Annotated in this window: 34 protein-coding genes; 13 read left to right on the top strand and 21 right to left on the bottom strand. The window is 71.2% G+C overall.

What is annotated here, in order from left to right:
* Positions 1-50 precede the first annotated feature (50 nt).
* Together xylB and xylA are read right to left on the bottom strand one after the other, a co-directional pair.
* Positions 51-1,445, bottom strand: a complete 1,395-nt coding sequence (gene xylB / locus ACFVDI_RS22345; protein WP_378910375.1) for a xylulokinase — start codon at positions 1,443-1,445, stop codon at positions 51-53.
* 10 nt (positions 1,446-1,455) lie between these two features.
* Entirely contained in the window at positions 1,456-2,610 is a 1,155-nt protein-coding gene (gene xylA, locus ACFVDI_RS22350) for a xylose isomerase (RefSeq protein WP_378910378.1), read from the bottom strand.
* Positions 2,611-2,749: 139 nt separating this feature from the next.
* Here xylA and ACFVDI_RS22355 point away from each other — a divergent pair, with 139 nt between their 5' ends.
* Positions 2,750-3,952, top strand: coding sequence for an ROK family protein (locus tag ACFVDI_RS22355; RefSeq protein ID WP_378910380.1), 1,203 nt, complete (start codon positions 2,750-2,752; stop codon positions 3,950-3,952).
* A gap of 87 nt (positions 3,953-4,039) precedes the next feature.
* Here ACFVDI_RS22355 and ACFVDI_RS22360 read toward each other — a convergent pair whose 3' ends face one another.
* Genes ACFVDI_RS22360 through ACFVDI_RS22375 form a run of 4 tightly spaced genes read right to left on the bottom strand, consistent with a single transcriptional unit; the run spans position 4,040 to position 9,620 of the window.
* Positions 4,040-6,439 carry a beta-glucosidase gene (locus ACFVDI_RS22360; protein WP_378910383.1) on the bottom strand — a complete coding sequence of 800 codons (2,400 nt, stop codon included), beginning with the start codon at positions 6,437-6,439 and terminating at the stop codon, positions 4,040-4,042.
* 26 nt (positions 6,440-6,465) lie between these two features.
* Positions 6,466-7,317, bottom strand: a complete 852-nt coding sequence (locus ACFVDI_RS22365) for a carbohydrate ABC transporter permease (RefSeq protein ID WP_378910387.1) — start codon at positions 7,315-7,317, stop codon at positions 6,466-6,468.
* A complete protein-coding gene (locus ACFVDI_RS22370; RefSeq protein WP_378910391.1) occupies positions 7,314-8,321 on the bottom strand; it encodes a carbohydrate ABC transporter permease in 1,008 nt (335 codons plus the stop codon). Before ACFVDI_RS22370 ends, ACFVDI_RS22365 begins: the two co-directional genes overlap by 4 nt.
* 9 nt (positions 8,322-8,330) lie before the next feature.
* The gene (locus ACFVDI_RS22375; protein ID WP_378910394.1) at positions 8,331-9,620 is read right to left on the bottom strand and encodes an ABC transporter substrate-binding protein; all 1,290 of its coding nucleotides are present in this window, start codon (positions 9,618-9,620) and stop codon (positions 8,331-8,333) included.
* 159 nt (positions 9,621-9,779) lie between these two features.
* Between ACFVDI_RS22375 and ACFVDI_RS22380 the strand changes: the two genes are divergently transcribed.
* Entirely contained in the window at positions 9,780-10,808 is a 1,029-nt protein-coding gene (locus tag ACFVDI_RS22380; protein ID WP_378910398.1) for a LacI family DNA-binding transcriptional regulator, read from the top strand.
* A gap of 99 nt (positions 10,809-10,907) precedes the next feature.
* Here the strand turns inward: ACFVDI_RS22380 and ACFVDI_RS22385 are convergent, their stop codons facing one another.
* The 3 genes from ACFVDI_RS22385 to ACFVDI_RS22395 are packed head-to-tail and all read right to left on the bottom strand — an operon-like array spanning position 10,908 to position 14,046.
* Positions 10,908-12,182, bottom strand: a complete 1,275-nt coding sequence (locus tag ACFVDI_RS22385; RefSeq protein ID WP_378910402.1) for a sugar ABC transporter permease — start codon at positions 12,180-12,182, stop codon at positions 10,908-10,910.
* Positions 12,179-12,928, bottom strand: coding sequence for an ATP-binding cassette domain-containing protein (locus ACFVDI_RS22390; protein WP_378910406.1), 750 nt, complete (start codon positions 12,926-12,928; stop codon positions 12,179-12,181). Before ACFVDI_RS22390 ends, ACFVDI_RS22385 begins: the two co-directional genes overlap by 4 nt.
* Positions 12,925-14,046, bottom strand: a complete 1,122-nt coding sequence (locus ACFVDI_RS22395) for a sugar ABC transporter substrate-binding protein (RefSeq protein ID WP_378910408.1) — start codon at positions 14,044-14,046, stop codon at positions 12,925-12,927. Before ACFVDI_RS22395 ends, ACFVDI_RS22390 begins: the two co-directional genes overlap by 4 nt.
* A gap of 193 nt (positions 14,047-14,239) precedes the next feature.
* On the opposite strand from ACFVDI_RS22395, the gene ACFVDI_RS22400 reads away from it, so the two are divergent.
* Entirely contained in the window at positions 14,240-16,390 is a 2,151-nt protein-coding gene (locus ACFVDI_RS22400) for an acyltransferase family protein (RefSeq protein WP_378910412.1), read from the top strand.
* Here ACFVDI_RS22400 and ACFVDI_RS22405 read toward each other — a convergent pair.
* Genes ACFVDI_RS22405 through ACFVDI_RS22415 form a run of 3 tightly spaced genes read right to left on the bottom strand, consistent with a single transcriptional unit; the run spans position 16,387 to position 18,592 of the window.
* On the bottom strand, positions 16,387-16,791 hold the full coding sequence (locus ACFVDI_RS22405) for a RidA family protein (protein WP_378910414.1): 405 nt from the start codon (positions 16,789-16,791) through the stop codon (positions 16,387-16,389). The genes ACFVDI_RS22400 and ACFVDI_RS22405 overlap by 4 nt on opposite strands.
* Positions 16,792-16,817: 26 nt before the next feature.
* On the bottom strand, positions 16,818-17,567 hold the full coding sequence (locus tag ACFVDI_RS22410) for an IclR family transcriptional regulator (RefSeq protein WP_378910418.1): 750 nt from the start codon (positions 17,565-17,567) through the stop codon (positions 16,818-16,820).
* Complete coding sequence (locus ACFVDI_RS22415; RefSeq protein ID WP_378910422.1) at positions 17,564-18,592, bottom strand: sugar kinase; 1,029 nt, start codon at positions 18,590-18,592, stop codon at positions 17,564-17,566. Before ACFVDI_RS22415 ends, ACFVDI_RS22410 begins: the two co-directional genes overlap by 4 nt.
* A 125-nt stretch (positions 18,593-18,717) precedes the next feature.
* Between ACFVDI_RS22415 and ACFVDI_RS22420 the strand changes: the two genes are divergently transcribed.
* Genes ACFVDI_RS22420 through ACFVDI_RS22435 form a run of 4 tightly spaced genes read left to right on the top strand, consistent with a single transcriptional unit; the run spans position 18,718 to position 23,759 of the window.
* Positions 18,718-20,049 carry an amino acid deaminase gene (locus tag ACFVDI_RS22420; protein WP_378910424.1) on the top strand — a complete coding sequence of 444 codons (1,332 nt, stop codon included), beginning with the start codon at positions 18,718-18,720 and terminating at the stop codon, positions 20,047-20,049.
* An 11-nt stretch (positions 20,050-20,060) separates the two neighbouring features.
* Entirely contained in the window at positions 20,061-21,671 is a 1,611-nt protein-coding gene (locus ACFVDI_RS22425; RefSeq protein WP_378910427.1) for an amidohydrolase family protein, read from the top strand.
* Between the two features lie 11 nt (positions 21,672-21,682).
* Complete coding sequence (locus tag ACFVDI_RS22430) at positions 21,683-22,321, top strand: bifunctional 4-hydroxy-2-oxoglutarate aldolase/2-dehydro-3-deoxy-phosphogluconate aldolase (RefSeq protein ID WP_378910430.1); 639 nt, start codon at positions 21,683-21,685, stop codon at positions 22,319-22,321.
* A gap of 49 nt (positions 22,322-22,370) precedes the next feature.
* Positions 22,371-23,759: a GntP family permease gene (locus tag ACFVDI_RS22435; protein WP_378910434.1), complete on the top strand. Its 1,389-nt coding sequence runs from the start codon at positions 22,371-22,373 to the stop codon at positions 23,757-23,759.
* Positions 23,760-23,783: 24 nt separating this feature from the next.
* Here ACFVDI_RS22435 and ACFVDI_RS22440 read toward each other — a convergent pair whose 3' ends face one another.
* From ACFVDI_RS22440 to ACFVDI_RS22450, 3 genes are read right to left on the bottom strand one after another with little or no spacing between them, the layout of a single operon-like run.
* The gene (locus ACFVDI_RS22440; protein WP_378910472.1) at positions 23,784-24,326 is read right to left on the bottom strand and encodes an HIT family protein; all 543 of its coding nucleotides are present in this window, start codon (positions 24,324-24,326) and stop codon (positions 23,784-23,786) included.
* Between the two features lie 40 nt (positions 24,327-24,366).
* The gene (locus tag ACFVDI_RS22445) at positions 24,367-26,250 is read right to left on the bottom strand and encodes an FtsX-like permease family protein (RefSeq protein WP_378910437.1); all 1,884 of its coding nucleotides are present in this window, start codon (positions 26,248-26,250) and stop codon (positions 24,367-24,369) included.
* Positions 26,247-27,038: an ABC transporter ATP-binding protein gene (locus ACFVDI_RS22450; protein WP_378910440.1), complete on the bottom strand. Its 792-nt coding sequence runs from the start codon at positions 27,036-27,038 to the stop codon at positions 26,247-26,249. The genes ACFVDI_RS22445 and ACFVDI_RS22450 overlap by 4 nt, the downstream gene beginning before the upstream one ends.
* A gap of 110 nt (positions 27,039-27,148) precedes the next feature.
* On the opposite strand from ACFVDI_RS22450, the gene ACFVDI_RS22455 reads away from it, so the two are divergent.
* Together ACFVDI_RS22455 and ACFVDI_RS22460 are read left to right on the top strand one after the other, a co-directional pair.
* Positions 27,149-28,423, top strand: a complete 1,275-nt coding sequence (locus ACFVDI_RS22455) for a sensor histidine kinase (RefSeq protein ID WP_378910444.1) — start codon at positions 27,149-27,151, stop codon at positions 28,421-28,423.
* Positions 28,402-29,064: a response regulator gene (locus ACFVDI_RS22460; protein ID WP_378910448.1), complete on the top strand. Its 663-nt coding sequence runs from the start codon at positions 28,402-28,404 to the stop codon at positions 29,062-29,064. Before ACFVDI_RS22455 ends, ACFVDI_RS22460 begins: the two co-directional genes overlap by 22 nt.
* Here the strand turns inward: ACFVDI_RS22460 and ACFVDI_RS22465 are convergent.
* Positions 29,061-30,329, bottom strand: coding sequence for an MFS transporter (locus ACFVDI_RS22465; RefSeq protein WP_378910450.1), 1,269 nt, complete (start codon positions 30,327-30,329; stop codon positions 29,061-29,063). The genes ACFVDI_RS22460 and ACFVDI_RS22465 overlap by 4 nt on opposite strands.
* Positions 30,330-30,455: 126 nt before the next feature.
* Between ACFVDI_RS22465 and ACFVDI_RS22470 the strand changes: the two genes are divergently transcribed.
* On the top strand, positions 30,456-31,991 hold the full coding sequence (locus ACFVDI_RS22470) for a hypothetical protein (protein ID WP_378910452.1): 1,536 nt from the start codon (positions 30,456-30,458) through the stop codon (positions 31,989-31,991).
* 12 nt (positions 31,992-32,003) lie between these two features.
* Here the strand turns inward: ACFVDI_RS22470 and ACFVDI_RS22475 are convergent, their stop codons facing one another.
* The 5 genes from ACFVDI_RS22475 to thrS form a co-directional block, all read right to left on the bottom strand.
* Positions 32,004-33,056 carry a M36 family metallopeptidase gene (locus ACFVDI_RS22475; RefSeq protein ID WP_328530306.1) on the bottom strand — a complete coding sequence of 351 codons (1,053 nt, stop codon included), beginning with the start codon at positions 33,054-33,056 and terminating at the stop codon, positions 32,004-32,006.
* A 57-nt stretch (positions 33,057-33,113) separates the two neighbouring features.
* Entirely contained in the window at positions 33,114-33,821 is a 708-nt protein-coding gene (locus tag ACFVDI_RS22480) for a TetR/AcrR family transcriptional regulator (RefSeq protein ID WP_008356928.1), read from the bottom strand.
* A gap of 54 nt (positions 33,822-33,875) precedes the next feature.
* Positions 33,876-35,558, bottom strand: a complete 1,683-nt coding sequence (locus tag ACFVDI_RS22485; RefSeq protein WP_378910456.1) for an FAD-dependent oxidoreductase — start codon at positions 35,556-35,558, stop codon at positions 33,876-33,878.
* 45 nt (positions 35,559-35,603) lie between these two features.
* Entirely contained in the window at positions 35,604-36,599 is a 996-nt protein-coding gene (locus ACFVDI_RS22490; protein ID WP_378910459.1) for a diiron oxygenase, read from the bottom strand.
* A 223-nt stretch (positions 36,600-36,822) separates the two neighbouring features.
* Positions 36,823-38,811: a threonine--tRNA ligase gene (thrS, locus tag ACFVDI_RS22495; RefSeq protein ID WP_378910461.1), complete on the bottom strand. Its 1,989-nt coding sequence runs from the start codon at positions 38,809-38,811 to the stop codon at positions 36,823-36,825.
* A 198-nt stretch (positions 38,812-39,009) separates the two neighbouring features.
* On the opposite strand from thrS, the gene ACFVDI_RS22500 reads away from it, so the two are divergent.
* The 3 genes from ACFVDI_RS22500 to ACFVDI_RS22510 all read left to right on the top strand — a co-directional run bounded on the left by ACFVDI_RS22500 (position 39,010) and on the right by ACFVDI_RS22510 (position 42,647).
* Positions 39,010-40,005, top strand: coding sequence for a hypothetical protein (locus ACFVDI_RS22500; RefSeq protein ID WP_378910464.1), 996 nt, complete (start codon positions 39,010-39,012; stop codon positions 40,003-40,005).
* Between the two features lie 16 nt (positions 40,006-40,021).
* Positions 40,022-41,176, top strand: a complete 1,155-nt coding sequence (locus ACFVDI_RS22505; RefSeq protein WP_378910466.1) for a zinc-binding dehydrogenase — start codon at positions 40,022-40,024, stop codon at positions 41,174-41,176.
* A gap of 172 nt (positions 41,177-41,348) precedes the next feature.
* Positions 41,349-42,647 carry a DEAD/DEAH box helicase gene (locus tag ACFVDI_RS22510; protein WP_378910469.1) on the top strand — a complete coding sequence of 433 codons (1,299 nt, stop codon included), beginning with the start codon at positions 41,349-41,351 and terminating at the stop codon, positions 42,645-42,647.
* The last annotated feature ends 59 nt before the right edge of the window (positions 42,648-42,706 follow it).

The raw sequence follows: 42,706 nt of genomic DNA on the forward strand, positions 1-42,706 counted from the left end.
GGTCGTGGTCGCCACAACGACCGACTCGGCCACCATTTCTGCAGACTCGGCTAGGTCCCTTCGGTCAGGTCACGGACCTCTGCGTAGCGGGCGCGGACGGCGGGGTCGGGGTCGGCCTCGTACGTCTCGGTGCCGGCGAGCTCCCACGACGGCGGCTCGTCGCCGCCGAGGAGGGTCCAGGCGGCCTGGCGGGCGGCGCCGTCGGCGACGTACTCCCCCGGCTCGGGGACGAGGACCGGGTGGCCGAGGACGACGGGGGCCAGGTGGCGTACGGCCTCGGAGCGGGCACCGCCGCCGACGAGGAGGACGCGGTTGACCGCGACACCCTGCGCCTTGAGCGCGTCGATGCCGTCGGCGAGGCCGCACAGCAGGCCCTCGACGGCGGCGCGCGCCAGGTGGGCGGGCTCGGCGGTCGCGAGGGTGAGACCGTGGATCACACCTCGGGCCGAGGGCCGGTCCGGCGTGCGCTCGCCCTCGAGGTAGGGCACCAGGACGAGGCCGCCGGAGCCCGAGGGCGCCTGGAGCGCCAGCCGGGAGAGCTCCTCGTGGCCGACCCCGAGCAACCGGGTGGTCGCGTCGAGGACCCGCGCGGCGTTGAGGGTGGCGACCAGCGGCAGGTAGCGGCCGGTGGCGTCGGCGAAGCCCGCGACGGTCCCCGAGGCGTCCGAGGTCGGCGTCTCCGAGACCGCGCAGGCGACCCCGGAGGTGCCGATGGAGACGACCACGTCGCCGGGTCGGGCACCCACGCCCAGCGCCGCGCCGGCGTTGTCACCGCAGCCCGGCCCGAGGAGAGCCCCGGACGACGTACGTCCCGCCGACGCCGACGGCGCGAGCACCTCCGGCAGCACGACGTCGTCACGCCCGAGCGCTCGTTTGAGCAGGTCGCGACGGTATTCGCCGGTCACCGCCGAGTAGTAGCCGGTGCCGCTGGCGTCGCTCCGGTCCGTACGCAGCGCCGCCAGCCCCGGGGCACCGGCGAGCTTCCAGGTCAGCCAGTCGTGGGGCAGGCACACCGCCGCGACCCGAGCCGCCGCGTCGGGCTCGTGCTCGGCCAGCCAGCGCAGCTTGGTGGCGGTGAAGCTGGCCACCTGCACCGAGCCGACGGCCTCCGCCCAGGCCTCTGCACCCAGCTCGCCGTTGAGCGCAGCAGCCGCGGGGGCGGAGCGGGTGTCGTTCCACAGCAGGGCGGGACGTACGACCTCTCCGGCCTCGTCCAGGCACACCATGCCGTGCTGCTGGCCGCCGACGGAGACCGCGGAGACGTCGTCGAGCCCACCGGCTGCCTCGGCGGCCGCCTCGAGCGCGGTCCACCACGCCGCCGGATCCACCTCCGTCCCCTCGGGGTGGGGCGCGGAGCCGGAGCGCACCAGCGCCCCGGTCTCCGCGTCGCGGACGACGACCTTGCATGACTGGGTCGAGGAGTCGACCCCGGCGACGAGCGACATGCCCTGCAACCTAACGAAGCCCGAGCAGGTGGTCCATGGCCAGCTGGTCGAGGTGCTCGAACGCGTAGCCGTGGTCCAGCGCCTCGATGTCGTAGGTCGCCTTGCGGATGTCCTCGAGCGTCTCGCCCTCGGCGAGGGTCGGCACGGACAGCTCCGCGACCTGGGATGCCTCGAGCGCGGCCTTGACCTCCGGGTCCGCCCGGAACGCCGCGGCGCGCTCACGCAGCACGAGGTAGTTGCGCATGCAGCCCGCGGCGGAGGCCCACACGCCCTCCTCGTCCTCGGTGCGCGGCGGCTTGAAGTCGAAGTGGCGCGGGCCTTCGTAGCCCTTGGTCTCCAACAGGTCGACCAGGTTGAACGCGCCGCGCAGGTTGCCGGCACCGAAGCGGAGGTCCTGGTCGAAGCGCGGCCCGTGCTGGCCGTTGAGGTCGATGTGGAAGAGCTTGCCGTGCCACAGCGCCTGGGCGACGCCGGAGGCGAAGTTGAGCCCCGCCATCTCCTCGTGACCGACCTCCGGGTTGAGGCCGACCATCTCGGGGCGGTCGAGGCTGTTGATGAAGGCGAGCGCGTGGCCGATGGTCGGCAGCAGGATGTCGCCGCGCGGCTCGTTGGGCTTCGGCTCGATGGCGAACCGGATGTCGTAGCCCTGCTCGGTCACGTAGTCGCCGAGCAGGTTGACCGCCTCGCGGTATCGGTCCAGCGCCGCCGCGATGTCCTTCGCGGCGTGGGACTCCGCACCCTCGCGGCCACCCCACATGACGTACGTCGTGGCTCCGAGCTCCGCGGCGAGGTCGATGTTGCGTGCGACCTTGGCGATCGCGTAGCGGCGCACCTCACGGTCGTTGGAGGTGAACCCGCCGTCACGGAAGACCGGGTGGCCGAAGAGGTTGGTCGTGGCCATCGGCACCTTGAGGCCGGTCTCGTCCAGGGCCGCCTTCAGCTTGTCGATCTCCGCCTGGCGCTCGGCGTCGCTCGCGTCGATCGCGAAGACGTCGTTGTCGTGGAAGGTGATGCCGTAGGCGCCCAGCTCGGCCAGCTTGTGGACCGAGTGCGCGACGTCGAGGTGCGGCCGGCTCGCCGATCCGAACACGTCCTGACCGTTCCAGCCGACGGTCCACAGACCGAAGGTGAACTTGTCGTCCGGGGTGGGGGTGTACTCCGTCATGGCCTTGCTTCCTCACTTTAGTTCACGACTCGGACTATGTAACTCCGATGAAACGCGATGGCCGTCACATTGTCAACCGGCTCCGCGTGGAAATGCGCTTCGGTTGACCACAAGTTCAGAACTTGGTCTAATCCCATCCATGACGGTCCGAAGCGAGCCTTCCCAGCATGCCGGGATGCGGGCGAGCAATCTCGCGCTCGTGCTCGGCGAGGTCGCCCGCACCGGCCCGGTCTCGCGAGCCCGGGTCGCGGCGCGCACCGGCCTGACGAAGTCGTCGGTCTCCGGACTGGTGACGGACCTGATCTCCGCCGGCCTGATCGGCGAGAGCGGCCCGGCCGCGACCGAGCGCGGGCGGCCCGCCACGGCGCTCAGCCTCGCTCCCGGAGGCACCGCCGGCCTCGGTCTGGAGATCAATGTCGACTACCTGGCCGCGATGGTGACGGATCTGACCGGCGCGCCGCGCTATCACCATGTCGTACGCCGCGACAACCGCGACCGCGAGGTCGACGAGGTCGTCGCCGACCTCGTCGAGGTGGCCCGCACCGCCGCCGCCAGCGCCGCCGCCCAGGGCCTGCCGCTGGCAGGGGCGTGCGTGGCGGTGCCCGGCCTGGCCGTCGGCGGCACCGTCGTACGCACTCCCAACCTGCGCTGGCCGCGGGTCGACCTCGCCGACGCGGTCGGCGAGGCGACCGGGCTCGACGTCGAGCTGGAGAACGAGGCCAACCTCGCGGCTCTCGGCGAGATGTGGTTCGGCGGTCACGAGCAAGAGGGCGCGCCCCTGCGCGACTTCGTGCACGTCTCCGGCGAGATCGGCATCGGTGGCGGCATCGTGGTCGGCGGCGAGGTCTTCCGTGGAGCGCACGCCGGTGCCGGCGAGCTCGGCCACGTCATCGTCGCCCCCGACGGCCCGCGGTGCGCCTGCGGCGGCCACGGCTGCCTGGAGCGGATGGCCGGGCAGCAGGAGATCCTCGCCCGAGCGCAGCTGGCCACGATGGCCGAGCTCACCCAGGCGTGCGCGGCGGGCGACCAGGCCGCGCTGGATGCCGTGGCCGACGCCGGTCGTCACCTCGGGGTCGCGCTCTCCTCGGTGATCAAGCTCCTCGACCCCGCGGCGATCGTCCTCGGGGGCGCGTTCGCGACCCTCGCGCCCTGGCTCACCACGGCGACGGCGGCCTCGATCAGCCACCACAGCGGTGCCGCCGAGCCGCCGCGGCTGCTGGTCTCGGGCCTGGGCAGCGACGCCGCCGTGCGCGGGGCGGCCGGGACCGTCGTACGCCGCGTGATCGGCGACCCCGCGGCCTACCTCGCCCGACAGCCTGCCCGTCGAGTCGGCCCATCTTGACACCAAGCCCGTTCGAGTCGGCCCGTCAAGACGGGCCGACTCGACACGAACCTCGGTCAAGACGGGCCGACTGGACCAGGTTGCGGCCTATCTCAGGACCGTTGCGGTCGTGATCCGCGGGTCGGCGGGGCCGATGCGGTGGACCTCGCCGGTGATCGTGACCAGCACCTTGTCGCTGCCCGACTCGGCGGTGGCCGAGGCTGCCTCGACCTCGGAGAGCTCGGCGATGCCCTCCGCGACCGCGGTGGCGACCTTCTCCCCGGCCGAGGCCGCGACCCACACCTCGATGTCGCCGGGCTCGACGACGCGGGTGAGGCTGCGGTCGGTGAAGGCCAGCCGCGTCGTGGGCACCTCGAAGCGCACCACCGCTGACTCGCCCGGCTCCAGCGCGACCCGCTGGTAGCCGAGCAGCTGCGAGACCGGCCGGACCACCGAGGCCAGCAGGTCTCGGCCGTAGAGCTGGACCACGTCCACTCCGGGGACGTCACCGAGGTTGGTGACGGTGACCTCGGCCTCGAAAGTGTCCCCGGCCGCGACCGAGCGGTCGGCCGAGAGCCCGCTGTGGCCGAAGGTGGTGTAGGAGAGGCCGAAGCCGAACGGCCGCGCCGGCGTCGGGTCGGTGGCGGTGACCTCCGAGGGGCCACCGAGCAGCGGCTGCAGGTAGCTGTAGGGCTGGGTGCCGGAGACCCTCGGCATCGAGACCGGCAGCCGCCCCGACGGGTTGACGGCGCCGGAGATGACCCGCGCCAGTGCCGGTCCGCCCTCCTCGCCGGGGAAGAACGCCTGCAGCACCGCGGCCGGACGGATCTCGTCGTCGAGCGCCCAGCCGATGGCGTACGGCCTGCCGGTGACGACCACGAGGACGACCGGCGTGCCGGTGGCGACGATCTCGGTGACCAGCTCGCGCTGGACCCCGGGAAGGTCGAGCGACTCGGAGTCGTTGCCCTCCCCCACGGTGCCTCGGCCGAAGAGCCCGGCCTGGTCGCCGACGACGACGATCGCCACATCGGCAGCGGCAGCCGCTGAGACGGCGGCCGGGAAACCGGAGCGGTCCGAGCCCTCGACGTCACACCCGGCCACGACCTCGACCGAGGCGCCGCCGAGCTCGGCCCGGATCGCCTCGGCGATCGTGGGCAGCTCGATGCCGAGAGGCTCCTCGGGATAGCTCGCCATCACGTGGTTGACGAAGGAGTAGCAGCCCATCAGGGCCTCGGAACGGTCGGCGTTGGGGCCGATGACCGCCACCTTGCCGGCGCCACCTGCGAGCGGGAGGACCCCGTCGTTGCTGAGCAGCACCACCGACTCCTCGGCCAGCCGACGGGCCAGCGCGCGATGGGCGGGCGAGTCCAGGTCGATCGACTCCGGCGCTCCCTCCTCCAGAGCCGTCACGAACGACGGGTCGAGCAGACCGAGCGACTCCTTCTGCGCCAGCGCCCGGAGCACCGCCCGGTCGACGAGCGACTCCGACACCTCCCCGGAGCGGATCAGCGCCGCGAGCGGCTCGAGATAGGCGTCCCCGCTGGGCAGCTCCACGTCGACACCGGCCTCCAGGGCCAGCGCCGCGGCCCGCCCACGGTCGGCGGCGATCGCGTGCATCACCGCGAGGAACGCCACCCCGAAGTAGTCCGCGACCACGACCCCGTCGAAGCCCCAGGTCTCACGCAGCAGGGTGGTGAGGTGCTCGACCGAGGAGTGCTGCGGCACGCCGTCGATGTCGTTGTAGGACGCCATCACCGACCTCGCTCCACCATCCAGCACCGCCATCTCGAACGGTGGCAGATAGATGTCGGCGATCTCACGGGGTCCCGCGGAGACGGGCGCGTGGTTGCGGCCGGCCCGCGAGCCCGAGTAGGCGACGAAGTGCTTCAGCGTGGCATGGACGCCGGCGGACTGCAGCCCGCGGACGTACGCGGTCGCGACCGTTCCGACGAGATAGGGATCCTCGCCGATCGCCTCCTCGCAGCGGCCCCAGCGCGCGTCGCGGATCACGTCGAGCACCGGGGCGAGGCCCTGGTGAACACCGAGGGCGCTCATGTCGGCACCAATCATCCCGGCCATCTCCTCGACGGCCTCGGGATCGAAGCTCGCGCCCCAGGCCAGCGGCGTCGGGAAGGTCGCGGCCTTCCAGGCCGCCAGCCCGGTGAGACACTCCTCGTGGACCAGGGCCGGGATCCCCAGCCGGGTCTGCGAGACCAGGCGTCTCTGCTCGGCCCACAGCCACGCGGCACGCTCGGCGGGATCGACCGGCCGGGTGCCGTACACCCGGGTGTAGTGGCCCAGGCCGTGGGCCGTGATCTCGGAGAGGCGCCGGCCGTCGCCGTCGATGTCGCGACTCATCTCGTTGGCCATCGGCGCGACGACGTCGCCGCCGCGGTCGAGCCAGTAGCCCACGATCTGGGCGAGCTTCTCCGCCAAGGTCATCCGCGCGTGCAGGTCGCGCACCCGCTCGGAGACCCGCGGCCAGGCAGGCAGAGGTGCGTCGGTCATTGGTTCAGTCACAGGAGGTGTCCGTTCTAGCCCTTGACCGCACCCTGCAGACCGCTGACGAGGCGGCGCTGGAAGGCGAGGAAGAGCACGAGGGCGGGGATCATCGCGAGGGTGGTGAAGGCGAGGACGCCGGCGGTGTCGGCGGAGTGCTCGGTGGAGAAGTCGGCGACGCCGAGCGGAAGCGTGCGCATCTTGTCCTGGAGCAGCAGCAGCGGAAGCAGATAGGCGTTCCAGGAGGTCACGAAGGCCAGCACCCCGACGGTGATCATCCCGGGGGCCGACAGCGGCATCAGGACCCGCCAGAACACGCCGATCCGGCCGGCGCCGTCCATCAGCGCCGCCTCCTCCAGCTCCTTGGGCAGCGCCATCAGGAACGGCCGCAGGATGACCACCGTCATCGGCAGCGCGAACGCCGCCTGCGGCAGGGCGACGCCCCACCAGGTGTTCGCCATCTGCAGGTTGCGGGTGATGATGATGAACAGCGGGATGATCGCCACGGCCGCCGGGAAGAGCAGGCCGAGGACGAAGACCATGAAGAGCGCCTCGCGCCCGCGGAACTGATAGCGAGCCAGCGGGTACGCCGCCATCAGCCCGAACACGACGGTCACCACCGTGGTGATGACCGCGATCATCGTCGAGTTGAGCGCGTAGCGCCAGAACGACGGGTTGCTCAGCACGCCGGCGTAGTTGCTCCACACCCATGGGTCGGGCAGCCCGGCCGGCTTGTCGGCGAGCTGGGCGTTGGTGCGGAAGCCGCCCAGCGCTCCGTAGAGGACCGGGCCGACGGTGATCGCGACCACGATCAGCGCGATCAGGTAGACCCACAGGTTGCCGCCGCCGCTGCGGCGGCGCGGGGTGAGATCGGCCATGACGCTCATACCGTGTCCTCCTTGGTGTCGCGGCGCAGGATGAGGACCTGGTAGGCCAGCGCCATCGCGAAGGCGATGACGAACAGGATCACCGAGGCAGCGCCCGCGATGCCGTAGTTGTGGCGCTTGGTGCCCTCGTCGATGAGGTACGTCGCCATGGTGGCCGTCGCGTCCGCGGGGCCACCCTGGGTGAGCACCCAGATCATGTCGAAGCACTGGATCGAGCCGATCATCGACAGGAAGGCCCAGGTACGCATGGTGGGCCCCAGCAGCGGGATGGTGATCCGCCACTGCGTCTGCCACCAGGAGGCGCCGTCGAGCTGGGCGGCCTCGTGGAGCTCCTCGGAGACGCCCTGCATACCGGCCAGGAAGAGCAGCACGGCGAGGCCGAGGTACTTCCAGGTCAGCACGAGAAGCACGATCCACAGGGCGTACTCCGGAGTGCCGAGCCAGCCCTGCTCGGGCGGGGTGAGCCCGATCTGCGCGGTGAAGGCGTCGATGAAGCCGTACTGCGGCTGCAGCAGCTGGAGCCAGACCACCGCGGCGATGACCTCGGCCAGCACGTACGGCACGAAGATGATCGTGCGCAGCAGGCCCTGGCCGCGCATCTTGCGGTTGAGCAGGAGGGCGATGGCCACACCCAGCGGGAGCTGGAGCAGGATCGAGCCCACCACGATCACCATGTTGTGGCCGACCGCACTGCGGAAGACCTCGTCGCCGAGGACCTCGACATAGTTCTCCAGGCCGACGAAGTCGGTCAGGTCGCCGAAGCCCTTCCAGTCGTAGACCGAGAAGCGCACCGCGGTGACGATGGGCCAGGCGACGAAGAGCGCGATGAGCGCGAGCGCAGGGGTTACGAAGACCAGGATCTCCAGGCGCTTGCGCCAGGCGTCACCACGATGTGCGGTCCTCCTGGGACCGCCGGAGGCCCGGCGTACAGCATCTGCACGCCGGGCGTCCGATGTGGCGTGCCCTGACGCCGCGGGAGCGGCTTGGGTCACGTCGTGTGTCACAGGCTCAGCTCACTTTTCCTTGTCCGCGGCTTCCTGGGTGGCCGTGACGATGTCGGCCCCCGTGCCCTTGCCGGCGAACACGTTGACGATCGCGTCGTTCATGGCGCCGCCGACGGCCTGGCCGAAGGCGGTGTCGAAGTAGAGCTGGACGTAGGGAGCGCTGTCGCGCACCTTGATCAGGTCGGCCAGGGCCGGGTCGGTCAGCGCGCCGGTCGCGTCGGGGTTGGTCGGCAGGCCCATCCCGTTCTTCGCGAAGCCCGTCTGGACCTCGGTGGAGAGGAGGTGCTTGACGAAGTCGACCGAGGCGTCCGGGGCACCCTCGGAGACGGCCCAGGCGTCGCCACCGCCCATTTGCGCGGCCGGGTCACCCTGGCCACCCTCGATCTGCGGGAAGGCGAACCAGCCGGTCTTGTCCCCCAGGCCCTTCTTGTCCTCGGTGATGCCCTGCATCACGCCGGGCTCCCAGTGACCGGCGAGCTCCATGGCGACCTTGCCGGTCGCGAGGAGGCCGGAGGCCGAGGTCGGGCCCTCCTGGGCGCCGGTGGAGAGGAAGCCGTTGTTGAACGGCTTCTGGGCCACGATGTCGGCGACGTCCTCGCCGGCCTTCTCGAAGCAGGGGTCGGAGAAGTCGAGGCTCTTGACCGCGTCGGTCAGCACGTCCTGCGAGCACTCCCGGACCGTGGTCCAGTAGTAGTAGTGCGCGGCCGGCCAGGCATCCTTGGCGCCGACCGAGACCGGCTGGATGTTCGCGGCCTCGAGCTTGTCGACGGCGTCGTAGAAGTCCTCCATCGTCGTCGGCGCGGCGGTGATGCCGGCCTTCGCGAAGAGCTCCTTGTTGTACCAGAAGCCGACCACTCCGATGGAGAACGGCAGTGCGTACGTCTTGTCCTCGACCTGCCAGCCGGCGACCGAGCCGCCGATCATGTCGATCTCCTCGGCCGCGTCCTCGGACAGGTCCTTGGTCAGACCCGCCTCGACGTGGTCGGCGAGCTCGCCGCCGCCACGCTCCATGTAGACGTCCGGGATCTGCTCGGGGTCTCCGCTCTGGAACGCGGCGTCGAGCTTGGTGAGCATGTCCTCGTGCGCGAAGGCCTCGACCTTGACCTTGACGCCGGGGTTGGCCTTCTCGAAGTCCTTCGCGACCTGCTCGTAGTACCCCTTGCCGGGGTCGTTGTTGGAGTTGTGCCACCACGTGATGGTGTTGTCGTCGCCACCGGAGTCGCCCGAGCCGCCACAACCGGTGGCGGCAATCATCAATCCGGCGCACAGCGCGGCGAGCGCCTGTGTCTTCCTCGACATCTTGAGACCTTCTTCGTCACAGCTCTGGATGGGGTTATGTGACTGCCGCCACATCGTCGGGTCGAGCATGGCGGTTGTCGGGCACCGATGTCAATCGTTGTCGATAACGTTTTCGTAGATGGTTATCGACAATCCCCCGAGTGGGCTACTGTCAGGGGCATGAGTACGCTCGACCAGCCCCGCCCCCGACGGGTGACCATCACGGACGTGGCCCGGGAGGCAGGGGTCTCGGTGGCCACGGTCTCGAAGGTGATCAACGAGCGCTACGGAGTCAGCGAGGCGACGGCCGAGAAGGTTCTCGCGGTCATCGACCAGCTCGGCTACCAGTCGTCCCTGATCGCCTCCAGCCTGCGCCGCAAGTCGACGGGCGTCATCGGCGTGCTCGTGGCCGAGTTCGAGCCCTACTCCGCCGAGCTGCTCAAGGGCATCTCAGCGGCCCTGGACGGCACGGGCTACGAGCTCTTGGCGCACGCCGGCCGTAGCGGCGCCCACAACCACACCGGCTGGGAGCGCCGCTCGCTCTCCCGCCTCGGCCACACCCTGATCGACGGGGCGATCGTGGTGACCCCCTCGATGATCATCACCGACGAGACCACGATCCCGGTCGTCGCGATCGACCCGCACACCGGACCCGACGGCCCGATGACCGTCGACGCCGACAACGTCACCGGCGCCCGGCTCGCCGTCGACCACCTGATCGGCCTCGGCCACCAGCGCATCGGTTTCCTCGGCGGCCGCCCCGACCTACGCTCCGCCGCCCTGCGCGAGCAGGGCTACCGCGAGGCTCTCCACGAGGCTGGCCTGAGCGTCTCCACCGACCTGATCCGGGTGGGCGGCTACCACCCCGAGGTCGCCGAGGCACCGGCTCGCGAGCTGCTCTCGCTCCCGGCCGGCGAGCGGCCCACCGCCATCTTCGCCGCCAACGACATCTCTGCCATCAAGGTCATCGAGGTCGCCGGCTCGCTCGGTCTGCGCGTGCCCGAGGACCTCTCGGTGATCGGCTTCGACAACGTACCCGAGGCCCGCGACGCCACTCCCCCGCTCACCACCGTCGCCCAGCCGCTCCACGAGATGGGCCGGGCCGCGCTGGAGCTCCTGCTCGAGCTGCTCGAGGGCAAGCAGACCGAGCGCCACCTGCGGCTGCCCGCAGAGCTGGTCGTGCGCAGCAGCACCGCCCCGCCGGCCTGAATGTTGGTCTAGGTACGCAGCGAAAGCCGCGCTTCCCTAGCGGAATTCCGCCAGGGAAGCGCGGCTTCCTCTGCATACCTAGACGAACCGACGCCGCAGCTACACGTGCCCTGTGGCCGAGGCCCGGCGCCTGGAGATGGCGTCGACGCTGGCCGCGACCAGAAGGACCAGGCCGGTGACCATCCAGACAGTGCCCTGGGGCTGGTCGAGCAGACCCATGCCGTTGTCGATGACTGCCACAACGGTGCCACCGATGACGGCATCGATGACCCGGCCCTTGCCGCCGAAGAGCGAGGTGCCGCCGATGACGGCGGCGCCCACGGCGTACAGCAGGGTCGTCTCGCCACCGGTGTTCGGGTTCACCGAGTTGGTACGGCTGGCGATCATGATGCCAGCCATCGCCGCCATGGTGGAGCAGAGGATGAAGCACGACAGACGCACCCGGAACACATTGATCCCCGCCCTCCGCGCCGCCTCGGCGTTGCCGCCGACCGCGTAGACGTGCCGGCCCCAGGCGGTGCGGGTCAGCATGAAGGTGAGCACGATCAGCAGACCGACGATCACCAGCAGCGCGACCGGCACCCCCTTGAGCGAGGTCAGCGCCGGGTTGCGGCTGCGCTCGACGGAGAGGTAGCCGACCACCACGAGCACCACGACCGTCAGCAGCCCGGTCTTCAGCGCCCACAGCAGGATCGGCTGCACGGTGAGGTTCTTGGCCCGGCGCCGGGCGTCGGTGACGTACGTCGAGACCGCATAGCCCACGATGCAGACGATGCCGAGCGTCCAGCCGAGCCAGACCGGGAGGTTGGAGTTGTTGAGGCCGTTGATGAAGTCGTTGCGGTAGGGAATCGTCCCGCCCTCGCCGATCATCGTCAGCAGCACACCCTGCAGGCCGAGGAACGCGGCCAGGGTGACCACGAACGACGGGATCCCGAGCCTGGCCACCAGCAGCCCGATGAGCAGGCCGATGACCGCACCGGTCAGCAGCGCCGCGACCAGGGCCGGCAGAAGCGGCCACTCCTGCCGGGTCAGGAACACGCCGAGCACGCCGGCGCAGGTGCCGCCCGCGAACCCGGCCGACAGGTCGATCTCGCCGAGCAGCAGCACGAAGACCAGACCCATGGCGAGCACCGTCACCCCGGCCGACTGGCCGATCAGGTTGGCGAAGTTGAACGAGTTGGTGAACTGCTCGGGACGCAGCGCCGAGAAGACCACGACCAGCGCGATCAGACCCAGCACCGCCGGCAGCGAGCCGACCTCGCCGCCCCTGAGCTTGGCCAGGTAGGCGCGGAGGATCCCGCCCAGCGAGTTGTCGGGCATCGGGTCCGGCGACGCCGGATCGGTCACCGGCCGGTCGTCCACATCCGCACTCATGCAGCACCTCCTTCGGGAACCACACCGGTGGTGATCGCCTCCACGACCCGCCCACGCGTGGTGGAGGCGGCCTCGATCTGGCCGACCATCCGCCCCAGGTGAAGGACGGCGATGTCGTCGGCGACCTCGAAGACGTCGTTGAGGTTGTGACTGATCAGCACGACACCGAGGCCCCGGTCGGCCAGGCGCCGCACCAGCCGGAGCACCTGCTCGGTCTGCGCCACCCCGAGGGCCGCGGTCGGCTCGTCGAGGATGACCAGCTTGGAGTTCCACAGCACGGCCCGGGCGATCGCCACCGTCTGTCGCTGGCCGCCGGAGAGGGAGGCGACCGGCGTACGCACCGACTTCAGCGTACGCACCGAGAGACCGTCGAGCGTCTCGCGAGCACGCTGCTCCATGGTGTCCTCGTCAACCAGCCGGAGGCGCTTCATCTCCCGGCCGAGGAACATGTTGTGGACCACGTCGAGGTTGTCGCACAGCGCGAGGTCCTGGTAGACGACCTCGATCCCGAGCGCGGCGGCGTCCTTCGGGCTGGTCACCTTCACCGGCTCGCCCTCGAAGAGGTAGTCGCCGGCGTCGAAGAGGTGGATCCCGGCCATCCCCTTCACCAGAGTGCTCTTGCCGGCACCGTTGTCACCGACGAGCGCCGTCACCCTGCCCGCCTGCACCGAGAGGTCCACACCGCGCAGGACCTGCACGGCGCCGAAGGACTTCTCGACGCCGTGCAGCTCCAGCAGCGGACTCACTGAGGCACGCCGTTCTCGGTGCACAGGGCAGCGATCGCACCCGCACACACCTCGGCGGCATCGGCCTGACCGTCCTTGATGACGGTCACGACGGACTCCTTGGTGACCCAGACGGGCTCGGCGAGCACCGACGGAACGTCCTTGCCGGCCTCGGTGTCCTCGACGGTGCCGGTGGCGAGGGCGTCGGCGGCGTCCTTGTCCTCCTCGATCAGCGCGATCGCGAGGTCGGCGGCCGCCTTGGCCTCGAGCGCGGTGTTCTTGTAGACGGTGCCGCACTGGAAGCCCTGCAGGACGTTCTGCAGACCCTCGACCGAGGCGTCCTGGCCGGTCACCGGGATCTTGCCCTGGGCGTTGTTGGCCTTCAGCCGGGCGATGATGCCGCCGGCCATGGTGTCGTTGGCCGAGACCACGCCGTCGATCTTTCCACCGTTGGCGGTGTACATCTGGTCGAAGACCTTCCCGGCCTTGGTGGCGTCCCACTCGCCCGACTGGTCACCGACGAGCTTGTAGGTGCCGTCGGCGATCTTCGCCTCGAGCGCCTTCTCGTAGCCCGACTTGAACAGGGCCGCGTTGTTGTCGGTCGCCGCGCCGTTGACGTAGACGATGTTGCCGCCCTTCTTGCCGGCGGCGGTGATGCACTCGTCGAGGCCCGCGCCCATCAGCTCGCCGACCTTCACGTTGTCGAAGGAGACGTAGTAGGACGCGCCGCCGTTGAGCGTCAGCCGGTCGTAGTCGATGCTCGTCACACCTGCGTCGGCAGCCTTCTTCAGGCAGGCCGCGCCCGACTCGGAGTCGAGGTTGGTGATGATGATGACCTTGACGCCCTCGTTGATCATGCTGTCGCAGAGCTGGCCGAACTTGGCGGTGTCGCCCTGAGCGTTCTGGATCGTGGCCTCGAGGCCGGCGTCGGTGAAGGCCTTCTCGAGGTTGGGCCGGTCCTGGGACTCCCACCGGGGAGACGTGGTCGCGTCGGGGAGGATCACCCCGACGTCGGTGCCGCCCGAGCCACCCGCGTCGCCGCCGTCGTCATCCGAGCCACCACATGCCACGAGCGATGCGGTCGACAGGGTCGCGACCGCGGCGACCGCCATCAAGCGGCCGATCTTGTGCGTGTTCATCGTCCGAACTCCTCAGTCCTGGGTGTGATCTATGTCACGTCGGGGTGCAACCTATCTCCTCCGGCGGCGATGTGAAACGGTTTCGAGGAGATCTCGACAGCGCAATGACAACGCCCGTACGCCCACACGTCACCACTGCCCGTTATGGTGCGACGGCTCCCATCCCGCCGACATCCACTAGAACAGCGATCACGTGACCGCCCTCTCGGATTTCCCCACTCCCCCGGCCGCCCCGCCACACAGCGAACCCAAGGTCCCCAAATATGGGCACCCCTCCGGACACATCAGCGAGATCCACGGCCTGCGCGGCATCGCGCTGGCGCTGGTGGTCGCCTTCCACCTCTTCGGCAACGGCCGGGTCTCCGGCGGCATCGACGTCTTCCTGGTGATCTCCGGCTTCCTCGCCACCCGGTCACTGGTGGGCAGGGCCGAGCGCGGCCAGGTGAAGCTGGGTCAGCACTACGGACGTACGTTCGCGCGGCTCGCCGCTCCCGCCCTGATCGTGCTGGCCGCGACCGCCGCGCTGATGGTGGCCTTCATCCCGCAGACGCTGTGGACGCAGACGACCCGCGAGATCGTCGCAGCCGCGACCTACCTGCTCAACTGGGAGCTCATCGCCAGCCAGCTCTCCTACGGCGCGGCGGGGCCGTCCTCGACGCCGGTGCAGCACTTCTGGTCGCTCGCGGTGCAGGGGCAGTTCTTCCTGCTGTGGCCGCTCGTGGTCGTCGGGCTCGCCTTCGTGCTACGCGGCCGGATCGGCCTGGCGCGGGTGCTGTTCGTGCTGACCGCGGCCGCGTTCGCCGTCTCCTTCCTCTACGCACTGAAGGTCTCCGGGGCCGACCAGGCGGCGGCCTACTTCAACTCCGTCACCCGCTTCTGGGAGATCGCCGCCGGCGCCCTGACCGCGCTCGCGCTGCGGCGCCTGAGCCTGCCCGAGAAGATCAAGCCGCACGCCGCATGGACCGGTCTCATCCTGGTTGTGACCTGCGGTTTCGTGATGGACGGCGCGGACCACTTCCCGGGCCCGCTCGCGCTGTGGCCGGTCACCGGAGCACTGCTGGTCATGGTCGGCTCGACATCGTCCGCCCACGGGCCGCGGCGGCTGCTGGAGACCGCTCCGCTGCGGTTCGTGGCCGACATCTCCTACGAGCTCTACCTGTGGCACTGGCCGCTGCTGATCGCCTGGCTCTACTACACCGGCGGCGAGCGCCTCACCCTCGTCTCGGCCGCGGGCGTGCTGGCCGTCTCGACCCTGCTCGCCTGGGCGACCAACCGGCTGGTGACCCGCCAGGTCCAGACGTACGTCATCGAGCCCGGCGGGCCGCGTGCCCTGGTCGCCACCCTGGCTGCTCTCGCGGTCGCCGTCGGCGCGGGCTGGAGCGGCCTGACCGCGATCAGCCACTCCGAGGACCGGGCGATCGCGGCAGCAGCCCGGCTCGCCACCGCCGACCCCTACACGACCGAGTGCCTCGGCGCCGCAGCGATGGCAGCGGCGTCCGCGGGCGGGTCGTGCCGTAACCCGGACCTGCGCGGCGAGCTGATCCCCGCGGTGGCCGCCATCGGCGAGGACGACGACAATCGCAGCCAGTGCTGGTCCTTCGAAGAGCGCCCGGTGAGGTTCAGCGCCTGCCCGAACGGTGCCGTCGAGGGCTACCAGAAACGACTGTTGATGGTCGGCGACTCCCATGCCGTCGCCCCGGTGGGTGCGCTCGACCTGATCGGCAAGCAGCGCAACTGGCGCATCGACGTCGCCTCGCGCGCCGCCTGCCACTGGAACGCCCGTCCGCTCGGCCGCAACGTCGCCGACAACCGCCAAGCCTGCGCGGAGTGGAACCGGCAGCTCGAGACCTATCTGCACGCACCCGGGCAGAAGGACCTCGACGCGATCATCGTCACCCATTCCGCCCGCAAGACGACCCAGCCGCTGGGCGGGGAGACGCCCTACGAGTCCACGGTCAACGGCCTGGTCGAGGCGTGGAGCCACCGGCCCTCGAAGGACGTCCCGGTGATCGCGCTCGTCGACAACCCGATGTTCGAGCCCGACACCGCCGCCTATCTCCGCACGACGCTGGGCTGCATCCAGCGGCACTCCCCCGAGACCGCGGGCGAGGCGTGCGGGCGTCCGCGCACGGACGTGGTCGTCGAGGACCCGCACCGCGACGCGGTCGCCCGCGACCCGAACGCACACCTGGTCGACCTGACCCACCTGTTCTGTGAGGACAGGATCTGCCCGGCGGTGATCGGCAACGTCATCGTCTACCGCGACGGCAACCACATCACCTCGCGCTACGCCCGCACGCTGGCTCCCTACCTGGGCCGGGAGCTGGCCGGGGTCATCGGCTAACGGGCCACGGCCAGGGCGTCGATCTCGACCAACATCTCCTCGCGCGGCAGACCGGTCATCACGGTGGTACGGCACGGGAGGATGCCGCCCTCGGCGACCCGCGAGCCGATGAACTCACCGTAGGCCTCGTTCATCGCCGCGAAGTCGTCGCGGGTCGCGAGGTAGACCCGGAGCATCAGCACGTCCTCGAACCCCGCACCGGCGGCGGCCAGGATCGCCTCCACGTTCTGCAGGGTGCGCACGGTCTGGGCCTTCACGTCACCGGGGAACAGGTATTCGTTGGTGGCGGGGTCGACCGGACCCTGGCCGGAGACCTGGATCAGGCCGCCGCGGACGACACCCTGGGAGAAGGTGTGCGCGGGGGCCGGGGCCTGGTCGGTGGAGATGCGGACGTCGGACATCGGTTGGTTTCCTCTCGGGGTGTTTCTCATGCGCTCCGGCCGGCCCAGTCGGCGGAGATCGCTTCGGTCGCCGCGAGGAGCTGCGGCACCAGGGCACGCACCCCCTCGCGGGGCAGGATGACGTCGGGCACGGAGACGGAGACCGCGGCGACGACCCGCCCGGCCTCGTCGCGTACGGGCGCCCCGACGCAGTTGATGAAGTCCTCGTGCTCCGCGGCGTCCTCCGCCCAGCCCTGCTCGCGCGTGCGGGCGAGCACCTCGCGGTAGCCCGCGGCGTCGGCGATGGTGCGGCTCGTGAACGGGCGGAAGTCGATGCCCGCGATCACGGCCTCCTGCTCGCCCGGCGGGAGGCCGGAGACGAGCACCTTGCCGACGGCGGTCGCGTGCAGGGCGGCGGGCAGTCCCACGCGGGAGTACATCCGCACCGAGTGCGTGCTCTCGACCTTGGCGAGATAGATGGCTGCGCCGTTCTCGTACGCAGCCAGGTGGACGGCCTGGCCGCCCGTCTCCGCCGCGAGCCGCGTCAGGTGCGGTTGGGCCACGTCGCGGATCGCGTGCTGGGCGAGGGCCATCGTGCCGAGCGCGAACAGCCGCGAGCCGAGGTGGTAGCGCTGGCGGTCGTCACGGCGTACGAACCGGTCCGCCTCCAACGTGTGCAGCAGCCGCATCGCGGTGGTCTTGTGGACGCCGAGACTGGCGGCCACCTGGTCGAGAGACCGCTCGCCCTCACCGAGCTCGATGAGGATCTGGAGCGCGCGGGACAGACTCTGGCTCATCGGGCACCCTCCGCAGTGGTCTCGAGCGCCGGGGAGTCGATGCCGGATGCGCTCACCCGGGTCGCCGCCCACTCGTCCTGGGAGCACACGAGAAGCCGCGCACGTACGTCGGCGGTCGGAGGGTCCGCATGGTCGCCGGTCGCGGCCAGCACGCCCGCCGCCACCAGGTGACCCTGGCGCAGCCGGCCGATCGGCCCGATCCCGTCGACGAGCGCCGCGAGATAGCCCGCCGCGAACCCGTCGCCCGCACCGACCGGCTCCACCACGTCGACCCGCAGAGCGGGGACCTCGGTGGCGCTCCCGTCCGGGTCGTGCTCACCGGCGGCGTGCGAGTCGGCCTTGATCACGAGCAGGGGGCGGTCGCCGAGGAGCTCCCGCAGGTCGCGAGGGGTGTCCACGCCGAGCGCAGCACGGGCCTCGTCGGCGCCGAGCAGCACCACGTCCGCCGCGCGGAGCAGGTCGACCAAGGGTGCGACGTCCCGGCGGGCCCACAGGGCCGGTCGCCAGTTGAGGTCGACGCTGAGCCGGAAGCCGAGCTCCTCGCGCAGCGCGAGCAGGCGGGCGACCAGCGCAGAGCCCTCCTCGAGGATGCCGGCGGTGATGCCGGAGGTGTGCACGACCTCGGCCGAGGCCAGCGCCTGCGCGACCCCGGGCCCGTCGAGCAGGCCGGCGTCCATGGCGGCCGCCGCGGAACCGGCACGGTAGTAGTGCATCCGGCTGCCACCGGGCGCGGGCTCCTTCACGTAGAGCCCCGTGGGCCGCTGCGGGTCACGCTCGGCCCGGACCTCCACGCCGCGCGCGGTCAGGTCGTCGGTCACGACGTCGCCGAACGGGTCCCGGCCCAGCCGGGACACCCAGGCGGTCCGCACACCGAGAGCCGCCAAGGCTCCGGCCACATTGGCCTCCGCTCCCCCGACCGAGCGACGCAACGTCGCCGCCTCGGCCAGCGATTGGTCGCCCTCCGGTCGCAGGACGACCATCGCCTCCCCGAGACAGACCGCTCGCACGTCTCCGCTGCTGCCCACGAACGGGGCTCCTCCCTGTTGGTCCTTGGCCGCGCCGTTGACGGCCGCTGTGACCGATGCTACAACTAACGAATCGAATTACGCAATCCGCGTTGCAAAATACGCAACACCAGGAAGGATCGGCCATGGATCACCCGGCAGCCCACATCGACCCGGCCGCCGTCGCGGCGATGCGCGAGGAGCGGGTCGGCTGGCGCCACAAGGCGATCCCGCCCGCGCTCTGGGGACGTACGGTCGCCGAGGTGCTCGACGAGGCGCCCCGGCTCTCGCAGCTGCCCACGCCTTTGCTCTCGCTCTCCCGGGTCGCGTTGAGCCACAACCGCGACGTGCTGGCGGCATGGTGCGCAGAGCGAGGCATGGCCCTCGCACCGCACGGCAAGACCACCATGGCTCCGCAGCTGTGGGCCGAGCAGCTCTCCGCCGGCGCCTGGGCGATCACGGTGGCGAACCTCCCCCAGCTCGCCGTCGCCCGCGCCTTCGGCGTCTCCCGGGTGATCGTGGCCAACGCGATCGTCTCCCCGCTCGCGCTGCGCTGGATCGCGGACCAGCTCACCGAGGACCCGGAGCTCGAGATCCTGGTCTGGGCCGACTCGCCGCGCACCGTCGCCCTGATGCACGACGCGCTCGCGGCCCATGCCGCCGCGGCCGGGCCACGACAGGCGATCGGCGTGCTCGTCGAGCGCGGCGCCGCGGGCGGTCGCACCGGCGCCCGCGACGAGGAGACCGCCGTAGCCGTCGCCGAGGCCGTCGCGGCCTCACCCCACCTGCAGCTCGCCGGCGTCACCGGCTATGAGGGCGCCCTGGCGCACACGACCGACGAGGCCGCGCTCGAGGTCGTGCACACCTACGTCGACAGCCTGGTCTCGCTCCATCGGCGGATCTCCGGCCTGCTCCCCGGCGACCGGAGCCCGGTCGTCAGTGCCGGCGGCAGCGCCTACTTCGAGCAGGTCGCCGACTCGCTCGCACCGCTCGTGACGGGCGAGGAAGCGCGGGTGGTGCTGCGCAGCGGCGCCTACATCACCCACGACGACGGCTTCTACCGCGGCATCTCGCCGCTGGGGAACGCGCCCCGCACCAGCGGCCCCGGCCTGCGCAGCGCCATGCACGGATGGGTGCGAATCAGCTCCCAGCCCGAGCCGGGGCTCGCGCTCTTCGACGCAGGCAAGCGCGACCTGCCCTTCGACGAGGGTCTCCCCGAGGCTCAGCTCCTACGTGCCCGGACGACCGGCTCCCCCGCGACGCCCCTGACCGGCGTCGAGGTGACCGCGCTCAACGACCAGCACGGCTTCCTCCGCTGGGATCCCGCCGCCGAGGCGCCCGTCGCGATCGGCGACGAGCTCCGCCTCGGGCTCTCGCACCCCTGCACGGCCTTCGACAAGTGGGGCCTCATCCCGGTCCTCGACGACGCCGACGCCGACGACCCGGTCGTCGTCGACCTCGTGCGCACCTGGTTCTGAGAGGACCGACCATGACCGACCTGCTCATCCGGGACGCGACCGTCGTCGACGGCACCGGCGCCCCGGCCTTCCCCGCCCACGTCAGCATCGAGGCGGGCCGGATCACCGGCATCCACACCGACGGCTCGGTGCCGACCGCGCGGCGCACCGTCGACGCCGCCGGCCGGACCCTGACGCCGGGGTTCATCGACATGCACGCCCACTCGGACCTGCAGATCCTGGTCAACCCCGACCACACCGCCAAGGTGAGCCAGGGCGTCACGCTCGAGGTCGTCGGGCAGGACGGGCTCTCCTTCGCCCCTGCCGACGCCACCGCGCGGGCTCACCTGCGCCGCCAGATCGCCGGTTGGAACGGCGAGCCGGACGACTTCGACTTCGACTGGGACACCGTCGCCGGCTACCTGGACCGGCTCGACCGCGGGATCGCGTGCAACGCGGCGTACCTGGTGCCCCAGGGGACGCTGCGGCTGATGGTGGTGGGCCCGAACGACCGGCCCGCGACGCCGGCCGAGATCACCGAGATGGCCCGGCTGCTTCGCGTCGGGCTGGAGGAGGGCGCGGTGGGGATGAGCAGCGGCCTGACCTACCCGCCGAGCATGTTCGCCGACGACGAGGAGCTGGCCACGCTGTGCCGGGTCGTCGCCGAGGTGGGCGGCTACTACAGCCCGCACCACCGGTCCTACGGCGCCGGTGCGCTGGAGGCGTACGCCGAGATGATCGAGGTCGCCCGCACCTCCGGATGCGCCCTCCACCTCACCCACGCGACCATGAACTTCGAGCCCAACCGCGGGCGGGCCGGTGAGCTCGTCGACCTCATCGAGGCCGGCCTGGCCGAGGGCGTCGACATCACCCTCGACACCTACCCCTACCTCCCCGGCGCCACCACGCTCAGCGCGGTGCTGCCCAGCTGGTCGACCTCCGGCGGCCCCGACGCCCTGCTGGCCCGGATCGCCGACCCGGCCGACCGGGCCCGGATCGCCCACGAGCTCGACCACGTCGGCACCGACGGCTGCCACGGCTGCGTGACCGACTGGCGCACGATCCAGATCAGCGGCGTACGCAACCCTGAGCTGTCGCGCCACGTCGGCCGCACCGTCGCCGAGATCGCCGATGAGTCCGGCCAGGTCGCCACCGACGTCTTCTTCGATCTCCTCGTCCGCGACCGGATGGCCACCACGATCCTCCAGCACGTCGGCCACGAGGAGAACGTGCAGACGATCATGCGGCACCGCACCCACTGCGGCGGCAGCGACGCGATCCTCGTCGGCGAGCGCCCGCACCCGCGCGCGTGGGGCACCTTCCCCCGCTACCTGGCCCGCTACGTACGCGACCTCGGCGTGCTCGACCTGGTCGACTGCGTCCATCACCTGACCGGGCGCCCGGCCTCCCGGCTGAAGCTCCACGAGCGCGGACTCGTCCGTGAGGGGTACGCCGCCGACCTGGTGCTGCTCGACCCCGACACCGTCCAGGACACCGCCACCTTCGAGGAGCCGCGGCAGCAGGCGCGCGGCATCGACTGGGTGCTGGTCAACGGCACCGCCGTCATCGAGGACGGCCACCGCACCGGCGCGCTGCCCGGACGGGCCCTGCGCCGGACCGAGGAAGGGACCCGACCCCGATGAACGAGAGCCCGATGAGCAACCCCGTGATCGACACGCTCCGCGCCGACCAGGCGCTGGTCGTCGTACGCGCCTCCCGGCTCGAGGATCCCGTCGCGCTGTGCCACGCTCTGGCCGCCGGCGGCATCCGGACCGTCGAGCTGACCTACACCACCCCGGGCCTGACCGACCTGCTCGCCGAGGTCGCCGCGCGCGCGGACGACGACATCGTGATCGGCGCCGGGACGGTGCTGACCGCCGACCAGGCCCGAGCCGCGCTGGCGGCCGGCGCCCGGTTCCTGGTCACGCCCGGTCTTCCGGCCGAGGCCGCGGAGATCGTCGCCGAGGCTCACGCCCACGGCGCGGCCGTCGTCCTCGGCGCGCTCACCCCGACCGAGGTCCTCACCGCGACCGCGCTGGGCGCCGACGCGGTCAAGATCTTCCCGGCCCGGGCCGTGGGCCCGCGCTACTTCTCCGACCTGCGGGGCCCGTTCCCCGAGGTCGCCCTGATCCCTTCCGGCGGAGTCGACGACGACAACGCCGCGGAGTTCCTGCGGGCCGGCGCCATCGCCGTGACCGCCGGGACGTCGGTGGTCGAGCCCGCCGACGTCGACGAGGCCCGGTGGGAGCAGATCACCACCAACGCCGCCCGGTTCCGCGCAGCGCTGCGCTGAGTCCGTCCCCTACCCATCCCCCACCCTGACCCCGACGGGAGAACCAGCCATGCACTGGCTCCAGACAAGCACCCCCGGCCTGTTGCTGCTCTGCGCAGCGGCGATCGCCGTGCTCCTCTTCTTGATCATCAAGGTGAAGCTCGAACCCTTCATCGCGCTCTTCATCAGCGGCATCGGCCTGGCCGTCGCGGCCGGTCTGTCCATCGAGCAGATGGTCGGCACCGCCCTCGCCTCGAAGGAGTCGCTCATCGAGACCGGCTTCGGCGGGGTGCTGGGCCACATCGCGCTCATCATCGGTCTCGGCACCGTGCTCGGATCGCTGCTCGAGCGCTCCGGTGGAGCCGACGTCCTCGCCTCGAAGCTGATCGGCATCTTCGGCGAGCGCGGCACCCCGATCGCGATGGGCCTGGTCGGCCTGATCTTCGGCATCCCGGTCTTCTTCGACATCGGCATCTTCGTGCTCGCCCCGCTGGTGTACGTCGCCGCGCACCGTGGCGGCAAGTCCCTCGTCCTCTACGCCCTCCCGGTGCTGGCCGGCCTGTCGATGACGCACGCCTTCCTGCCGCCCCACCCCGGCCCGACGGCCCTGGGCGGTCTCCTCGGCGTCGACCTCGGCTGGCTGATCATCATGGGCCTGCTGTGCGGCCTGCCCGCGTTCGCGGCGGCCGGGATCCTGTTCCCGATCTGGATCGCTCCGCGCGTGCAGGTCTCGGTGCCCGAGGAGTTCCTGGTCGCGGAGACCGAGGCCGAGGAGGACCCGACGCCCGTCGCCCCGGTCTCGCTCGCCCTCGTCCTCGCCGTCATCGCCGTGCCGCTGCTCCTGATCCTCGGCGCGACCTTCGGCACGATGCTGCTCGACCCGGGCCGGCTGCTCAGCGTGCTCACCTTCCTGGGCAACCCGGCGATCGCGCTCACCATCGCCGTGCTGCTGGCCTTCTGGCTGCTCGGCATCCGGCGCGGCATGAAGCTCGAGGAGATCTCGGAGTTCACCGGCGCCTCGCTGCGGCCGGTCGGCATGATCCTGCTCGTCGTCGGCGCCGGCGCCTTCTTCGGCTCCGTCATCTCCGCGACCGGCGTGGGTGCCGCTCTCGCCGAGGTGCTCGCCGACGCCGGTCTGCCGGTCCTCCTGCTGGCCTACGTGATCTCCTGCGGACTCCGGATCGCCCAGGGCTCCGCGACCGTGGCGATCGTGACCACCGGCGGCATCGTCGGCCCGACGCTCGCCTCGGGCTACTCCCAGCCCGAGCTCGCCGTGATCGCCGTCGCGATCGCCGCCGGATCGATCATCCTCAGCCACGTCAACGACGGCGGCTTCTGGATCGTCTCGCGCTACTTCAACCTCACCGTCAAGCAGACCCTGGCGACCTGGACCGTGCTGGAGACGGTGCTCTCCGTCACCGGCTTCGCGGCCGCCGCCGTCGCCTGGGCGATCGTCTGAGGTTCGGCCCCTGCATCGACTCTGCTAGACCGACGCCCACGCCTGCGCGAGCAGCTCGCGGGTGTCGGTCAGCAGCTGGGGCAGGGTCTTGGTGCGGCCGATGATCGGCATGAAGTTCTGGTCACCGATCCAGCGGGGCACGATGTGCTGGTGCAGGTGGGCGGCGATGCCCGCGCCACCCGCGGTGCCCTGGTTCATCCCGATGTTGAAGCCCTCGGCCTGCGAGACGCCGGCGAGGGTGCGTACGGCCTGCTTGGTCAGCACCGCCATCTCGGCGGCCTCCTCGTCGGTGGTCTCGACGTAGCCGGCGACGTGACGGTAGGGGCACACCATCATGTGGCCCGGGGCGTACGGATAGAGGTTGAGCACGACGAAGCAGGTCTCGCCGCGATGCACGACCAGGCCCTCGGCGTCCTCGAGGCTCGGCACCCGGCAGAACGGGCACTTCGTCTCCGACGGGTCGCTGGGCTTGTTCTCCCCGCGGATGTAGGCCATCCGGTAAGGGGTCCACAGCCGCTCCAGCCCGTCGCCCTCGCCGATGCCGTCCTGGGTGAGTACGCCGTCCATCTCCGTCACGCGGCAAACACTACTTAATCCCCTGGAAAGGTCAGTCGGGCGCTTCCCCGCTGCGCAGGGTGTACGCCCCGGCGACAGCGGCCGCGAGAAGCACCACCAGGCAGGCTGCGGTGATCCCGGACAGGGCCTGCCAGGGGAATGTCAGCGGCGCGTCGGGTACGTCGCGTACGACCGCCTGCCGCACCAGCCAGCCGGTGAATCCGGCGATCGCGCCGCCGACCAGCAGGGCGCCGGCGCCGGTGAACGCCGTCTCCCAGAGCGTGGTGCGGCGCACCTGTGCCGGGGTGGCACCGAGGAGGCGGGCGGTGGCGGTCTGACGACGGCGCTGGCTCATCCCGATCAGGATCGCGTTGACGGCCGCGATCGCGGCGTAGACCCCGGCCGGGCCGAGCATCACCCACAGCACGACCTCGTTCGTGGCGCGGGCCTCGGCAGAGACGGTGTCAACCCACTCCGCAGCGGTGCTCACCTCGGCTCCGCCGTCCCGGAGCGCCCGGGCCGTCGTAGCGACGTCCGCGCCGGCGTCGGTGCGCACGAAGACCGTCCCGGTGTCGCGGGCGACCTTGCCGATACCGGGCAGGTCGTCGGGCACGACGACGTCGGCCCACAGGTTCGGGGCGTCGGGGACGACCGCGACGAGGCGCACCTTGACGCTGCGGTCGCCGACGCGCATCCGGCGGGTCTGGCCCACCCGGATGCCGAGGTCGGTGACGTAGGACGAGGTCACCGCGATGGCCCGGCCGTGCAGGGCGGCGAGACTCCCCTGTGTCGCCTGCAGGCTCCGCGTGGCGGCCGCACTGGAGACATCGACCACCTCGACGTCCTCGAGACCTCCCCCGAATCCGACCTGCGCGGTGCGGCGTACGTCGCTCACCCGCACCCCGGGCACGTCCTGGATCCGCTCGGGACGCTCCGCCTGCTCGACGACCAGCTCCGACCGCAGCGCTGCCCGGTCGGCGCCCTCGCTCCAGTCGGCGGTGGCACCGACCGCGAGCACCATCGAGCCGGCGACCGCCATGATGGCCACCACCGGCGCCGCCACCGCGGCGGTCATCCGGCCGCTGGTGCGGGCGAGGTCGCGGGCCAGGTGGGCCGCCGGGTCCCGTCGCGCCATCGCGGCACCTGCGTAGGCCGCGAGCTCGGTGTAGAGCAGACCGCCCACCGCGTTGGCGCCGACCACGGCGAGGATCGGGAGGAACATGCCCACGAGCAGGGCGAACAGCAGCGGCATCCCAGGAGCGAACCAGGCGGTGGCGGCCAGACCGCCGGCCGCGGTGAGCGCGACCAGCCCTTGGACCACCGTGGGCCGGCGGCGCTCGAGGACCGCCTCGCGCAGCGCCTCGACCGGCTGCGTACGTCCGGCGCGGGCGCCCGCGCGCCAGGCGCCGACCAGCGCGACCCCGACCCCGCAGGAGGCGGCGATCGCCCACCCGGCGCCCTGGCCGGGCATCGTGAGCAGGACCGGGGTGACCCCAGCCAGGTGCAGGACGCGCAGCACAGGCGCAGTCACCGCGGTGCCGAGCACGCAGCCGGCGACCGTGCCGACGGCCGCGACCCCGAGCGCCTCGGCGAGGAGCAGGGTCCGCACCTGGGCCGGGGTGGCGCCGAGCAGACGGAGCAGGCCGAGCTCGCGGCGCCTGGTGGCCACCACGAACCCGAAGGTCGAGGAGACCACGAAGAGCGCCAGGAAGAGCGAGATGCCGGCCATGATGCCGAACAGCGACCCGAGGTCGTCGATCTGCGTGCGCGTCTGCGGGTCCAGCCCGTCGGTGGCGGTGGCGAGCGCTCCCAGCATGTTGGTGGCGAGGGTGATCAGGGCGATCCCACCAGCGAGGGCGACGGCGGCCCCGGCGTACGGCGGCCAGGACCCGCGCAGGGTCTTCAGGCTGTGCGAGACCATCACGACGACGTTCATCCCACGGGCTCCAGCTCGGCCATGCGGGCGCTGATCCGGGCCGGGTCGCTGCGTTCCATCTGCCCGACCACCTGGCCGTCGGCGAGGAACAGCACGCTGTCGGCGTACGAGGCGGCGAGCGGGTCGTGGGTGACCATCACGATGGTCTGCGCCGGCCCGCGGGTCCCCGGAGCATCGACGAGGTGCCGCAGCAGCTCGAGCACGTCACGTCCGGCGTGGCGGTCCAGCGCCCCGGTCGGCTCGTCGGCGAAGAGCACCGCGGGCCGGGAGTGCAGCGCACGCGCGATCGCGACGCGCTGCTGCTGGCCACCGGAGAGCTCCGGCGGCCGCCGCCGGGCGAGCCCGTGCAGACCGACCTGCTCGAGGGCTCCGATCACCTCGGCACGTTCCGGGCGCCGTCCGGCGAGACGGGCGGGAAGCGCGACGTTGTCGTACGCGGTGAGCGCGTCGAGCAGGTTGTACTGCTGGAACACGAAGCCCATCACGTTCCGGCGCAGCTTCGTCAGGGTCGTCCGGTTCAGGCCGGCCAGGACGGTCCCGGCGACCCGGACGCTGCCCCGGGTCGGCCGGTCGAGGCCGGCGGCGATCTGCATGAGCGTGGACTTGCCCGACCCCGACGGGCCCATGATCGCGGTGAACGTACCCGCGGCGAAGGCATGGCTCACGCCCCGTAGGGCGTGGACCGTGCCGGAGCGGGACCGGTAGGTGCGGGTGACGTCGTCGAGGACGACGGCGGGCGGGCCGGGCGGCCGGGATGCAAGGACGGCGGCCGGGATGGTGGCGGTCATGTCCGCCAGCAAACGCCTCGCCCGGGCCGCGCGCACGGGTGCGGACGCCACGACGAGGTAGCGCGTGCGCTACCCCGCGACGGGGCGATGAGTGCCTAGGCTCCGGAGTCATGAGACCCCCACCCGACGTCTGGGCGGCGCTGCGCTCCTCCCCCTGGCGGCTGGTCGCCTCCAGCTGGCCGTGGCGCGCCCTGGCCTACCTGGCCTCGGGGGCGGTGGTCGGGCTCGTCGTCGCCGTGCTGTTGTTCGCGCTGCTCGGCCTCGGGCTGCTCACCCTGGTCATCCTGGTCGGAGTGCTGGTCCTGGCCGGGATCCCGCTGCTGGCGGCGCTCGTCGCCGACGTGGAGCGGGTACGCCTCCGGCTGGTCCTCCCCGACAGCCGCCCGGGACCGGCCGAGCGGCCCGCGCCGATCGCCTGGGGTGACCGGCTCCGGGCGCTGCGCCGGCTGCGGATCTCCGGGCCCGAGGTCGGCTACACCGTGCTGCTCGCCACGGTCATGTGGGTGGTCGACGCCGTCGCGCTCAACCTGATCATCACCATCCCGGGCGTGCTCGTGCTCGCCCCGTTCCTGGTCCGGCTCGACGGTCCCGTCGCGTTCGGTCCCTGGCAGCTCGACACGCCTGCCGAGGCCTGGATCGCCGTGGCCCCGGGGCTGGTGCTGCTGTTCGCCGGTCTGTACGCCGCCACCCTTCTCGCCGCCGCCCAGGCCAGCCTGGCGCGGCTCCTGCTCGAACCGGCCCAGACCCGGATGGCAGCCGCCGTCGCCGATCTGCGCCGCTCCCGCGTCGACCTCGTCGACGCCTTCGAGACCGAGCGCAGCAGGATCGAGCGCGACCTCCACGACGGCGCCCAGCAGCGTCTGGTCGCGCTGACCATGACGCTCGGCCTGGCCGAGCTGGAGGTGCCCGAGGGCGCCGGGCTCGACCTCGTCCGGCAGGCCCACGCCCAGGCTGAGACGGCGCTGGCCGAGCTCCGCGCCACCGTCCGCGGAATCCACCCGCGGGTGCTGGTCGACCACGGTCTCACCGCCGCCGTCCACGAGCTCGCCGACGCCGCCGGGCTGCCGGTCGCCGTCGACCTGCGGGTGCAGGACCGGCTGCCGGCGCCGGTCGAGGCCGCGGCGTACTTCGTGGTCGCCGAGGCGCTCACGAACGCGGTCCGCCATGGCCGTGCCGGCTCGGCCCGCGTCGAGGGGCAGCTGACCGGTGACCGGCTGGAGGTCGGCGTACGCGATGATGGGACCGGCGGCGCCGTCGTGCGTCCCGGCGGCGGGCTCGCCGGCCTGGCCACCCGTCTGGCGGCCCTGGACGGCCACCTGGAGATCATCAGCCCGTCAGGTGGACCGACGGAAGTGAGGATGACGTGCCCGACCGCGCTCCCCTGAGGATCGTCCTGGCCGAGGACGCCGCGCTGCTGCGCGAAGGACTCCTGGCCATCCTCGAGCGGGCCGGCCACGAGGTCATCGCCGCGGTCGGCGACGCGGACGCCCTGCTCGCCTTCACCGACCACACCCGCCCCGACGTGGTCATCACCGACATCCGGATGCCGCCGACCCACACCGACGAGGGACTGCGCGCCGCCGCCGAGCTCCGCCGGCGGCACCGTGACCTGGCCGTCCTGGTGCTCTCGGCGTACGTCGCCGACGCCTACCTCGCCGAGCTCCTCGACACCACCGGTGGCGGCGGGATCGGCTACCTGCTCAAGGACCGGGTCGGCCACGTCCGGGACTTCCTCGACAGTCTCGACCGGGTGGCCGGCGGCGAGACGGTCGTGGACCCCCAGGTCGTACGCGGCCTGCTCAACCGGCACCAGCCCGACGGTCCGCTCGACGTGCTCTCCGCGCGCGAGCGCGAGGTGCTGGCGCTGATGGCCGAGGGCCGCACCAACGGCAGCATCGCCGCCGCGCTCTTCGTGTCCGAGGCCGCCGTGCGCAAGCACGTCGGCAACATCTTCGCCAAGCTCCGCCTCGATCCCACCACCGACCGCCGCGTCTCCGCAGTGCTCGCCTACCTGCGCGAGGCCTAGGCGGGGCCGGGCCGGCGCGCGGTGACGTGGACGAGCAGCGCGAAGGCAGCGACCTGCAACCCGCCGATCACCCCGGCCAGGACCGGGACGTGACCGGTGACCAGCGCACCGGCGAGGCCGCCGCCGGCCAGCGCGCCGAGACCCTGGACAGCGGCGAAGACGCCGTAGGCCGTGGCCCGGCGTGGCGCCGGGACGAGGTCGGCGACGTACGCCTTGACCGTCGAGTCCTGGACGCCGTAGGCCACGCCCCACACCACGACGCCGGCCAGCACCAGCCAGAGCTCGGAGGCGAACACGCACAACGGCACCAGCGCGACGAGGGCGGGGACGACCAGGAGCACCCGGCTGCCCCGGCGGTCGAAGAGCTGACCGGTGCCGAGCGCCGCGAGAGCCTCGACCGCCATCGCCAGGGCGTAGACGAGAGGAACGGCGGCCGCGAGGAGGAGACCGTCATCGACCATCCGGAAGGAGATGACGCCGAACGTCATCAGGCCGGCGGTCATCATCGCGGCGGCCAGGGAGAAGAGGTGGAACGTACGCGGCAGGTCCCCTCCGGTGACGGCTCGGCCGAGCTCCGCGAGCGAGCTCCGCCCTGGGGCGGCGGCCGCGACCTGGGGATCGGCCTCGGGCTCGGTCACGATCGGCGCCCGGCGGCGGAGCTGGGCCAGCAGCAGGAGCGAGACCGCCCCGGGGACGGCGAGGAGGGCGAAGCCGGGCCAGATGAGGCCGGTCGCGGCCGCGACGCCGGCGAGCAGGAGTGGCCCGGAGAAGGCACCGACCTGGTCCAAGGCCTTGTGGACGGCGAACCCCTTGCCCCGGCCGGTGGAGGTGGACATCCGAGCCAGCAGCGCCGACTTGGCCGGGCTTCGAACAGCCTTTCCGGTGCGATCGAGCAGGATCAGGGTGGCGGCGACGGCGAGCCCGGCACCACCGATGAACGGCGCGACCGCGAGCAGCGGGACACACACCGCGGTCATGGCGTAGCCGAGCACGGTCAGTCGCCAGTGGTTGTGGCTCCGGTCGGCCCACACGCCGGTCACCAGCCGCAGCACGAGCGCGATGCCCTCACCGGCCCCGGTGATGAGGCCGACGGTCAGCGCGGAGGCGCCCAGGCTGCCGAGGTAGGGCCCGGCCATGGCTCGCATGCCCTCGTAGACCATGTCGGCGCAGAGACTGACGAGGCCGAAGGCGAAGACCGTACGCCACGGGGTCCATGCCCTCGGCCCGGCACCGGGTGTCTCGTCGTGGCCGGGCGGTGTCTGCATCACGTGGATCGATTCTCGCAGGGTCCGCTGCGCTCGGTTGGGTGACGGTCATAGAGTGGCAACACCCCACGACGTTGCGCGCAAGCGGCTCAATCGCCTTCATCCAGGCTCACCTAGCGTGCCGAAGTGACCACACCTGCCAGTGACCGCACCTCTGCGTCGGCACCCGAGAGGCCCGGCGCCGGCGGCACACGTGTCACCGGCAGCGGATGGGCGGACATGACGATCGTGCTGCTGGCTGCTCTGCTCGCGGCGGCCGCATGGCTGCCCTTCCTCCACAGCCCGCTCACCGCGGACGAGAGCGGCTTTCTGATGGTGGCGCAGCAGTGGCAGCCGGGCCGCTCGCTGTACGGCGACTACTGGGTCGACCGACCACCACTGCTGCTGTGGCTGTTCACGGTCGCAGGCCACCTCGGACCTGTCGAGGCCACGACCTCCGGGGTCGTCGCACCCGGGCTCAAGCTGCTCGGCGCCATCGCCGGCGGGATGTCGGTCGCCCTGGCGGGCGTCCTGGCGAGCCAGGTGTCACCGGGGAGTCGCTCGGCGCGGCTCACGACCGTGGTGCTGGCTGCGGCGTTGCTGTCCAGCCCGCTGCTCGGGATGTCGGCGGTCAACGGCGAGATGCTCGCGGTGCCGTTCGTCCTTCTCGGCCTCGTCTGCATGGTGGAGACGACGCGCAGACCGTGGGGATGGCGTGTCGCAGCACTCGCCGCCGCGGCCGGTGCATCCGGCATGGCCGCCGCGCTGGTGAAGCAGAACTTCATCGACGTCTTCGTGTTCACCGCCGTGCTCGTCGCGGTCTCGCACCGGCATGTGGCCCGGCTGTGGGCACGGGCAGCCGCGTTCGCGGGCGGTGCCTCGGCATCGCTCGGCGCGGCGGTCGTCGGGGCCGGCGCGCGGGGAACCTCCGTGCCCGACCTGTGGGACGCGGTCGTGGTCTTCCGCACCCATGCCTCGGAGCTGATCGACGCCTCGGCCTCCTCCGCGACGGCTGTCCGAGGCGCACAGCTCGTCACGGCGTCCCTGGGTAGCGGCGCCGCCATCGTCCTCGTCGTCGCGGTGGCGGCGGTCCTCACCCGCAGGTCGCCGCTGGCCCCGCCCGTGCTCGCCATGACCGCCTGGGAACTGCTGGCGATCCCCGCGGGTGGCAGCTACTGGTTGCACTACCTGACCGGCATCGTCCCCGGTCTGGTGCTGTTGGTGGCCACCGTCCGACACGATCCACCACCCGATTCTCTGCCCGGGCGCGCGCTGAGGTACGCAGTGGCGTACACGGTCGCCGCCGCTCTCGTGGCCTGGACGGTCTCGGCTCTTGCCACACCGCAGAGGACCCCGGAGGCCCAGGTCTCGACCTATCTGCGCGAGCACGCGCGCCCCTCGGACGGCGTCGTCGTCGGGTTCGGGCATCCGGAGATCATCGCCGCGAGCGGACTCGAGAGCCCGTACGAGAATCTGTGGAGCCTCCCGGCACGCGTCCGCGACCCGCACCTGACCCACCTGCGCGGCGTGATGGCCGGTGGCTCAGCGCCGCGATGGGTCGTCGTCGAGGGTGACAGTCTCGACACCTGGGGGCTCGACGGCGACCGCGCGCAGCGGTACCTCGTGCGGCACTACGTCGAACGGATGAGCTACGGGAACTGGCACATCTGGCGGCGCCGGTGATGGCCGGTGAGGTCAGAAGGTGATCCCCCGCGCGGCGAACCGGGCACGGACCAGGTCAGCGGCGGCCTGGCCGTCGCGAGCGGCCGCGGCGGCGTACGTCTCGGCGGCAGCGGCCTGGAAGCTGGTGTCCGGCGCGTAGGAGAACTGCGAGTAGATCAGGGTGGTGTCCCAGTCGCGCGTGGTGAGGCCGAGCGCCTGGTAGCCCTCACGGATCTCCCAGAGCGCCTGGCTCCAGATCTGGCCGTCGTAGTGCACCTGGTTGCGGCGGTCCTCGAGGGTCAGGTCGAGGTGGAAGCTGCGGATGCAGTGCGGGGCGTCGGTGTAGGAGGTCGCGTCCCAGTCCATCGGGCAGGACGGGTCGGCCGCGACCGGCCAACCGAACTCGTCGGCGGCGTCGAGCCCGACGGTCACGGCCAGGTAGTCACCGAACGACTCCCCGATCGCGCCGGCGTCGAGGCTGCTGCCGTAGCCGGGCACCTGGTCGGCGTGGACGGCGTGGCCGTACTCGTGGACGATCACCTCGGCGTCCTCGGCGTCGTCGACACCACCCTTGCCCAGCCGGATCCGGAACGGCTTGTCGGTCTGGTAGGAGTTGTCGCCGCCGTACTGGTTGATCTTCACCGAGAACGGCTCGTCGAGCACGCCCGGGAGCGTCTCGCCGAAGCCGAGGGCATGCAGGTAGGTCTGCGCGCGGGTCACCCAGAAGTAGCCCATGACCTGCTCGAACTGGTCCTGGTGGCGGTCGTAGGAGTAGGTGTTGGTCGTGGAGTACGCCGGCGTGCCGGTGCTCGACTCGACGACCGCGTAGTCACCGCGGAGGTAGCCCGAGCCGTCCAGGTGGCTCAGCGGGACCTCGGCGTAGGCGCTCTCCGGCACGGCGCTCGCGGCGTCCTTCTGGTCGGTCAGGTTCTGGTCGTTGCTGGACTGCACCGGGTTGACCATGAAGACGCGGGCGGTGCCCTCGGACGAGCCGCTCCCGGGGGCTGCGGTGGCCGTGCTCAGCGGGACGGCGAGCCCGGCGGTGGCCGCCAGGCCTGCGGTGACGGCGATCGAGAGTCTGCGCATGTGGGGCATGGTCTTCTCCTGGAATGAACGGCCGCGCGGCCGGGCGATACCGGGAGGCTATACCGCGAGGATGTCCTTGGACAGGAGTTCTTCCAGAGGAAGGTCGGGATCGAGCTCGATCCCGAAACCGCGGGCGTGGCCGTCGATGACGTACCAGATCGACTGGGCGGTGAGCCGCTCCAGCGTCTCGGCGGGCAGGCGCTCGCCGGTGCGGGTCAGCCAGCGGCGTACGGCCCCGAAGACCGCGCCGACGAGACCGTAGATCAGTGGATCGAGAGCCTCGGCCTCCTCCTCGGTGGGGTTGCCGCCGAGGGCGATCACGGCGGTGCCTACGATGGTCGAGATCCGTCCGGCGAGCTGCTCCATCCCCTGCTGGAGGGGGCCGTCGTCGCCGCCGTCGATGTCGTGGTCGGCGGCGAGGTGGAGGGCGGGATGGGCCCGGGCCCAACGTACGTAGGTGCCGATGATCCGCTCGATGATCTGCGGCACGGTGCCGTCGAGCGTGATCCCGGGCATCAGGTCGGACCAGAGGCCGTCGAGGATCGCCTGCTGCACGGCCCGGTCGAGGTCGGCACGGTCCTCGAAGTGGCGGTAGATGACCGTACGGGACAGCCCGGCGCGCACCGCGATCTGCTGCACCTGGACGTCGGCACCCGGCTCACCGGCCTCGATCACCGCGATGGCGGCGTCGATGATCTGCTGGCGGCGCTGCTCGTTGTGCTTGCTCCACCGGTCCTGCCGGCCATCCCGCTTCTCCCCGGCCACCCGCGTCTCCCCCTGATCCCGTGCTCCCGATTTCAACCCGGTGCCGAGAGCGTCTCAGCGCTCCTTGCGGCGCCCCAGAGCGTATCGGGGTTTCCGCGACTTCGCGGCGATGCCCCGCATCTCCTCGAGGTCGGTGATCTTGATCCGCGGGCGGCCGGACTCCGCACCGCGGCGCTTCTCCTCACGGTCGATCGCCTGCCAGCCGGCCAGGTCGACCATGCCCGGCTGGCGGCTGCGTACGACCGCGGTGATCTCGCGGACGTCGCCCACGGGAACCGGGATCCGGTCGGCGTCGAGGTCGTCGAGCAGCTGCTCGACAGTCTCCTCGGCATCGGTCTTGTTGGTGCCGATGAAGCCGTTCGGGCCGCGCTTGACCCAGCCCGCGACGTAGACGCCCGGGAGCACCCGGCCACGCTCGTTGGGGACGGTGCCGGTGGCACCGTCGTAGGGAAGGTCGGCGACGGGCAGGCCCTTGTAGCCGACCGCGCGCAGCAGCATCCCGGTCTCGACGACCTCGGTCTCGCCGGTGGGGACGGCCCGGACGACGCCGTCGGCGTCGCGCTCGAGGCGGTTGCGACCGATCTCGACGCCGGTGACCCGGCCCTCGCCCAGCACGCGCACCGGCGAGCTGAGGAAGCGGAGAACGATCGTACGCAGCTCCGGACGCACCTCCCGGCCGGCGAGCTCGCGCAGCAGCCGGGTGGTCGTCTCGCCGCCGGCCAGCGCCTTCTCGATCGGAAGGTCACCGGTGTCCACCACGACGTTGACGCCGGTGTGGCCCATCAGTCCGACCAGCTCAGGGACGGTGAAAGCCGCCTCCCCGGGCCCCCTGCGCCCGAGGACGACGACCTCCCGCACCGCACTGTCGCGCAGGACCGCCAGCGGCCCCTCCGCGATGTCGGTGCCCGCCAGCCGCTCCGGGTCCTCGGCGAGGATCCGGGCGCAGTCGAGCGCCACGTTGCCGTTGCCGACCAGGACGACCCGGCCCGAGGGGATGGACTCGGCGTCGAGGTGGACGGGCAGGTCCTGCTTGTCCGGGTGGCCGTTGTACCAGCCCACGAAGTCGGTCGCACTGAGCGAGCCGGGCAGGTCGTCGCCCTCGATCCCCAGAGGCCGGTCGCTCGCCGCACCGACGGTGTAGACGACGGCGTGGTAGCGGGCGGTCAGCTCGGCGTGGGAGACGTCCTTGCCGACCTCGACGCCCAGGAAGTAGCGGAACCCGGGCTGCGACTCGATCTGGGCGAAGAGCTTCTCGACCTGCTTGGTGCTCTGGTGGTCGGGGGCGACGCCGGCCCGGACCAGGCCGTACGGCGTCGGCAGCCGGTCGAAGACGTCGACGGTGATCTCGGGGTGCTTGAGCAGCTCGTCGGCGGCGTACATCCCGGCCGGCCCGGCCCCCACCACTGCGACCCGGAACGGCCCGGTGCGGGTGAGCCGGCGCTGGGGGTGGACCAGGGCGAGCGGGGTGCGGTCCTTGTGCGGGAAGACCTCGAAGTACTCCGCGTTGATGGCCAGGAACGGCTTCTGCGCAGCGGTCAGGGTCGTGTGCGGCACGATGGCGTCGGCCGGGCAGGCGGTGACGCAGGCTCCGCAGTCGACGCAGCTCTTGGCGTCGACGTAGAGCATCTCGGCCTCGCCGAAACCGGGCTCACCGGGGGCGGGGTGGATGCAGTTGACCGGGCAGGCGACGACGCACGAGGCATCGGCACAGCACGACTGGGTGACGACGTGAGGCACTGGTGACTACCGTTCTAGGACCACAGGCTGAAGGGATCTGAGGGATCAGTAGGAGGCCGCGCGCGGCTCGGCACGGAAGCGCGAGGCGCGCCCGTCGATGCCGGTCAGCCTCCACAGCAGCTTGGCGGGGCCCTTGCGGATGCCCAGGTTGTCGGCGAGGAGGCGTACGTCACCGAAGAGGTCACGCAGCAGCTTCTCGGACTCCTCGGACTTCCACCAGATCTCCTTGGCGACCTCGTCCGGGATGCCCATGTCGTAGCGAGCCTGCTTGCTCGGGACCATGATCACGTCGCAGAGCAGGCGCATGATGACCGGGAACAGGTAGGCCAGCAGGGTCTTCTTCACGCGGCCGAGCTCGGGCACGTGCTGCTCGAGGTACTGGTGGGCGAAGCCGATGTGACGGGCCTCCTCGGCGATGTGGATCTGCATGATCCGGTTGGCCGCGGGGTGACTGCCGCCGGAGCGCATCGCGCCCTTCTGCAGGTGGTCGATCGGCTCCTCACCGGCCAGGATGCCGGTGAAGAACGCCTCCGGGAACCACGCGCCGGCCGAGGCCATGAGCGGCACCAGGACCTTGAAGTAGGTCGGCGCGCCCGCCACGTCGGGGTTCACCCGGTTGACGAACTCCTGGAACATCTGGGTGTGGTGGGTCTCCTCGGTCACCTCGTGCGTCGCGTAGCGAAACTCCGGGTTGTTGTTCTTCGACCAGACCAGGTGGTTCATGACGCCGCCGATGAGCAGCTGCTCGAACTGCAGACCGACCTTGGCGACCTGGGCCCAGCGGTACATCCCGATCTCGATCTGGCGCTGCTTGGGCAGCGCCTTGTACCACGGGTGGGCGCCGATCTCGTCGGCGTCGTTGAGGATCCAGCGCTCGTCGTCGGGCAGCACCGCGAGGTCGTCGGAGTCCCAGTCGATGTCCTTGAACGGGTCGAAGTGCACCTCGACCGAGGCCTCGGACAGCGTACGCAGCGTGTCGAGGTAGGCCTGCTTGCCCTGGCGGACGTATCCGGTGGACTTCTCATCCTGAACGGCGGTCATGACGATCGCTCCTTCACCGTTGCGTTCTGCGTTGAACTACTGACGACGTGACCCACGTTACCCGGACACGCGTCCCGATAACAAGAGTACGCGCGACTTAGTGTCGCGTGTATTTTGCGGGGTCGAAAACGTAGTCCAGGGAGTTTCCGTCCATCTACCGGCTGGTAATGGACGGAAACTCCCTGGACTATCTCGGCGGGCCCCCGTGACCCCGTCGACAGGCTCAGACCTGCTCGTGCGACTCCACGGCTGCGACGATCCGCTCGATCGCCTCGTCGACCGGGATGCCGTTCTCCTGGCGGCCGTCGCGGTAGCGGAAGCTGACCGCGCCCTTCTCGGCATCCTCGCCACCGGCGATCAGCATGAACGGGATCTTCTGGAGCTGGGCGTTGCGGATCTTCTTCTGGAAACGGTCGCTCGACTCGTCGACCTCGACGCGCACGCCTGCCTTCTTCAGCTTGTCGGCGATGTCGTAGACGTAGTCGTTGAACGCATCCGCAACCGGGATCATCTCCACCTGGACCGGGGCGAGCCACGGCGGCATGGCACCGGCGTAGTGCTCGACGAGGACACCGAGGAACCGCTCGATCGAGCCGAACTTGGCCGAGTGGATCATCACCGGCTGCTGACGGGTGCCGTCAGCGGCCTGGTACTCCAGGTTGAACCGGTCGGCGGAGGGCTGGTTGAAGTCGTACTGCACCGTGCCCATCTGCCAGGTCCGGCCGATCGCGTCCTTGGCCTGCACGGAGATCTTCGGCCCGTAGAACGCCGCGCCGCCCGGGTCGGGCACGAGCTCGAGACCGGTCTCGGACGCGACGTCCTCGAGGATCTTGGTGGCCTCGGCCCAGTCCTCGTCGCTGCCGACGAACTTGTCCTTGTTGGCGTCGTCCCGGGTCGACATCTCCAGGTAGAAGTCGTCGAGGCCGAAGTCCTTGAGCACGGTCAGCATGAAGTCGAGCAGGTGCTTGACCTCGGCCGGCGCCTGCTCCTTGGTGCAGTAGGAGTGGGAGTCGTCCTGGGCGAAGCCGCGCACGCGGGTGAGCCCGTGGATGACACCCGACTTCTCGTTGCGGTAGACCGACCCGAACTCGAACAGACGCAGCGGCAGCTCGCGGTAGGACCGCCCGCGCGAACGGAAGATCAGGTTGTGCATCGGGCAGTTCATCGCCTTGAGGCGGTAGTCCTGGCCGTCCACGTCGAGCGCCGGGAACATGCCGTCGCCGTAGTAGGGCAGGTGGCCCGAGGTGTGGAAGAGCTGCTCACGCGCGATGTGCGGGGTGCCGACGTACTCGAAGCCGTGCTCGATGTGCTTGGCGCGTACGTAGTCCTCCATCTCCCGCTTGATGATCCCGCCCTTGGGGTGGAAGACCGGGAGGCCCGAACCGATCTCGTCCGGGAAGGAGAACAGGTCGAGCTCGCGGCCGAGCTTGCGGTGGTCGCGGCGCTCGGCCTCCTCGATCCGGGCCAGGTGGGCGTCGAGCGCCTCCTTGGACTCCCAGGCGGTGCCGTAGATGCGCTGGAGCTGCTTGTTCTTCTCGTCGCCTCGCCAGTAGGCCGCCGCGCTGCGCATCAGCTTGAAGGCGGGGATCCGCTTGGTGGTCGGCAGGTGCGGACCCCGGCAGAGGTCCTTCCAGGCGATCTCGCCGTTGCGGTCGAGGTTGTCGTAGATCGTCAGCTCGCCGCCGCCGACCTCGGCGTCGGCGCCTTCGGCGGCGTCGGCCGCGGAGCCCTTGAGGCCGATCAGCTCGAGCTTGTAGGGCTCGTCGGCCAGCTCGACGCGGGCGTCGTCGTCGGTGGTGACCCGGCGGGAGAACTTCTGGTTGGCCTTGATGATCTTCTTCATCCGGGACTCGATCTTGACCAGGTCCTCGGGCACGAACGGGGTCTCGACGTCGAAGTCGTAGTAGAAGCCGTCAGTGACCGGCGGGCCGATGCCGAGCTTGGCCTCGGGGAAGAGCTCCTGCACCGCCTGCGCCATCACGTGCGCGGTCGAGTGGCGCAGGATGTCATGACCGTCCTTGGAGTCGATCAGGACGCCCTCGACGTCGTCGCCGTCGGCGAGCTCGTAGGAGAGGTCCTTGAGATCCCCACCGACCCGCGCGGCGATCACGTCGGGGTTGTCCGCGAAGAGCTCCCACGCCTTCGTGCCCGTAGTGACCGTCCGTTCCTCGCGCCCGTCGGGGGTGAGTACGGCGATCTTGATCTCGGACACGGATGCTCCTGTGGGTTCCGGTGATGGGTGGACCGCGATCCTCGCGCGGCGTCCCGATCGTATCCGCCGCCGGCGGCGTACTGCGAATGGGTGAACGCCGCGTCAGGCCGAGGCTGTGGGCACGAACCCGTAGGGGCATGCGACTACACTTTCGACGCCTCGATCGACGTCCCTCCCTTCCCAGATGTGAAAGGCCTCGTGCTCCCGACCACCGGCCCCAAGTCCCGTCTCATCGACCCGTCTCGGCGGATCATCCGATTACAGCGACGTACGTCGATGGCGACCGTCCTGATCACGCTGGGCCTCGGCACGCTGGCGATGCTGTTCCCGGCCACCGTGATCGCCCAGCAGGCCGCCGACCGCTGGAACAGCGGGCAGTGGGCGGAGGTGAGCGTGGTGAAGCGGTGCGAGTTCGACGGCGGCACCGGCGAGATCACCTCTTGCGAGGGGCGGTGGCGCGCCGACGGCGAGCAGGTCACCGGGAGCATCCATGGCACCCTGCGCGACATCGGCCGCGACCCGGACCCGTCGAAGGCGACCTTCCGGATGTGGGTGGTCGACTCCGACGCCTACGGCGAGCATGCGATCAACCCGTGGCCGGCCCGGATCCTCGGGATGGGCCGCGACCCGCTGCTGTGGGGCGGGATCGCGCTCACCGTGCTGGGGCTGGTGGTGCTGCCGACGCGGCGGGCGTGGCTGCGTACGCCGGGTGAGGAGACGCTCACCGAGGATCTCGGCATCCGGCTGAGCACGCACCCGGCGCACGGACGGGCGTGGCTGACGCCCGTCGGGCTGGTCCTCGGCCCGGCGCTCATCGCGTTCGGCGCCTGGGTCGCCACCCGGCCTCACCTGCCGACGGTGCTGGTGCTGGCCGGGGGCCTGGTCGCGCTCTCCGGGCTGCTCCTCGGGTTCCGGCTGGCCTGGCTCGGCCTGCAGCGGCCGGTCGCGGTGGATCTCGGGCTCTACGACGGCGGTCTGGTCCTGGAGCATGCCCGGCACACCGACGTCATCCTCTGGGAGGACGTGACCCGGATCGACACCGGTGTCGTCGACGAACGCAAGGCCAACCCACGCATCGACGTCACCCTGCACCTGGTCACCGACGCCGCGCTGCGGCTGCCCCGCGTCGACCACCAGCACTCGTTCACCGCCCACCTGCACCGGATCGCCTCCGGATCGCTGCCGACGGAGTGAGGTAGCGTCGGCCCCGATGAACCAGATGCGCGCAACCGTGGTCCACAAGGGCGAGCTCTCCGTGCGGTCGGTCCCGCGTCCCGAGCCCGGGCCGGGTCAGCTGCTGATCAAGGTGCTGCGCACCGGGATCTGCGGCTCCGACCTGCACGTGCGCGAGCACAGCGACGAGCTCAACAAGGTGGTCACCGAGATCGGCTACACCACCGCGATGACGCCCGACCAGGAGATCGTGCTGGGCCACGAGATCCTCGGCGAGGTCGTCTCCTACGGACCACAGACCCGCGGTCGCTGGGAGCCGGGCACCTCGGTGGCGGCGCTGCCGGTGCTGCGTACGGACGGGGCGATCCACATGGTCGGCTTCGACATCGACTCCCCCGGCGGCTTCGCCGAGTACTGCGTCGTCCAGGAAGCGTTCACCTTCCCCGTCCCCGACGGAGTGGCGCCGGACCGGGCGGTGTTCACCGAGCCGCTCGCGGTCGCCTTCCACGCCGTACGCCGCGGGGCGGTCTCCGCACGGCGCCCGGCCGTGGTCATCGGCTGCGGCCCGATCGGGCTGGCCGTCATCCTCATGCTCAAGGCGCAGGGGGTGAAGACGGTGGTCGCCTCCGACCTCTCCCCCGCGCGCCGCGCGCTGGCGGTGGAGTGCGGGGCCGACGTGGTCGTCGACCCGCGCGAGTCCTCCCCATGGGACGCCTACAAGCAGCGCGGACCGGTGAGCTCGCTGACCGACTACCTGGGTTTCGGGATCGACGCGATGCAGGTCATCCGGCGCATCCCGCTGCTCCCCTGGGAGACCGTGCTGCTCAACGCCGACCGCCTCGGGCAGAATCCGACCGGTCCGGTCGTCTTCGAGTGCGTCGGCGTGCCCGGGATGCTGGAGCAGATCATGACCGCGGCACCGCTGCACACCCGCGTCGTCGTGGTCGGGGTCTGCATGGAGCCGGACACGATCCGGCCCGCGATCGCGATCCACAAGGAGATCGACCTGCGGTTCGTGTTCGGCTACGACCCTGCCGAGTTCGCGCGCACGCTCGAGCTGATCGCCGGCGGGAAGGTCGACCCATCGCCGCTGCACACCGGCACCGTCGGTCTCGACGGGGTCGCTCAGGCCTTCGCGGATCTGGCCGACCCGGAGACGCACGCCAAGATCCTGGTCGACCCGTGGGCGTGACATGAGACCGATGGTCGAGCCTGTCGAGACCAGGGGCACCCAGGATTCTGGTAGACGGGTCACCTACCGGTAGTATCTGCTTACCAGCGGCCCGTTCCGGTCTTGCCCCCGGCCGCTCTCGGATGCGACTTTTCCTATGGCGAGACACCTCGCTTGAAAAGTTGACTTCTCCTTGTCTCAGCAGAGCTTCAGCGCGCTCGGCGTGCCCGCAGACCTGACCGCCGTTCTCGACCACCACGGCATCACCTCCCCCACCCCGATCCAGGCAGCAACCCTGCCGGACTCCCTCGCCGGGCGCGACGTGCTCGGCCGCGGGCGGACCGGGTCGGGCAAGACGTACGCCTTCCTGCTTCCGCTCGTCGCCCGGCTCGCCGGCGGCCCGAAGGCGAAGGCGGGCAAGCCCCGTGCGCTCGTGCTCGCGCCGACCCGTGAGCTGGTCCGGCAGATCGAGGAGTCGCTGCGCCCGCTCGCCACGGAGGCGGGCCTGAGCGTGCAGACCGTCTTCGGTGGTGTCGGGCAGAACCCGCAGGTGATCGGCCTGCGCAAGGGCGCCGACGTCGTCCTCGCCTGCCCCGGCCGGCTCGAGGACCTGATCGGTCAGCGCCACGCCGACCTGTCCGCCATCGAGGTCACCGTCCTGGACGAGGCCGACCACATGGCCGACCTCGGCTTCCTGCCTGCCGTGCGACGCCTGCTGACGATGACGCCGAAGGGCAGCCAGCGGCTCCTGTTCAGCGCCACGCTCGACAAGGGCATCAACGTGCTGGTCAAGCAGTTCCTCTCCGCCCCGGTGGTGCACGAGGCCGACTCCGCCCAGTCGCCGGTCGCCGAGATGGAGCACCACGTGCTCCACCTCTCGGCGCGTGAGCACCGCATCCCGGTGCTCGCCGACCTGGCCGCCGCGCCGGGCCGCACCGTGGTCTTCACCCGCACCAAGCACGGCGCCAAGGGCGTCGCCCGCCAGCTCGGCCGCGCCGGCATCCCGGCCGTCGAGCTCCACGGCGACCTCTCCCAGAACGCCCGCGTCCGCAACCTGGAGGCCTTCCACTCCGGCAAGGCGACCACCCTGGTCGCCACCGACATCGCCGCCCGCGGCATCCACGTCGACGACGTCACCCTCGTGGTCCACGCCGACCCGCCCGCCGAGCACAAGGCCTACCTGCACCGCTCCGGGCGTACGGCCCGCGCCGGCGCCTCCGGCACCGTGGTCACCCTGATGCTGCCCGACCAGGTCAAGGACGTACGCACCCTCACCCGCGCCGCCGGGATCAAGCCCACGACCACCCATGTGGACGGTCCGACCCACCCGATCCTGGTCGAGCTCGCCCCGGGCGAGCGGAGCCGTCCGGGCCCCTTCGTCCCGGTCGTCACCCAGCCGCCGCGCCGCCCCGCCGGCGAGGGCACCGGCAACCGGAAGAGCCGCCCCGGCTCGCGCGCCCGCAAGCGTCAGCGGGCGGCCGGCTCGCGCTGAATCGGGGTAGTCCGGGAGCGAACTGCCTATTACTCGCCGGTAAATGGGCAGTTCGCTCC

This window comes from Nocardioides sp. NPDC057767, assembly GCF_042798275.1.
In the GTDB taxonomy this organism is placed as follows: domain Bacteria; phylum Actinomycetota; class Actinomycetes; order Propionibacteriales; family Nocardioidaceae; genus Nocardioides.

Bases quoted from the DNA above. Each gene is read 5' to 3' on its own strand.
- ACFVDI_RS22455 (WP_378910444.1), top strand. From the start codon at position 27,149: ATGAGACCCCCACCCGACGTCTGGGCGGCGCTGCGCTCCTCCCCCTGG.
- ACFVDI_RS22465 (WP_378910450.1), bottom strand. From the start codon at position 30,329: ATGCAGACACCGCCCGGCCACGACGAGACACCCGGTGCCGGGCCGAGG.
- ACFVDI_RS22420 (WP_378910424.1), top strand. From the start codon at position 18,718: ATGGATCACCCGGCAGCCCACATCGACCCGGCCGCCGTCGCGGCGATG.
- ACFVDI_RS22425 (WP_378910427.1), top strand. From the start codon at position 20,061: ATGACCGACCTGCTCATCCGGGACGCGACCGTCGTCGACGGCACCGGC.
- ACFVDI_RS22365 (WP_378910387.1), bottom strand. From the start codon at position 7,317: ATGAGCGTCATGGCCGATCTCACCCCGCGCCGCCGCAGCGGCGGCGGC.
- ACFVDI_RS22380 (WP_378910398.1), top strand. From the start codon at position 9,780: ATGAGTACGCTCGACCAGCCCCGCCCCCGACGGGTGACCATCACGGAC.
- ACFVDI_RS22385 (WP_378910402.1), bottom strand. From the start codon at position 12,182: ATGAGTGCGGATGTGGACGACCGGCCGGTGACCGATCCGGCGTCGCCG.
- xylA (WP_378910378.1), bottom strand. From the start codon at position 2,610: ATGACGGAGTACACCCCCACCCCGGACGACAAGTTCACCTTCGGTCTG.
- ACFVDI_RS22360 (WP_378910383.1), bottom strand. From the start codon at position 6,439: ATGACCGACGCACCTCTGCCTGCCTGGCCGCGGGTCTCCGAGCGGGTG.
- ACFVDI_RS22445 (WP_378910437.1), bottom strand. From the start codon at position 26,250: ATGAACGTCGTCGTGATGGTCTCGCACAGCCTGAAGACCCTGCGCGGG.
- ACFVDI_RS22505 (WP_378910466.1), top strand. From the start codon at position 40,022: ATGAACCAGATGCGCGCAACCGTGGTCCACAAGGGCGAGCTCTCCGTG.
- ACFVDI_RS22405 (WP_378910414.1), bottom strand. From the start codon at position 16,791: ATGTCCGACGTCCGCATCTCCACCGACCAGGCCCCGGCCCCCGCGCAC.
- ACFVDI_RS22395 (WP_378910408.1), bottom strand. From the start codon at position 14,046: ATGAACACGCACAAGATCGGCCGCTTGATGGCGGTCGCCGCGGTCGCG.
- ACFVDI_RS22435 (WP_378910434.1), top strand. From the start codon at position 22,371: ATGCACTGGCTCCAGACAAGCACCCCCGGCCTGTTGCTGCTCTGCGCA.
- ACFVDI_RS22430 (WP_378910430.1), top strand. From the start codon at position 21,683: ATGAGCAACCCCGTGATCGACACGCTCCGCGCCGACCAGGCGCTGGTC.
- ACFVDI_RS22450 (WP_378910440.1), bottom strand. From the start codon at position 27,038: ATGACCGCCACCATCCCGGCCGCCGTCCTTGCATCCCGGCCGCCCGGC.
- ACFVDI_RS22355 (WP_378910380.1), top strand. From the start codon at position 2,750: ATGACGGTCCGAAGCGAGCCTTCCCAGCATGCCGGGATGCGGGCGAGC.
- ACFVDI_RS22475 (WP_328530306.1), bottom strand. From the start codon at position 33,056: ATGCGCAGACTCTCGATCGCCGTCACCGCAGGCCTGGCGGCCACCGCC.
- xylB (WP_378910375.1), bottom strand. From the start codon at position 1,445: ATGTCGCTCGTCGCCGGGGTCGACTCCTCGACCCAGTCATGCAAGGTC.
- ACFVDI_RS22375 (WP_378910394.1), bottom strand. From the start codon at position 9,620: ATGTCGAGGAAGACACAGGCGCTCGCCGCGCTGTGCGCCGGATTGATG.
- ACFVDI_RS22410 (WP_378910418.1), bottom strand. From the start codon at position 17,567: ATGAGCCAGAGTCTGTCCCGCGCGCTCCAGATCCTCATCGAGCTCGGT.
- ACFVDI_RS22490 (WP_378910459.1), bottom strand. From the start codon at position 36,599: ATGACCGCCGTTCAGGATGAGAAGTCCACCGGATACGTCCGCCAGGGC.
- ACFVDI_RS22440 (WP_378910472.1), bottom strand. From the start codon at position 24,326: ATGGACGGCGTACTCACCCAGGACGGCATCGGCGAGGGCGACGGGCTG.